This window comes from Pseudomonas sp. GW821-FHT09C08 (assembly GCF_059418125.1).
Genome location: NZ_JBWKPG010000003.1, coordinates 559072 through 616484 on the forward strand (window position 1 = coordinate 559072; position 57413 = coordinate 616484).

Annotated in this window: 49 protein-coding genes and 1 riboswitch (2 of these 50 only partly in view); of the genes, 20 read left to right on the forward strand and 29 right to left on the reverse strand. The window is 61.6% G+C overall.

What is annotated here, in order from left to right:
- Both AC07OJ_RS13645 and AC07OJ_RS13650 read left to right on the forward strand, forming a co-directional pair.
- A protein-coding gene (locus AC07OJ_RS13645) for a cytochrome b (RefSeq protein ID WP_003216842.1) crosses the window boundary here: on the forward strand, window positions 1-76 show its final stretch. 476 nt of this gene lie to the left of the window's left edge; the window shows 76 of its 552 coding nt (coding positions 477-552); the start codon falls outside the window, past its left edge; it ends in the stop codon at window positions 74-76.
- 32 nt (window positions 77-108) lie between these two features.
- A complete protein-coding gene (locus AC07OJ_RS13650; protein WP_065904872.1) occupies window positions 109-687 on the forward strand; it encodes a YceI family protein in 579 nt (192 codons plus the stop codon).
- Between the two features lie 226 nt (window positions 688-913).
- Here AC07OJ_RS13650 and rhlE2 read toward each other — a convergent pair whose 3' ends face one another.
- The 5 genes from rhlE2 to ahcY all read right to left on the reverse strand — a co-directional run bounded on the left by rhlE2 (window position 914) and on the right by ahcY (window position 7463).
- A complete protein-coding gene (rhlE2, locus tag AC07OJ_RS13655) occupies window positions 914-2800 on the reverse strand; it encodes an RNA helicase RhlE2 (protein WP_120450290.1) in 1887 nt (628 codons plus the stop codon).
- A 221-nt stretch (window positions 2801-3021) separates the two neighbouring features.
- Complete coding sequence (locus AC07OJ_RS13660; RefSeq protein WP_495094654.1) at window positions 3022-3813, reverse strand: substrate-binding periplasmic protein; 792 nt, start codon at window positions 3811-3813, stop codon at window positions 3022-3024.
- A 63-nt stretch (window positions 3814-3876) separates the two neighbouring features.
- Complete coding sequence (locus AC07OJ_RS13665; protein WP_495094655.1) at window positions 3877-4959, reverse strand: hypothetical protein; 1083 nt, start codon at window positions 4957-4959, stop codon at window positions 3877-3879.
- 83 nt (window positions 4960-5042) lie between these two features.
- Complete coding sequence (gene metF / locus AC07OJ_RS13670; RefSeq protein ID WP_065904866.1) at window positions 5043-5888, reverse strand: methylenetetrahydrofolate reductase [NAD(P)H]; 846 nt, start codon at window positions 5886-5888, stop codon at window positions 5043-5045.
- 165 nt (window positions 5889-6053) lie between these two features.
- Window positions 6054-7463: an adenosylhomocysteinase gene (gene ahcY / locus AC07OJ_RS13675; RefSeq protein ID WP_010207176.1), complete on the reverse strand. Its 1410-nt coding sequence runs from the start codon at window positions 7461-7463 to the stop codon at window positions 6054-6056.
- A gap of 21 nt (window positions 7464-7484) precedes the next feature.
- A riboswitch (S-adenosyl-L-homocysteine riboswitch) is annotated at window positions 7485-7590 on the reverse strand.
- 189 nt (window positions 7591-7779) lie between these two features.
- Between ahcY and AC07OJ_RS13680 the strand changes: the two genes are divergently transcribed.
- The 3 genes from AC07OJ_RS13680 (at window position 7780) to AC07OJ_RS13690 (ending at window position 11179) form a co-directional block, all read left to right on the forward strand.
- Window positions 7780-8184 carry an acyl-CoA thioesterase gene (locus AC07OJ_RS13680; RefSeq protein ID WP_065904864.1) on the forward strand — a complete coding sequence of 135 codons (405 nt, stop codon included), beginning with the start codon at window positions 7780-7782 and terminating at the stop codon, window positions 8182-8184.
- Between the two features lie 104 nt (window positions 8185-8288).
- Window positions 8289-10220, forward strand: coding sequence for a patatin-like phospholipase family protein (locus AC07OJ_RS13685; RefSeq protein ID WP_495094656.1), 1932 nt, complete (start codon window positions 8289-8291; stop codon window positions 10218-10220).
- 71 nt (window positions 10221-10291) lie between these two features.
- On the forward strand, window positions 10292-11179 hold the full coding sequence (locus AC07OJ_RS13690; RefSeq protein WP_065904861.1) for a formate/nitrite transporter family protein: 888 nt from the start codon (window positions 10292-10294) through the stop codon (window positions 11177-11179).
- Here the strand turns inward: AC07OJ_RS13690 and AC07OJ_RS13695 are convergent.
- On the reverse strand, window positions 11173-12432 hold the full coding sequence (locus AC07OJ_RS13695) for a cation:proton antiporter (RefSeq protein ID WP_065904859.1): 1260 nt from the start codon (window positions 12430-12432) through the stop codon (window positions 11173-11175). The genes AC07OJ_RS13690 and AC07OJ_RS13695 overlap by 7 nt on opposite strands.
- Before the next feature lie 182 nt (window positions 12433-12614).
- Here AC07OJ_RS13695 and AC07OJ_RS13700 point away from each other — a divergent pair, with 182 nt between their 5' ends.
- Window positions 12615-13001 carry an MAPEG family protein gene (locus AC07OJ_RS13700; protein ID WP_065904857.1) on the forward strand — a complete coding sequence of 129 codons (387 nt, stop codon included), beginning with the start codon at window positions 12615-12617 and terminating at the stop codon, window positions 12999-13001.
- A 275-nt stretch (window positions 13002-13276) separates the two neighbouring features.
- On the opposite strand, the gene mltA is transcribed toward AC07OJ_RS13700, so the two are convergent.
- Window positions 13277-14464, reverse strand: a complete 1188-nt coding sequence (gene mltA / locus AC07OJ_RS13705; protein WP_495094657.1) for a murein transglycosylase A — start codon at window positions 14462-14464, stop codon at window positions 13277-13279.
- Between the two features lie 128 nt (window positions 14465-14592).
- Here mltA and AC07OJ_RS13710 point away from each other — a divergent pair, with 128 nt between their 5' ends.
- Window positions 14593-15042 carry a c-type cytochrome gene (locus AC07OJ_RS13710; RefSeq protein WP_065904855.1) on the forward strand — a complete coding sequence of 150 codons (450 nt, stop codon included), beginning with the start codon at window positions 14593-14595 and terminating at the stop codon, window positions 15040-15042.
- 6 nt (window positions 15043-15048) lie between these two features.
- Here AC07OJ_RS13710 and AC07OJ_RS13715 read toward each other — a convergent pair whose 3' ends face one another.
- From AC07OJ_RS13715 to AC07OJ_RS13735, 5 genes are all read right to left on the reverse strand, one after another.
- Window positions 15049-15444, reverse strand: coding sequence for a DUF1090 domain-containing protein (locus AC07OJ_RS13715; RefSeq protein WP_065904854.1), 396 nt, complete (start codon window positions 15442-15444; stop codon window positions 15049-15051).
- A 70-nt stretch (window positions 15445-15514) separates the two neighbouring features.
- Window positions 15515-17179: an NAD-dependent DNA ligase LigB gene (gene ligB, locus AC07OJ_RS13720; protein ID WP_495094658.1), complete on the reverse strand. Its 1665-nt coding sequence runs from the start codon at window positions 17177-17179 to the stop codon at window positions 15515-15517.
- 96 nt (window positions 17180-17275) lie between these two features.
- On the reverse strand, window positions 17276-17626 hold the full coding sequence (locus AC07OJ_RS13725; RefSeq protein ID WP_065904850.1) for a hypothetical protein: 351 nt from the start codon (window positions 17624-17626) through the stop codon (window positions 17276-17278).
- A gap of 216 nt (window positions 17627-17842) precedes the next feature.
- On the reverse strand, window positions 17843-19033 hold the full coding sequence (metK, locus tag AC07OJ_RS13730; RefSeq protein WP_495006445.1) for a methionine adenosyltransferase: 1191 nt from the start codon (window positions 19031-19033) through the stop codon (window positions 17843-17845).
- A gap of 19 nt (window positions 19034-19052) precedes the next feature.
- The gene (locus AC07OJ_RS13735) at window positions 19053-20048 is read right to left on the reverse strand and encodes an ArsR/SmtB family transcription factor (RefSeq protein WP_120450271.1); all 996 of its coding nucleotides are present in this window, start codon (window positions 20046-20048) and stop codon (window positions 19053-19055) included.
- A 259-nt stretch (window positions 20049-20307) separates the two neighbouring features.
- On the opposite strand from AC07OJ_RS13735, the gene tkt reads away from it, so the two are divergent.
- The 6 genes from tkt to fba all read left to right on the forward strand — a co-directional run bounded on the left by tkt (window position 20308) and on the right by fba (window position 26624).
- Window positions 20308-22305, forward strand: coding sequence for a transketolase (gene tkt / locus AC07OJ_RS13740; protein ID WP_106802419.1), 1998 nt, complete (start codon window positions 20308-20310; stop codon window positions 22303-22305).
- A gap of 167 nt (window positions 22306-22472) precedes the next feature.
- Window positions 22473-23528, forward strand: coding sequence for an erythrose-4-phosphate dehydrogenase (gene epd / locus AC07OJ_RS13745; RefSeq protein ID WP_495094659.1), 1056 nt, complete (start codon window positions 22473-22475; stop codon window positions 23526-23528).
- 17 nt (window positions 23529-23545) lie between these two features.
- Window positions 23546-24709, forward strand: a complete 1164-nt coding sequence (locus AC07OJ_RS13750; RefSeq protein ID WP_025857657.1) for a phosphoglycerate kinase — start codon at window positions 23546-23548, stop codon at window positions 24707-24709.
- A 29-nt stretch (window positions 24710-24738) separates the two neighbouring features.
- A complete protein-coding gene (locus AC07OJ_RS13755; RefSeq protein ID WP_495094660.1) occupies window positions 24739-24966 on the forward strand; it encodes a hypothetical protein in 228 nt (75 codons plus the stop codon).
- 62 nt (window positions 24967-25028) lie between these two features.
- Window positions 25029-25361 carry an MliC family protein gene (locus AC07OJ_RS13760; RefSeq protein ID WP_106802423.1) on the forward strand — a complete coding sequence of 111 codons (333 nt, stop codon included), beginning with the start codon at window positions 25029-25031 and terminating at the stop codon, window positions 25359-25361.
- A 198-nt stretch (window positions 25362-25559) separates the two neighbouring features.
- Window positions 25560-26624 carry a class II fructose-bisphosphate aldolase gene (gene fba, locus AC07OJ_RS13765; RefSeq protein ID WP_003177554.1) on the forward strand — a complete coding sequence of 355 codons (1065 nt, stop codon included), beginning with the start codon at window positions 25560-25562 and terminating at the stop codon, window positions 26622-26624.
- 182 nt (window positions 26625-26806) lie between these two features.
- On the opposite strand, the gene AC07OJ_RS13770 is transcribed toward fba, so the two are convergent.
- A complete protein-coding gene (locus AC07OJ_RS13770) occupies window positions 26807-27472 on the reverse strand; it encodes a polysaccharide lyase family 7 protein (RefSeq protein ID WP_106802425.1) in 666 nt (221 codons plus the stop codon).
- Between the two features lie 312 nt (window positions 27473-27784).
- On the opposite strand from AC07OJ_RS13770, the gene AC07OJ_RS13775 reads away from it, so the two are divergent.
- The 3 genes from AC07OJ_RS13775 to AC07OJ_RS13785 are packed head-to-tail and all read left to right on the forward strand — an operon-like array spanning window position 27785 to window position 30750.
- Window positions 27785-29890, forward strand: coding sequence for an EAL domain-containing protein (locus tag AC07OJ_RS13775; protein WP_213554453.1), 2106 nt, complete (start codon window positions 27785-27787; stop codon window positions 29888-29890).
- Between the two features lie 43 nt (window positions 29891-29933).
- Window positions 29934-30434 carry a M48 metallopeptidase family protein gene (locus tag AC07OJ_RS13780; protein ID WP_010207148.1) on the forward strand — a complete coding sequence of 167 codons (501 nt, stop codon included), beginning with the start codon at window positions 29934-29936 and terminating at the stop codon, window positions 30432-30434.
- Between the two features lie 19 nt (window positions 30435-30453).
- Window positions 30454-30750, forward strand: a complete 297-nt coding sequence (locus AC07OJ_RS13785; protein ID WP_065904835.1) for a winged helix-turn-helix domain-containing protein — start codon at window positions 30454-30456, stop codon at window positions 30748-30750.
- A gap of 168 nt (window positions 30751-30918) precedes the next feature.
- Here AC07OJ_RS13785 and AC07OJ_RS13790 read toward each other — a convergent pair whose 3' ends face one another.
- On the reverse strand, window positions 30919-31371 hold the full coding sequence (locus tag AC07OJ_RS13790; protein WP_065904833.1) for a GNAT family N-acetyltransferase: 453 nt from the start codon (window positions 31369-31371) through the stop codon (window positions 30919-30921).
- Window positions 31372-31563: 192 nt separating this feature from the next.
- On the opposite strand from AC07OJ_RS13790, the gene AC07OJ_RS13795 reads away from it, so the two are divergent.
- On the forward strand, window positions 31564-32301 hold the full coding sequence (locus tag AC07OJ_RS13795; RefSeq protein ID WP_495094661.1) for a substrate-binding periplasmic protein: 738 nt from the start codon (window positions 31564-31566) through the stop codon (window positions 32299-32301).
- 51 nt (window positions 32302-32352) lie between these two features.
- Here the strand turns inward: AC07OJ_RS13795 and yccS are convergent, their stop codons facing one another.
- The 10 genes from yccS to betI form a co-directional block, all read right to left on the reverse strand.
- Window positions 32353-34536 (reverse strand): YccS family putative transporter, encoded by a 2184-nt coding sequence (gene yccS, locus AC07OJ_RS13800; RefSeq protein ID WP_065904826.1) that lies wholly within the window; start codon window positions 34534-34536, stop codon window positions 32353-32355.
- A gap of 202 nt (window positions 34537-34738) precedes the next feature.
- Window positions 34739-35917: a BaiN/RdsA family NAD(P)/FAD-dependent oxidoreductase gene (locus AC07OJ_RS13805; protein WP_106802427.1), complete on the reverse strand. Its 1179-nt coding sequence runs from the start codon at window positions 35915-35917 to the stop codon at window positions 34739-34741.
- 160 nt (window positions 35918-36077) lie between these two features.
- On the reverse strand, window positions 36078-37415 hold the full coding sequence (gene dbpA, locus AC07OJ_RS13810; RefSeq protein WP_232005461.1) for an ATP-dependent RNA helicase DbpA: 1338 nt from the start codon (window positions 37413-37415) through the stop codon (window positions 36078-36080).
- A 177-nt stretch (window positions 37416-37592) separates the two neighbouring features.
- The gene (gene mdtD / locus AC07OJ_RS13815; protein ID WP_065904823.1) at window positions 37593-39020 is read right to left on the reverse strand and encodes a multidrug transporter subunit MdtD; all 1428 of its coding nucleotides are present in this window, start codon (window positions 39018-39020) and stop codon (window positions 37593-37595) included.
- 36 nt (window positions 39021-39056) lie between these two features.
- Entirely contained in the window at window positions 39057-39947 is an 891-nt protein-coding gene (locus AC07OJ_RS13820) for an alpha/beta fold hydrolase (RefSeq protein WP_495094662.1), read from the reverse strand.
- 295 nt (window positions 39948-40242) lie between these two features.
- A complete protein-coding gene (locus AC07OJ_RS13825) occupies window positions 40243-41559 on the reverse strand; it encodes a TldD/PmbA family protein (protein WP_495094663.1) in 1317 nt (438 codons plus the stop codon).
- Complete coding sequence (locus AC07OJ_RS13830) at window positions 41559-43001, reverse strand: TldD/PmbA family protein (protein ID WP_201146035.1); 1443 nt, start codon at window positions 42999-43001, stop codon at window positions 41559-41561. The genes AC07OJ_RS13825 and AC07OJ_RS13830 overlap by 1 nt, the downstream gene beginning before the upstream one ends.
- A gap of 208 nt (window positions 43002-43209) precedes the next feature.
- Entirely contained in the window at window positions 43210-44913 is a 1704-nt protein-coding gene (gene betA / locus AC07OJ_RS13835) for a choline dehydrogenase (RefSeq protein WP_065904815.1), read from the reverse strand.
- A 129-nt stretch (window positions 44914-45042) separates the two neighbouring features.
- A complete protein-coding gene (gene betB / locus AC07OJ_RS13840; protein WP_065904813.1) occupies window positions 45043-46515 on the reverse strand; it encodes a betaine-aldehyde dehydrogenase in 1473 nt (490 codons plus the stop codon).
- A 109-nt stretch (window positions 46516-46624) separates the two neighbouring features.
- Window positions 46625-47218, reverse strand: coding sequence for a transcriptional regulator BetI (gene betI, locus AC07OJ_RS13845; RefSeq protein WP_028618243.1), 594 nt, complete (start codon window positions 47216-47218; stop codon window positions 46625-46627).
- A gap of 391 nt (window positions 47219-47609) precedes the next feature.
- Between betI and AC07OJ_RS13850 the strand changes: the two genes are divergently transcribed.
- A complete protein-coding gene (locus tag AC07OJ_RS13850) occupies window positions 47610-49544 on the forward strand; it encodes a BCCT family transporter (RefSeq protein WP_226939981.1) in 1935 nt (644 codons plus the stop codon).
- Between the two features lie 167 nt (window positions 49545-49711).
- Here the strand turns inward: AC07OJ_RS13850 and choV are convergent, their stop codons facing one another.
- From choV to AC07OJ_RS13865, 3 genes are all read right to left on the reverse strand, one after another.
- Window positions 49712-50890 carry a choline ABC transporter ATP-binding protein gene (gene choV / locus AC07OJ_RS13855; RefSeq protein WP_065904810.1) on the reverse strand — a complete coding sequence of 393 codons (1179 nt, stop codon included), beginning with the start codon at window positions 50888-50890 and terminating at the stop codon, window positions 49712-49714.
- The gene (choW, locus tag AC07OJ_RS13860) at window positions 50887-51732 is read right to left on the reverse strand and encodes a choline ABC transporter permease subunit (RefSeq protein WP_015886271.1); all 846 of its coding nucleotides are present in this window, start codon (window positions 51730-51732) and stop codon (window positions 50887-50889) included. The genes choV and choW overlap by 4 nt, the downstream gene beginning before the upstream one ends.
- Window positions 51733-51801: 69 nt before the next feature.
- Window positions 51802-52749, reverse strand: a complete 948-nt coding sequence (locus AC07OJ_RS13865; protein WP_065904809.1) for a choline ABC transporter substrate-binding protein — start codon at window positions 52747-52749, stop codon at window positions 51802-51804.
- 414 nt (window positions 52750-53163) lie between these two features.
- Between AC07OJ_RS13865 and AC07OJ_RS13870 the strand changes: the two genes are divergently transcribed.
- Both AC07OJ_RS13870 and gbdR read left to right on the forward strand, forming a co-directional pair.
- Complete coding sequence (locus AC07OJ_RS13870; protein ID WP_065904808.1) at window positions 53164-54540, forward strand: L-serine ammonia-lyase; 1377 nt, start codon at window positions 53164-53166, stop codon at window positions 54538-54540.
- A gap of 571 nt (window positions 54541-55111) precedes the next feature.
- A complete protein-coding gene (gene gbdR, locus AC07OJ_RS13875) occupies window positions 55112-56215 on the forward strand; it encodes a choline metabolism transcriptional regulator GbdR (RefSeq protein WP_005792167.1) in 1104 nt (367 codons plus the stop codon).
- 95 nt (window positions 56216-56310) lie between these two features.
- Here the strand turns inward: gbdR and AC07OJ_RS13880 are convergent, their stop codons facing one another.
- Complete coding sequence (locus AC07OJ_RS13880) at window positions 56311-56574, reverse strand: hypothetical protein (protein ID WP_065904803.1); 264 nt, start codon at window positions 56572-56574, stop codon at window positions 56311-56313.
- Between the two features lie 376 nt (window positions 56575-56950).
- On the reverse strand, window positions 56951-57413 hold the final stretch of the coding sequence (locus tag AC07OJ_RS13885) for a gamma-butyrobetaine dioxygenase (protein ID WP_495094664.1). The gene runs 698 nt beyond the window's last position; 463 of the gene's 1161 nt are visible here — the last part of the coding sequence; its start codon lies off the right edge, out of view; its stop codon occupies window positions 56951-56953.

Consider the following 57413-nt stretch of genomic DNA (forward strand, 5'->3'; position numbering starts at 1 on the left):
TGGCGTGGCCGCGCTGAAACACCATTTCATTGATCGTGATGTGACCCTGGTTCGTATGCTGGGGCGCAAAGCCTGATGTTCAACCTCGACTCACAAGGAATAGAAAGCATGTTGAAAAAGACGCTCGCCGCTCTGGCAATCGGTACCGCCCTGCTGTCTGCTGGTCAGGTGATGGCCGCCGACTACAAGATCGACAAGGAAGGCCAGCACGCCTTCATCGACTGGAAAATCAGCCACCTGGGCTACAGCTACATCCACGGTACCTTCAAGGACTGGGATGGTTCGTTCAGCTGGGATGCCGCCAAGCCTGAAGCCAGCAAAATCGCGGTCGACGTGAAAACCGCCAGCCTGTGGTCGAACCACGCAGAACGTGACAAGCACATCGCCAGCAAGGACTTCCTCGATGTTGGCAAGTTTGCCGATGCCAAGTTCGTGTCCACCGCTGTTAAATCCACCGGCGAAAAAACCGCTGACGTGACGGGCGACCTGACTTTCCACGGCGTGACCAAGCCTGTGACCTTCAAGGCGACCTTCAACGGTGAAGGCAAGGATCCATGGGGCGGCGAACGTGCTGGCTTCAACGCCACCACTACCGTCAACCTGAACGACTTCGGCATCAAAGGCCCAGGCCCGTCCTCGCAGACTGTAGACCTGGACATCTCGCTGGAAGGCGTCAAGCAGAAGTAATTTCTGTTATTACCCGAAAAAACCGGATCCTGAGATCCGGTTTTTTTATGCCTGGAATGCACGCAATGTGGGCGCTGGCTTGCCTGCGATGCGGGCACATCGAAGCATCAGGCACACCGAGTCGATACCATCGCAGGCAAGCCAGCTCCCACAGTTGATCAGTGTCGAGTCAAAAAAAATGCCCCGTCTCGAAAGAGGCGGGGCATTTTTTGTGGTGCTGTGAAACTCAGCGGTTGCGGGTCAGCAGCGCCGGTTTTTCACCACGAGGACGGCCTGGCAGTTGATCCAACTGCTCCGGTGTCGGGAAGCGGTCGGCTTTCGACTCCTTGTGGATGATCTTCGGCGCCGGGCCACCGCGCGGGTTCTGCACGGCGGGTTCGGACAAGCGTGGCTGGTCGTCACGGGCCGGGCGACGGTTGTTGCTGCGCGAATCATCGCGACGGGCCTGGCCATCACGTGGCGCGCCGTTACGCGGGCCGTTGCGCTTGGCCGGTGGCGTACCGGTGGTGCCGCCGCTGCTGTTGCGCGGACCGTTCTGACGACCGCCCTGTGGCTGGCCGCCACGTGGGGCACCAGCGCCGGCACCTTGCGCCGGGGCGCCTGGGCGACGGCCACGACCCTGGGCCGGTTTGGCCTGGGGCACGTAGTCGACGCGGTTACCGAAGTTATCCACGTCGTCGTCGAGGAACTCGTCCGGGGCGCGGTCGGCTGCAGCGCGTGGTGGCTGGGTCGGCTGGCGCTGTTCGCGGGCCGGGGTGCCTTCACGTGGTTTTTGCTCACGGGCCGGGCGCTCGCCACGGCCGTTGGTAGGCGCTTTTTCCTTGCCGCCCTTGTCCTTGCCCTTGTCGCGACGACCACCGCCACCACCGCCGCCGTTCGGGCCATCGCCCTTCGGACCGCGTGGGTTGCGTGGGTTGCGCACGTCCGGACGCTCGCGCGCTTCTGGCTTTTCAGCCTCGACGGCGCTGGCATCGAAGCCCATCAGGTCGCCGTCGGCGATTTTCTGCTTGGTCATGCGCTCGATGCTTTTCAGCAGTTTTTCTTCGTCCGGTGCAACCAGGGAGATGGCTTCACCCGAACGACCGGCACGGCCGGTACGGCCGATACGGTGCACGTAGTCTTCGTCGACGTTCGGCAGTTCGAAGTTGACCACGTGTGGCAGTTGGTCGATATCCAGGCCGCGGGCGGCGATATCGGTGGCCACCAGGATGCGCACTTCACCGGCCTTGAAATCGGCCAGGGCTTTGGTGCGGGCGTTCTGGCTCTTGTTGCCGTGGATGGCGACGGCGGTGAGGCCGTGCTTGTCCAGGTACTCGGCCAGGCGGTTCGCGCCGTGCTTGGTGCGGGTGAACACCAGTACCTGTTCCCACGCGCCGGCGGTGATCAGGTGGGCCAGCAGCGCACGCTTGTGGCTGGCGGCCAGGCGGAACACGCGTTGTTCGATACGCTCGACCGTGGTGTTCGGCGGCGTGACTTCAATGCGTTCCGGGTTGTGCAGCAGCTTGCCGGCCAGGGCGGTGATGTCGTTCGAGAACGTTGCCGAGAACAGCAGGTTCTGACGTTTGGCCGGCAGGCGTGCGAGGACCTTTTTCACGTCATGGACAAAGCCCATGTCGAGCATGCGGTCTGCTTCGTCCAGCACGAGGATTTCCACGTGGGACAAGTCGACGCTGCCTTGGCCGCACAGGTCGAGCAAGCGACCGGGGCAGGCGACCAGCACGTCGACACCACGGGACATGGCCTGAACCTGTGGGTTCATGCCGACGCCGCCGAAGATGCAGGCGCTGACGAACTTCAGGTCGCGGGCATACAGCTTGAAGCTGTCGTGCACTTGCGCGGCGAGTTCGCGGGTGGGGGTCAGGACCAGTACGCGCGGTTGGCGCGGGCCGTGACGCTGGGATTTGTCCGGGTGACCATTGGGGAACAACCGCTCCAGAATCGGGAGGGCGAAGCCGCCGGTTTTACCAGTACCTGTCTGAGCCGCAACCATCAGGTCGCGACCTTGCAACACGGCGGGAATGGCCCGCTGTTGCACCGGAGTAGGCTCGGTATAGCCCGCTGCCTCGATGGCGCGGACTAAAGCCTCGGAGAGACCGAGGGAAGCAAAGGACATGAGTAATCCTGTTTTAGTTAGGGCTTGGCCCAGAGGGATAATCTTGCCGGGCGCGAATGGCGCTTAGGGGAGCGCAATCCCGTCCGGTCCTGCTGCGTCTGGCGAGCACTCCACCGGCTCGCGCGGGCTGAAAGCTGCGCTGTAGCGGGGTTGGGTGCCTTTTTCAAGACCTCAGCGGCCGGGCGTAAGCCTGGCGGAAAGGCCGGAGTATAACAGAGCAATCACTGCGCGCTGCTTTCCTGCTGCTCAACGGTGTCTCCTGCTGCCGATATGGCCTGGATTCCACCATATTTGGCACTCAAGGCGGCGTAGGCCGGTTCCTGTTTGAAGCGCCTGAGCTCGGCGGCAAAGCGCTGCACCAGCAGGTCCATGCCCGCACCCCGGCGCACGGCCAGGAACTGCGGCTGGCGGCTGACCACGACCTGGGCCTGGCTGACCTTGCCTTCCAGGCCCAAGGCCTTGATCACGTGCTGGCCGACCCGGCGGTCGGTGATCACCAGGTCGATGCGCCCGAGCATCAATTTGCCGAAGTTGGCCTCATGGCTGGGCGCCGCTTCGCGGTTGAACAGCGCGGAATCGCTGAACGGCTCGCCGTACAGGTAGCCTGGCGAGGTGCCGATGGTCAGGCCGCGCAGGTCCTCAAGGCTTTGGGCCGGGTGCGGCCGTTCGTTGGCGTAGAACAGGGTGAACTCGACTTGTGACAGCGGTTCGCTGGGGTAGAGCAGCAGCGCGTCGCGCTCATGGCTGTGGAAAATATCCAGCGCGCCGTCGGCCTGGCCCTGGTCAAGCATGGCCAGGCAGCGCTTCCAGGGCAGGAATTGCCACTCTACATCGACCCCCAGGCGCTGGAACACGATCACCGTGGTGTCGTAGTCCAGTCCCTGCATGGCGCCGCGTTCTTCGTACACATAGGGTGCCCAGGGCTCGGTGACAATGCGCAGTTTCTCGCCATAAGCGGCCAGGCTCAGGCAAGTGAAAAGGGCAGCGGTCGCAAGCTTCAGGATCACGGGCATACCCTGAGGTTACGACGCTCCTGCGCTAAAGAGAAGCTCTGGCACACGCATCTGCAGGCGGTATCAATGCGTCTGCGAACTCATCAGGTGCTCGTAGATGGCGGTACGCCGCTCACCGAGAATCAGGCGCACCAACGGGTTGGCGAACCAGTGCTCCAGCTGGTGTGCATCGACCGGGCGCTGCTGGCGCTCTTCCTGATTCTGGCGCGCCTTGTCCCACCAAACCGGGCCACATGCCTGGTCGAACTCGTTTTGGTGCTCGTAGCACCCGTAGAGAATCTCGCGGATGAACTGCTGCTTGCGCTTGGGCAGGGCCAGGGTGATCAGCTTGTACATCAGGCGCTGCAGGCGTGGCGGGCGCGGCAAGTGGGCGGAGACCTTGCGTGTGTCGGCCAGGGCCAGGGTGCTGATGGGGCTGGCGCTGTGCTTGGTGATCCACGCCTTGACCTTGGCCCGGAACAGCTGTTTGCGGCTCCAGTAATGGTGGATCAGGTCCGGGCATTGGCGCACGTTGACCTGGCGGTAGGCGGCAACCGACAGGCAGAACTCTTCCAGGGTGTAGGCGCCGAGAGCCATCGGGAACAGTTCGTCCATCAGCGCAATCGACTGGTCCAGCAGGTGCGCGTCCTGGCGTGCCAGGCCCATTACCCCGGAGTTGAGCAGCCACATGTTGTCGTCGGCCAGGCCTTTTTCGCTCAGGTACGGCGCGAGCGCTTCGTACAGCACGCTTTCGCGGTTATCGCCGTACTTGGCGTGGAAGGCGTTGCACAGCAGGGTGCCGGGCGCGACGCGCTCGAACAGGGCCATGGGCGAGTCGTGGAAAAACGTATCGGTGTCGATCAGCAGTGCCCGCTCCGCCGTTTCCAGGACTTCGCGCAACAGCACGTGCTTGGTGCGGAAATGGTAGCCGTGAGGTTCGCTCCAGCGTTTACGCGTGGCCTCATCCAGCGTGTGGACCTGCACCGGCAGGCCGTCGTAGGGCGCCGGGTTGTCGCTGAACACCTGGATGTCCAGGGGCAGGTCCTCGGTTGCGCCCAGCTGCGCCAGGGCACTGGCGATGCTGAATACCGCTTCCTGATGATAGGTCTCGGCGCCGAATACCAGGTAAACCAGCTGCGGGCGGGGAGTCGGGGACGCTGTATTCATTTACTGCAGGCTTCCATTCCGGGGAGATGTGAACAAAAAAAGCCCTCGTATAAACGAGGGCCTGGGTGCAGCTCGGTCAGACCTCAGCGCGGCAGCTTGAGGTTGTTCCAGATTGCAAGGCTCGGCTCAGCCTGGTTAAGCGTATAGAAGTGCAGCCCGGGTGCGCCACCTTGCAGCAATTCTTCGCACATGCTGCTGATGACCTGTTCGCCGAACGCCTGGATGCTCTTGACGTCGTCGCCGTAGGCTTCCAGTTGCTTGCGGATCCAGCGTGGGATCTCGGCACCGCACGCGTCGGAGAAGCGTGCCAGCTTGCTGTAGTTGGTGATCGGCATGATGCCTGGCACGATCGGGATGTTCACACCCATGGCCCGCACGCGCTCGACGAAGTAGAAGTAGCTGTCGGCGTTGAAGAAGTACTGGGTGATCGCGCTGTCGGCGCCGGCGTTGGCCTTGCGCACGAAATTCTGCAGATCGTCTTCGAAGTTGCGCGCCTGGGGGTGCATCTCCGGGTAAGCCGCCACTTCGATATGGAAGTGATCGCCGCTTTCTTCACGGATGAAACTCACCAGGTCGTTGGCGTAGCGCAGCTCACCGCTGGCCATGCCCATGCCGGATGGCAGGTCGCCACGCAAGGCGACGATGCGCTTGATGCCGGCTTGCTGGTATTGGGTCAGCAGGCCGCGCAGGTCGGCCTTGCTGTCGCCCACGCACGACAAGTGCGGAGCGGCGGGAATGTTGGCTTCGCTTTCCAGCTGCAGCACGGTGTTGATCGTGCGGTCACGGGTCGAGCCGCCGGCGCCGTAGGTGCAGGAGAAGAAGTCAGGGTTGTAGCTGGCCAGTTGCTTGGCAACGGCCATCAGTTTTTCATGTCCAGCATCGGTCTTGGTCGGGAAGAACTCGAAGCTGTAGCGACGGTCTTGGGACATGTGAGGTCTCCAGCTGCAAGTTGCAAGCCTCAAGCTGCAAGAGGGCGGTGTGCCTGTTCTTGCAGCTTGGAGCTCGCAGCTGGTAGCTGCTTAAAGAGCAATGAAGTAGCAAGCCCTCGGCACAAGCGCATTTCTTGACGCTTGCCGCTGAAAGCTTGCCGCTGCTTAGTAGCGGTAAGCGTGCGGCTTGAACGGACCTTCGACGGTCACGCCGATGTAGTCGGCCTGGGTCTTGGTCAGTTGAGTCACGACGCCACCGAAGCCGCGGACCATTTCCAGGGCCACTTCTTCGTCGAGTTTCTTCGGCAGTACTTCCACGGTCAGGCGCTCGGCTTTCTGGGCAGGCGACAGGTCGGCGTATTTCTGGCCGAACAGGAAGATCTGGGCCAGAACCTGGTTGGCGAACGAGCCATCCATGATGCGGCTTGGGTGGCCGGTGGCGTTGCCCAGGTTAACCAGGCGGCCTTCAGCCAGCAGGATCAGGTAGTCATCGTTCTGCGGGTCGAAATCGCCAGCGCCGGTACGGTGAACCTTGTGTACCTGTGGCTTCACTTCTTCCCACGCCCAGTTCTTGCGCATGAAAGCAGTGTCGATTTCGTTGTCGAAGTGACCGATGTTGCACACTACGGCGCGCTTTTTCAGGGCCTTGAGCATGTTCGCATCGCAAACATTGACGTTACCGGTGGTGGTCACGATCAGGTCGATCTTGCCCAACAGGGCTTTGTCGATGCTCGCTTCGGTGCCGTCGTTCTGGCCGTTGATGAACGGCGAAACCACTTCGAAACCGTCCATGCAGGCTTGCATGGCGCAGATCGGATCGACTTCGGACACCTTGACGATCATGCCTTCCTGACGCAGGGACTGGGACGAACCCTTGCCCACGTCACCGTAGCCGATCACCAGGGCTTGCTTGCCCGACAGCAGGTGGTCGGTGCCGCGCTTGATGGCATCGTTCAGGCTGTGACGGCAGCCGTACTTGTTGTCGTTCTTGCTCTTGGTCACCGAGTCGTTGACGTTGATGGCCGGGATTTTCAGCTCGCCCTTGGCCAGCATGTCCAGCAGGCGGTGTACGCCGGTGGTGGTTTCTTCGGTCACGCCGTGGACGCGGTCGAGGATCTGCGGGTACTTCTTGTGCAGGAGCTCGGTCAGGTCGCCGCCGTCGTCGAGGATCATGTTGGCGTCCCATGGCTTGCCATCCTTGAGGATGGTTTGCTCCAGGCACCACTCGTACTCTTCTTCGGTCTCGCCTTTCCAGGCGAACACGGCGATACCGGCAGCAGCGATAGCGGCAGCGGCCTGGTCTTGAGTCGAGAAGATGTTGCAGGACGACCAGCGTACTTCGGCACCCAGGGCAACCAGGGTCTCGATCAGCACGGCAGTCTGGATGGTCATGTGGATGCAGCCGAGGATCTTCGCGCCCTTGAGCGGTTGCTCAGCGGCGTACTTGCGACGCAGGCCCATCAGCGCAGGCATTTCGGATTCGGCGATAAAGGTTTCGCGACGGCCCCAGGCAGCGAGGGACATGTCGGCGACTTTGTAGTCGTTGAAATCTGCAGGCGTGTTTACAGCGCTCATGAAGAGCCTCCATTCGTAGTGTGCGAATGGGCGCCGTTGTGCGTTTAGTATCCAGCTGGCTAACCAGGCCGGACAACGCCCCATCCGAGCCTGACAGGTTGAACCTGCTGCAGCGCCCCTCGGACAGGTGGCGGGAGAACGGTAGTAGCCGTTCTGAAATCGGGGGCGATTATAGCTGTCTTTGTCCGGCTAGTGGCAAGCAACAAGCTACAAGCGGCAAGTAAGAGCGAATCGGCTACTACTTGCAGCTTGTCGCTTAAAACTTGAAGCTGGGGGCCACAACCCAATCGCCAAACATCTCAAACCTGGAGTCCCCATGAACTTCCACACCCGCAAATGGGTAAAACCCGAAGACCTCAACCCCAACGGCACCCTGTTCGGTGGCAGCCTGTTGCGCTGGATCGACGAAGAAGCGGCAATCTATGCGATTGTCCAGTTGGGCAACCAGCGCGTGGTGACCAAGTACATCTCCGAAATCAACTTCGTCAGTGCCTCGCGCCAGGGCGACATCATCGAGCTGGGCATCACCGCCACCGAATTCGGCCGCACCTCGATCACCCTGACCTGTGAAGTGCGCAACAAGATCACCCGTAAAAGCATCCTCACCGTCGAGAAAATGGTCTTCGTCAACCTCGGTGAAGATGGCCTGCCAGCGCCTCACGGCCGTACGGAAATCAAGTACGTCAAGGACCAGTTCCAGGAGGATGGCATCCAGGAATAACTGCATGCCCACCGGTTTGGTTTCTGTTACCTGATTGTTCCGGTTGGATCTTTCCCAGGCGCTGTCATCACTCAGCACTACACCCCCGCAGAGTGAGTCAGCGCATGAAAGTGCTCAATCCGGTCAATCCCGTTCAGTTTCTCTCGCCTGGAGATGTCAGTACCCGCGTCGATCACACCGCGAAGATGTTACGGGTGGAGGGCGGCGGCGCGCGCAATCTGATCCTCCAGCGCGATCCCCATGGGCGTGTGGAGGTGACATTGTCGCGGCCGCCCATCACGCATTTGGTGCTCAGCGGTGGTGGCGCCAAGGGGGTTGCCTTTTCGGGGGTGGTGCAGGCACTCGAGGACGCCCGGAAGCTGGAAGGCATCCAGGTGATTTCCGGCTCATCCGCCGGTGCGATTTCTGCGGCATTGATTGCCAGTGGAATGAGTGCCGCAGCCTTCGATGGACTGTCGGACAACATCAGTCTGCCAACCTTGCTGAACAGCAAAGACCCTGTGACGGCCTGGTTGCAGGACGCCAGTTCGACACTGGGCAAATACCTCGGGTACTTGCCGGGCCCGGTCGGCAATATTTCCCAGTTGCTGATGACCCTGCTGCCGCGCCTGAAAACCGATGCCGCCCCGCTGGAGGACATGATCCGCGACGAGTCGCGCAAGGCGCTTCTTGGTCATATTGCCGACACTCCCAGAGAAACCCGGCCTGCCGACGTCATGCGCATTGCTGACAAGCTCAGTGCTGGTGGCGCGCCGACGTTTGCCGACCTTGAGGTGTTAAGCCGCAGTATTGCAGCGGTCAAGCAACTCAATATCACCGGCACGGGCATGTTTGGAGGGCGTCCACAGTTGGTAGTGTTCAACAGCAGTTTGACGCCGGACATGGATATTGCCCGCGCTGCGCGTATTTCGGGTTCGTTGCCGGCACTGTTCAAAAGCCCTGTGGAACAGGGGCATGGCTTCCAGATGGCGATAGAATCCACGACCTTTCAGGACGGTGGCCTGATGCTCAATACGCCAGCGCCAGGCGTGGTGGACCGATTGTTTGCCGAGAGCCTCCTGAGCAAGCCCGAGTCGCTGATCATCAAATTCGAACCTGACTCCGCCGAGGAGCCTGCCCAAAGTGGCAGTTTTTTCAGCAGCTTGGTCGACTGCATTACGGGAACGCCACATTCGGCTGCCGAGGCTTACCAGGATAATAGGCTCAAGGCATTTGCCGACCAGACGCTGGTGTCGCCACTGAAGACCGAACAGGGAGATTTTCGCGGCCTGTTCAACGGGACGGTCAACTTCACCATGAAGGATGAGCACAAGCAGCACCTGCAGGAAAGGACCCGTGAAACGGTGGCTGGGCACCTGCAGAATCTGGCCTCGACGAGGGAGTCTCACTCGTTCGGTTCGCTGGATGCGGCGGTGCTGGCGATGGATGATGAAACACTGGCCAGTGTGCAGACGGCATTGCAGGCAGACAGCGCCGCAGCCAGTGTGCTGATGTTTCGAGAAGAAGCGAAACAGGCGTTGCGCGCGCTGGACCATGCGATTACAGAGGTCGATAAGTCGCATGCTGGCTTGCTGTTCACACCGAAGCTGTCGTCGGCAGTGCGCAATCTGGAAGCACTTGCCCGAAGTCCCGAGCAATTGGAGTGGTTGGGACGGCGCTTGAATGACCCAGGCCAGCGAAATTTTCAGCGATTGCTGCAAGTGGCTGCTAATCAGGGCTCCGGCGATGTACCGTCCGCTTCCAGGGTCATGGCTTGCGCTGTTGCCGAAATGAAACGTCGCGATATCGCGGTGAGTGCCGAGAGCTTTACACGAGAGGTTATCTACCCGTCACTGTTCCGACCTGGCCAGCCGGCATCCAATGTCGAACTGTTGCAGCGCGCGGCACGAGACTTGGCCAAGGCCACCGCGCCGCAGGCGTTCAATCGTGTGCTTGATGATCTCAGCGAACATTACCAGGCGCGCAACACGCCATGGAGTATGTCTTCCAGTGACACTACTGTGGAGATGGCCAAGGCCTGGCGCAAACGGGTTTAGTTGCCTGGCCACTGAACAGCTACTGTGCCGGCATGTCGTAGCTACAGGCACCCCTCGGACTCTGGTACATCATGGCCACTCAAGCAGACGGCAAGACCCCCAACCTGTCGCAGGAAGAGCAACAGGACGTAGACAAGAACCAACCCCCCCGCGCGGCGGTGTTGCATGAAATCATCCGCACCCAGGGCGACCAGGAACTGGAGCGCAGCGTCGCCGCCTTGTGGTGGTCGGCGCTCGCTGCCGGCCTGACCATGGGACTGTCGCTGATGGCGATGGGCTTGCTCAACTCGCGTCTGCCAGATGGCGAAGCCTTCAAGGTCATCGCCAGCTTCGGCTACTGCGCGGGCTTCCTTGCGGTGATCCTGGCGCGCCAGCAATTGTTCACCGAAAACACCCTGACTGCCGTGCTGCCGGTGATGAGCAAACCTACGCTGGGCAACGCGGGACGCCTGCTGCGCTTATGGACAGTCGTGCTGGTCGGCAACCTGTGCGGCACCCTGCTGGTGGCGTATGTGATGCTGCACCTGCCGATCTTCGATACCAAGACCGACCTGGCCTTCCTCGAAATCGGCCGCAAGATCATGGAAAACGACGCCGGCCAGATGTTTGCAAAAGGCATCGTTTCCGGTTGGATGATCGCGACCATGGTGTGGATGATCCCCTCCATGGAAAGCGCCAAGATGTGGATCATTATCCTGATCACTTACCTGATGGCGCTGGGGGACTTCACCCATATCGTCGTCGGTTCGGCCGAGGTTTCGTACCTGGTGTTTGCCGGCGAATTGCCGTGGAAAGACTTCTGGCTGGTGTTTGCCGGCCCGACCCTGGCCGGCAATATCATCGGCGGCAGCTTTATCTTTGCGTTGATCAGTCACGCGCAGATCCGCAGTGAAAGCAGCTTGCCGGGAAAAACCGCTGCGGACCCGAGGCATCCGCAGCAGATCAACAAGGATCAGTGAGGCTCGGGCGTGGCTTGGGGCTCGTCCCGAGTCACGCGCTTGACCAGCCTGCCGATGCTCAACCCCTGCAACAGGATCGACGACAGCACCACGATGTAGGTGATGCTCAGCAGCAGGTCGCGCTCCGGGCCGAGCGGCAAGGCCAGTGCCAGCGCTACCGAAACCCCGCCGCGCAAGCCGCCCCAGGTCAGGATGCGGATGGTCCCGCGTGGCACCGTGCGCCAGCGGCGCAGCAGCAGGATCGCCGGAGCAACGGTCAGCAGGCGTGACAGCAGGATTGCTACGGCCAGGAGGCTGGCAGCGAAGACGTGCAGCCAGTTGAACGGCAACAGCAGCAGCTCCATGCCGATCAGCGCGAACAGCAGCGCGTTGAGCATGTCATCGAGCAGTTCCCAGAAGCCATCCAGATAGCGACGGGTCATGTCGTTCATCGCCAGCTTGCGCCCCAGGTTGCCGATGATCAGACCGGCCACCACCATCGCAATCGGCGCCGAGACGTGCAGTTCGGTGGCCATCGCCGAACCGCCGATGACCAGGGCGAGGGTAAGCATCACTTCGATCTGGTGCTGCTCGATGCTCTTGATCATCAGGTACACGAGGTAGCCGATCAGGCCACCAAACACCACGCCGCCAATCGCCTCATGGGCAAACAGCATCGCGGTAGCGCCTACGGTCGGCGTTTCGCCCAGCTGTGCAATACCCAGTAAAACCGTAAACACCACCACCGCCGTGCCGTCGTTGAACAGTGACTCGCCGACGATCGTGGTTTTCAGCGGTTTGGAGGCGTTCGCGGTACGCAGCACGCCCAAGACTGCAATCGGGTCGGTGGGTGAGATCAGCGCGCCGAACAGCAGGCAGTAGAGGAAGCTCACGTGCCAGCCAAACAGCGCGAAGATGTAGTACGCCAGGCTGCCGATCACCACGGTGGCAATCAACACGCCGAACGTTGCCAGCAGGCCGATGGGCCAGCGGTAGCTGCGCAGGTCGTTGAGGTTGACGTGCAGGGCGCCGGCGAACAGCAGGAACGACAGCATCCAGTTCATCAGCAAATCGCCGAAGTCGATCTGGCCGATCAGTTGCTGGATACGTTCCTCCAGGCCCGGGTAGCCGAGCACGCTCAGGCCTTGCAGGATCAGCGAAAACAGCAGGGCCGTGACCATCACGCCGATGGTGGGTGGCAGGCCGATAAAACGGAAGTTCACATAGGTGAGCAGGGTGGTGAGGCAGATGAAGGCGGCGACAAGTTCAAGCATCCGGGGTCCTTGGAGGTTGGGTGGCAGTTCTTTGGTGCATGGGTGGACCGCAGGGCGGGCATGAGGTTGCACAGCGCGATAGAACCTTTCGGTGCGCGGCGTGCTCATAGCCGGTAAGTGCGGTTTGCTAGGTTTAGTGCTAAAACTCTAATTTCTGTTTAAAACTACAAAAGGAATCAGTGATGACGGTGGCTTTCTGGTGTGTGTTGATAGCGATTTTCCTGCCTTACCTGTGCACAGGGGTGGCCAAGTTCAGCGGCGGCAAATTCGGCCCGCGGCAGAATCATGATCCGCGCGCTTTTCTGGATACCCTCGACGGCTTCGCCAAGCGCGCCCACAACGCACAGCTAAACAGCTTTGAGGTGACACCCGCCTTCGCGGCGGCGGTGATTATCGCCCACCTTGCCGGGACTGCGTCGTTGGTGACCATCAATGTGCTGGCGGTGCTGTTTATCACGAGTCGCCTGTTGTACATCATCTGCTACGTCGCCGACTGGGCAATGCTGCGTTCGCTGGTGTGGTTTGTAGGAATGGTATTGATCGCGAGCTTCTTCTTCGTCTCGATCTAAGGCGTAGCCCGGCCCTCTGTTGTGGCCGGGCTTACTGTGGCAAGCGGGCTGCTGTGGCAAGCCCGCCTACTGTGGCGAGCGGGCTTGCCCCGCGTTGGGGCGCGAAGCGGCCCTAGTCGGCACGCCGAGTTCTTTCAGAAGGAACTCGGCGCCTGTTGTCAGGGCTGCTTCGCACCCCAACGCGGGGCAAGCCCGCTCGCCACAGTAAGTCCGCTCCCCACGACAGGCCTTATCCCCACGACAAGCCCGTTTCCACATTTGACCTTCAGTGTTCCTCAGGTACCCGCGGGTGCATCCGGCACGTGCGGCAACGCCGCGCCTTTGGGCCACAGCATCCAGATCTGGCCTTGCTGCTTCATATTTCCCGCCAACTCGCCTGCCGCATCACCCGTGCCCCAGAACAGATCCGCGCGCACTTCGCCGGTGATTGCACCGCCGGTGTCCTGTGCGGCGACGGGACGTGCCAATGCCGAGCCGTCGGGCGTGGTGGTCGACAGCCACAACAGGCTGCCCAGCGGGATCACCTTGCGATCCACCGCCACGCTGTAGCCTGCCGTCAGCGGCACGTTCAGCGAACCGCGCGGACCTTCATTGCTGTCGGGACGGGCGCTGAAGAACACGTAGCTGGGGTTGCTCGCGAGCAGTTCCGGGATTCGCTCCGGGTGCGCCTTGGCCCAAGCGCTGATGGCGCCCATGGTCACTGCTTCTTTCTTCAACTCGCCTTGCTCCACCAGCCAGCGGCCGATAGGACGATAGGGGTAGCCGTTCTGGTCGCCATAACCAACGCGCAGTTGGCGCCCGTCCTTGAGTTGAATGCGGCCCGAGCCCTGGATCTGCAGAAATTGCAGGTCCATCGGGTTGGTCAGCCAGGCAATCGGCTTGGCGCTGGAGCCTTGGCCGTTGATGGCGCTGGCATCGTCATAGGGCTTGAGCACGCGGCCTTCGAGGCGACCGCGCAGGCGCTTGCCCTTGAGTTCCGGATAGATGCTTTCCAGATTGACGATGATCAGGTCATCCGGCACGCCATACACGGGCACATGGGCGGTGGCAGTCTTGGTCAGGCTGCCGGGGTAGACCGGTTCGTAGTAGCCGGTGATCAGGCCATTGGGGGTGTCGTCGGCCGAGCGCAGGCCGAATACATCCAGGCGTTCTTTGAGAAAACCACGCACCGCCACGGCATTGCCCGGCACGGTGACCGCTGCGGCACAGGTCGCGCCCCAGATCGGGTCGGCCTTGAGGCTTTGGCAGGCGCTGCGCCAGGCTTCAAAGCCGGCCAGCAGGTCGCTGTCGGACACCGCCGGCAGGGCTTCCCATGGCGCGCTCACGTAGGTGGCTACGGCATGGGGTTTGGCCACTTCCTCTGTTTTGTTGGCGTCTTTACCGCCATCACAGCCGGCCAGCAGTGCAGCAATCGGCAGAGCCCACGCCAGGCGGCGGCTCCAGGTTTTCAGCACGACATTCATAAACGCAATTCCTGAAGCGATTGCCCGCGCTGTAGCGCAGCCGGGCAACCCTTATTATTAATAGGGCTATTGGTCTTTACGGGCGGGGCGAGGATACTGGCCGCCGTTTCCCGTGACCCTGAGCCATCATGACTTTTAAAAAACTGACGGTTGTATTGCTGGCCTGCGTGGCCTTGTCCGCCTGTGGCGGCGTCGATCCAAATTCCCCGCTGGGCCAGCGCAAGGCGATTTTCAAGCAGATGCTCAAGACCGGCGAGGACCTGGGCGGCATGTTGCGTGGACGCATCCCGTTCGACGGCGCGAAGTTTGCCGAAGGCGCGGTCAAGCTCGATGCGTTGTCGCATGAACCGTGGAAGCACTTCCCGAGCGTGCGCGAAGAAGATCACACCAGCGCCAAGGACGACGTATGGCAACAACAGGCACGCTTCCAGGAACTGGCCCGCAACCTGGAAGCGGCCACCGGTGAACTGGTGGTCGCCAGCCAGGTCCAGCCGTACAAGGCCAGCAACCTTGGGCCTGCGGTGCAGAAAGTCGAAGATGCCTGCAGCGCCTGCCATAAGCAGTTTCGCGATCACTGACCGGCGTTATTCGTCGAGTTGTTCCACGGCGTCCTGCAGTTCTTTGCGCGACTGGGCGAGCTTGTCCTTACGCTTGTTGATTTTCTCGGCATCGCCCTTTTTCATCGCCTTGTCGAGGTCAGCCTGACGGCGGCTGACTTCGTGCTTGGCGTCGAGCACCTTGTTTTCGCGCTCCTTCCTCAAGGAGGCGTCGGTGCAGTTGGCAGTGACTTCGCTCAGGGCTTTTTCCAGGCCGGCCTGTTGCGCGCTGTTGCCATGCGCCTTGGCTTGTTCGATCTGGGCGCTGATGGCCTGGCGCTTGGCGGCGCAGCCGGTGAGGGGGGCAACTTCTTCGGCCGCCAGCAGTGGCGTGGCCATGCAGCTTGCGACAGTCAACAAGACAAAAGGGGCGAGAAATTTCATGTGGGACTCCAAAGTCGCAATCTGGCAGCAGGATGAATTCTGCCGCCGTTCAAAGGTGGCCAGGCCGGGTTCAAAACCCGTCTATCCCGGCCACGCGTAGTGTTTCAGCCAAAGCCTGTACGTGCGGATCGCGGAAAAAAGCGCTCAGTTGCGCTGCGCGACCCGGGCCGATGCCATCGGTGGCCTGCCAGGCCTGGGTGTCTTTGGCGGCCAGTGTCTGCCAGCCGCCTTCCAGGTTGTTACGTGCCGCAGGCGGTATGCCCAGGGCCTTGAGCCATTGGGCGAAGGGCCGTTGCCGCGCGCTGTGCAGGCTGTCGAGCACCCGCGCACGGCTGCGATCGCCGAAGCCATCAATGTTAGCAAGCTCTGCTGCGTCCAGGGTTAACCAATCGAGAAAGCCTGCGATTAGACCGGCCTGGATCAATATGTTCCAGGTCTCGCGGCCGATATGGGGCAAGGCCAGGCCTTGATCACCGCTGAGCCAGGTGAGCCGCGCCAGCAGTTGTTCCTCGCAGCCGGGGTCCAGCTGCCAGCAGCTCAAGGCGTGGAAGTCCAGAGGGTCCGGGACCGGCAGGTCGACCCGGGTGGTGTTGCGCATGATCACTTGGTCCAACCGTGGGATGATCTGGCCCGCCAGGCTGATGGCGACCTGATCGCCAGGGCGGATGTCCAGTGCTTGCCAGCGTTTCAGCGAGCCGACGTTGACACGGTTGATCTGCCGGTCATCCAGCCGCACGGGCTCGAGTTCGAGCATGGGGGTGATGCGCCCGGTACGGCCGATCTTGAACCGCACGTTGCGCACCAGTGCCAGGGCCTTGGCCGCCGGGTACTTCCAGGCGACCGCCCAGTACGGCGTGCTGGCCTGCCAGCGCTCGGCGGGTGCGCGCTGCGCCTGGTGCAGCACCACGCCATCACTGGCGAAGGGCAGGGGATGGTTGTACCAATAGGCGCGCCAGTGTGCGGCGTGGGTAATGTCCTGGATGGGCTGGCTGTAGCGCTGGCTGTCGGTGAAACCCCAGCGTGCCAGGCTGGCGAGGCGCTCGTTGAACGCGGCCGGGCCGTCGGGCCAGGCCCAGATGAACACCCCGATGCCGGCGGCTTCGATGTCGCTCAAGTGTTTGCGGTTCATCAGCCCAGCCACTTTGCTGCGGGCATTGAGCCCGCCATGTGCCGACTGCACGTGGTCGTCGAGGCGCCAGTAGAGTTCGCCTTGCAGCACCAGGTCGAGGGGCTCCGGCAGCTGCTGGACAATGGCGGGGATCTTGAGCGCCGAGGCTGACCAGTCCTGGCCGAGCAGGCCATCGCCACGGCTGATGACCCGGCTCAGCCGACCCTGGCGGTACACCAATGTCACCGCCACGCCATCGACCTTGGGTTGTATCCACACCTCCTGGCGCGTGCCGAGCCAGGTGCCGACTGCCTGTTCATCCAGCAGTTTTGCCAGGCCGGTATGGGCGACCGGGTGAGCCAGGGTGCCGCGTGCGCTGGCCAGTGGGTTGTCGGGCTTTGCCGTGGGTTGGGGGAAACATTCGCGCCATTGCGCGAGGCGTTGGCGAGCCTGGTCGTAGAGTTCATCACTGACGGGGGAATGGCCGAGCCGGTGATAGCTGTCATCCCACTGGCGGATCTGTTCGGCCAGGGTGCCGAGTTGGGTCCGGGCTTCAGCCGGGCAGCCGTCAGCCCAGGCTGAAAAGGTCAGCGTGCTGAGCAGCAGCGCAATCAGTAAGCGCGTCATGAGCATTCCTTGCTCGTAAAGGGCGCCCAGCCTAAGTGATCCAGGCAGGCACAAAAAAGCCCCGGCAGTGCGGGGCTTTTTACCGGGTGTTTCCAGTTACTTGAACAGACCGCCCAAGGCTTTCACGGCGTCATTCTTATCAGCCTTGGCCTCCTGGGTTTGCTGCTTGGCGTCGGCCTTGGCCTGGGTTTCAGCAAGTTTGTTACAGCCTTTGTTGATCTGCTCCTGCGCCGCTTTGAAGGCCTTCACTTTCAGGTTGTCTTTCTGGGCTTCGGCTGCATCGATCTTGGCTTGCAGGTCCGCGGATTGCTTCTGGCAGTCGCCGGAGTTGCCGCCACCCAGTTGGGACGTCAGCGCGCCACTCAGTGCGCTCAGGTCGGCGGATTGGGCCGGCAGGGCGAACAGGCTGAGCAGAAGGGCGGCAGGGGCGAGCGTGGAGATGCGCATGAAAAACCTCAATGTTCGATTGCCTGCGCGCTGATCGATCCCGGGCTGGCGCAGGGCAATATCCAAATAAGGTAGAGGGCCCGAGAGGGCGCGGATTCTAGAGGGCCATTATTTGGCCTGCAAGCTTTGGATCCAAAAAATGTGAGGGTGATCCCGCAGGCAATAAAAAAGCCCCGCCGGGGGTAAACCCGGCGAGGCTTTATATGCCGTGAGCGATTACAGGCCGGCGGCGGTGCGCAGGTCGTCGGCGCGATCGGTCTTTTCCCAGGTGAAGGTGGTGAAGGTGTCGTCGCCGACAGTCTTCTGCGCAGGGGTACGACCGAAGTGGCCGTAGGCTGCGGTTTCCTGGTACATCGGGTGCAGCAGGTCGAGCATGGTGGTGATCGCGTAAGGGCGCAGGTCGAAGATCTCGCGCACCAGCTTGACGATCTTGTCGTCGCTGATCTTGCCGGTACCGAAGGTATTCAGCGAGATCGACGTCGGCTGGGCCACGCCGATGGCGTAGGACACTTGTATCTCGCAGCGCTCGGCCAGGCCCGCGGCGACAATGTTCTTGGCCACGTAGCGACCGGCGTAAGCCGCCGAACGGTCAACCTTGGACGGGTCTTTGCCGGAGAACGCGCCACCGCCGTGACGGGCCATGCCGCCGTAGCTGTCGACGATGATCTTGCGACCGGTCAGGCCGCAGTCGCCCACCGGGCCACCAATGATGAACTGGCCAGTCGGGTTGATGTGGAACTGGGTGTCCTTGGACAGCAGTTCGGCCGGCAGCACGTGCTTGACGATCAGCTCCATCACGCCTTCACGCAGATCAGCGTAGGAAACGTCCGGGTTGTGCTGGGTCGACAGTACAACGGCGTCGATGCCGACGACTTTGCCGCCTTCGTAGCGGCAGGTCACCTGGGACTTGGCGTCCGGGCGCAGCCAAGGCAGCAGGCCGTTCTTGCGGGCTTCAGCCTGGCGTTGCACCAGCTGGTGCGAGAAGGTGATCGGCGCTGGCATCAGCACGTCGGTTTCGTTGCTGGCGTAGCCGAACATCAGGCCCTGGTCGCCGGCGCCCTGATCTTCAGGCTTGGCACGGTCGACACCCTGGTTGATGTCAGGCGATTGCTTGCCAATGATGTTCATCACGCCGCAGGTCGCGCCGTCGAAGCCGACGTCGGAGCTGGTGTAGCCGATGTCGGTGATCACATCACGAACGATCTGCTCCAGGTCAACCCAGGCGGTAGTCGTTACTTCGCCAGCGATGATCGCTACACCGGTTTTCACCAGAGTCTCGCACGCCACACGGGCGAACTTGTCTTCAGCAATGATGGCGTCCAGCACCGCATCAGAAATCTGGTCGGCGATTTTGTCCGGATGCCCTTCAGACACGGACTCGGAGGTGAAAAGGGAGTATTCGCTCATCTCGATGTTTTCCTGATATTTACCGATGGTGAGTGTCGCCAGCCGGCCGCTGGAAATGGCGGACCTGGATCTGGAAACCATTACGTAAACCTACATAGAGGCTTTCCCCGGGAACGAGTCCCGCAGCGGTGGCCCAACGGGCCAGATCGTCCTGTTCAAAACCCAACCAGAGATCACCGCAGGCCTCCCTGGCCCAATTCTGGTTGTGGCTGCATAAATCTGTGACCAGCAGGCTACCGCCGGGTTGCAGCAACTTCGCCATCTGCTTGAGGGCGTCTGCGGGGGCAGCGAAATGGTGCAGCACCATATTCAGCACCACGCAGTCGGCCTGCAGATTGTTGTGATTGAGCGCATCCGCCAACTGCAGGCGCACGTTGCCCAATGCTTCACGCTCGCAGAGCTGGCGTGCCAGTTCGAGCATGGCCGGGCTGTTGTCCAGCGCCGTGACCTGCTGGAAACGCCGCGCCAGTTCTGGCAGGAAACCGCCATCGCCAGGGCCCACTTCGAGTGCCGTGGCCTCATCACTGAAGCTCAGCTTGTCCAGCAGCGCCAGTACGCTGTCGCGGTATTGCGGCAAACCTGCGATCAGGTCCTGCTGGGCGCGAAACTTCTCGGCAACCCGGGTGAAAAAATCCTGGCTGGCGGCGGCGCGCTGACCGTGGACCTGACCGATGCGCGACTGCACGTCGCTGGGCAGGGCCAGGCTGTCGAGTTCTTCGAGCAGGGCGGCGTGCAGCTTGCCGCCGAGCAACTCGGTGTGGGGCAGGGCGCGACGGTAGAAAATCGCATTGCCTTCGCGGCGGGTGGCCACCAGGTCGGCCTGGGCCAGGACCTTCAAATGGTGGCTCATGCCGGACTGGCCGATGGCGAAGATCTGCGCCAGTTCGAGTACGCCGAACGAATCGTTGGCCAGTGCGCGCAATACGTTCAGGCGCAACGGGTCGCCAGCGGCCTTGCACAAGGCTGCCAGGTCATCGCCGTCGTCAGGACGCAGGGAGGGCACGGGTAGATTCATAAGGCCAGCAGTCTAGTGACGAGGTGAAGACCTCGCAAGGCCAATATCAAAAAGTTTTGATATTGAACGATAAGTGGCAGTTATAAGCAGCCGCTATAACCTTTAGACGAACCGGTCGGTCTTTTCTGCAAGCGATTGCCGCGCAAAGCACAGGAAAAACACCCACAAGTGACTATCTGTCATTGCCCGCAGGCGGTGGCTGAGGGAAAATGCCGGTCCTTTTTTCCGTTTCTTTTATTCAAACCCCAGGAGATCAGCGATGCCCAGCCGTCGTGAGCGTGCCAACGCCATTCGTGCCCTCAGCATGGATGCCGTGCAAAAAGCCAACAGCGGCCATCCCGGTGCCCCGATGGGCATGGCGGATATCGCCGAGGTACTTTGGCGTGACTACCTGAAACACAACCCGAGCAACCCGTCGTTCGCCGACCGTGACCGCTTCGTGCTGTCCAACGGCCACGGCTCGATGCTGATCTATTCGCTGCTGCACCTGACCGGCTACGACGTCACCATCGATGACCTCAAGAGCTTCCGCCAGCTGCACAGCCGCACCCCGGGCCACCCGGAGTTCGGCTACACCCCAGGCGTCGAGACCACCACCGGTCCCCTGGGCCAAGGCCTGGCCAACGCCGTTGGTTTCGCGCTGGCCGAAAAAGTCCTGGGCGCGCAGTTCAACCGCCCTGGCCACAACATCGTCGACCACCATACCTACGTGTTCCTGGGTGATGGCTGCATGATGGAAGGCATTTCCCACGAAGTCGCGTCCCTCGCCGGCACCCTGGGCCTGGGCAAGCTGATCGCCTTCTACGATGACAACGGCATCTCCATCGACGGCGAAGTCGAAGGCTGGTTCACCGATGACACGCCCAAGCGTTTCGAAGCCTACAACTGGCAGGTGATCCGCAACGTGGATGGCCACGATCCGGAAGAGATCAAGACCGCCATCGACACCGCGCGCAAGAGCGAGCAACCCACCCTGATCTGCTGCAAGACCACCATCGGTTTCGGCTCGCCGAACAAGCAGGGTAAAGAAGACTGCCACGGCGCCCCACTGGGTGACGCGGAAATCGCCCTGACCCGCGAAGCGCTGAAGTGGAACCACGGCCCGTTCGAAATCCCGGCCGACATCTACGCCGAGTGGAGCGCCAAGGAAAAAGGCCTGGCGACCGAAGCCGAGTGGGACCAGCGTTTCGCGGCCTACTCCGCCGAATTCCCTGAGTTGGCCAACGAACTGGTACGCCGCCTGGCCGGTGACCTGCCTGCGGACTTCTCGGAAAAAGCCTCGGCCTACATCGCCGAAGTTGCGGCCAAGGGCGAGACCATCGCCAGCCGTAAAGCCAGCCAGAACACCCTGAACGCCTTTGGCCCGCTGCTGCCTGAGATTCTCGGCGGCTCGGCTGACCTGGCCGGTTCCAACCTGACCCTGTGGAAAGGCTGCAAAGGTGTCTCGGCCGAAGACGCCAGCGGCAACTACATGTACTACGGCGTGCGCGAGTTCGGCATGAGCGCCATCATGAACGGCGTGTCCCTGCACGGCGGCCTGGTGCCTTACGGCGCGACCTTCCTGATGTTCATGGAATATGCGCGCAACGCCGTGCGCATGGCCGCACTGATGAAGAAGCGCGTGATCCACGTGTACACCCACGACTCCATCGGCCTGGGCGAAGACGGCCCGACGCACCAGCCGGTCGAGCAGTTGACCAGCCTGCGCACCACGCCGAACCTGGACACCTGGCGTCCAGCCGACGCGGTCGAATCCGCAGTGGCCTGGAAACACGCGATCGAGCGTAAGGACGGCCCTTCGGCGCTGATCTTCTCGCGTCAGAACCTGCAGCACCAGGCGCGTACCGACGCGCAGATCGCCGACATCAGCCGTGGCGGTTATGTGCTCAAGGACTGCGTCGGCGAGCCGGAGCTGATCCTGATCTCCACCGGTTCCGAAGTCGGCCTGACCGTCCAGGCCTACGACAAGCTGACCGAGCAAGGCCGCAACGTGCGCGTTGTGTCCATGCCGTGCACCAGCGTGTTCGAAGCCCAGGACGCCGGCTACAAGCAATCGGTATTGCCACTGCAGGTCAGCGCGCGTATCGCCATCGAAGCGGCTCACGCCGACTACTGGTACAAGTACGTGGGCCTGGAAGGCCGCGTGATCGGCATGACCACCTACGGTGAGTCGGCGCCGGCGCCAGCGTTGTTCGAAGAGTTCGGCTTCACCCTGGAAAATATCCTGGGCCAAGCTGAAGAGCTGCTGGAAGACTAAGGCTGTAGATTGAGGTGGCTGTACTGACGCCTTCGCGAGCAAGCCCGCTCCCACATTAGATCGGGTTCACATGGTTGCAATTGTGAACCCATTCCAAATGTGGGAGCGGGCTTGCTCGCGAAGGCAGTCTGGCAGACACCCCATTACCCAAGGTAATCGAGAACCCCATGCCCCAACCGCGTCCTTACAAAGTTGCACTCAACGGCTACGGCCGCATTGGTCGTTGCGTCTTGCGTGCTCTGTTCGAGCGAGGGGCGGCGACCGGGTTTGAGATTGTTGCTATCAACGATTTGGCCGACATGGCCAGCATCGAATACCTGACACGCTTTGACTCCACTCACGGCCGCTTCCCCGGCGAAGTGCGTGTGGAAGGCGATTGTCTGCATATCAATGGCGACTGCGTAAAAGTATTACGCAGTGCCACCCCCGAGGGCATCGACTGGGCGGCGCTGGGCGTCGACCTGGTGTTGGAATGCTCCGGTGCCTACCACACCCGTGCCGATGGCCAGCGTTTCCTCGACGCCGGCGCACCGCGTGTGCTGTTTTCCCAGCCGATGGCCAGCGAGGCGGATGTCGACGCCACCATCGTCTACGGCATCAACCAGGATTGCCTGACCGGCAACGAGTTGCTGGTCTCCAACGCGTCCTGCACCACCAATTGCAGCGTGCCGCTGTTGCGCCTGCTGGATCAGGCGATTGGCCTGGATTACGTGTCGATCACCACGATTCACTCGGCGATGAACGACCAGCCGGTGATCGATGCCTATCACCACGAAGACCTGCGTCGCACGCGCTCGGCGTTCCAGTCAGTGATTCCGGTGTCCACCGGCCTGGCTCGCGGTATCGAGCGACTGTTGCCGGAACTTGCCGGGCGAATTCAGGCCAAAGCCGTACGGGTGCCGACGGTGAACGTGTCCTGCCTGGACATCACCATGCAAACCGTCAGCGATACCGACGCGACGGAGGTCAACCGGATCCTGCGCGACGCCGCCACCAGCGGCCCGCTCAAAGGCCTGCTGGCCTACACCGAGTTGCCCCACGCCAGTTGTGATTTCAACCATGACCCGCATTCGGCCATTGTCGATGCCAGCCAGACCCGCGTTTCCGGCCCGAGGCTGGTGAACATCCTGGCCTGGTTCGACAACGAATGGGGCTTTGCCAACCGAATGCTGGATGTTGCGGAACATTATCTGCACATCGCCTCTAAACAACCTCAACAGTAATTCAGGAACTGCGACCCATGACCGTGTTGAAGATGACCGACCTCGATCTGCAAGGTAAGCGCGTACTGATTCGCGAAGACCTCAACGTCCCAGTCAAGGACGGTGTTGTCACCAGCGATGCGCGAATCCTGGCCTCGCTGCCGACCATCAAGCTGGCCCTGGAAAAAGGCGCGGCCGTGATGGTCTGCTCGCACCTGGGTCGTCCGACCGAGGGTGAGTTCTCCGCCGAGAACAGCCTCAAGCCGGTAGCCGACTACCTGAGCAAGGCCTTGGGTCGCGACGTGCCACTGGTCGCTGATTACCTGGGTGGCGTCGACGTGAAGGCCGGCGACATCGTGCTGTTCGAAAACGTGCGCTTCAACAAAGGCGAGAAAAAGAACAGCGACGAACTGGCCCAGCAGTACGCTGCGCTGTGCGACGTGTTCGTCATGGACGCCTTCGGCACCGCCCACCGCGCCGAAGGTTCGACCCACGGCGTGGCCAAGTTCGCCAAGGTCGCCGCTGCAGGCCCACTGCTGGCCGCTGAACTGGATGCATTGGGCAAGGCCCTGGGCGCGCCAGCACAGCCAATGGCCGCCATCGTGGCCGGCTCCAAGGTCTCGACCAAGCTGGACGTGCTCAACAGCCTCAGCCAGATCTGCAACCAGTTGATCGTCGGCGGCGGCATTGCCAACACCTTCCTGGCCGCCGCCGGCCATCCGGTAGGCAAGTCGCTCTACGAGCCGGACCTGCTCGACACCGCCCGCGCCATCGCCGCCAAAGTCAGCGTGCCATTGCCGGTCGACGTGGTCGTGGCCAAGGAATTCGCTGAAAGCGCCGAAGCTACCGTCAAGCTGATTGCTGATGTGGCTGCCGACGACATGATCCTGGATATCGGCCCACAAACCGCGGCCAACTTCGCTGAACTGCTGAAAGCCTCGCAGACCATCCTGTGGAACGGCCCGGTCGGCGTGTTCGAGTTCGACCAGTTCGGTAACGGCACCAAAGTGCTGGCCAAGGCCATTGCTGAAAGCTCGGCGTTCTCCATTGCCGGTGGTGGCGACACCCTGGCCGCCATCGATAAATATGGCGTTGCTGACCAGATCTCCTACATTTCTACCGGTGGCGGCGCGTTCCTCGAGTTCGTCGAAGGCAAAGTCCTGCCGGCCGTTGAAGTGCTGGAAACCCGAGCCAAAGGCTGAGGCTCGTGATCCGGAAAAGGAGTATTCCCATGACCAAGCCGTTGGCATTGATGATCGCGGCGGGCCTGTTGGCCGGCTGCGGCAGCACGCCAAACAGTGTGCCGGAGGCCGATAAGCCTGCCCCGGCGCAGAAAAAGAGCTGTTATCAGGCGGACTGGCAGGCCGAGACCATGCCGGTGATCAACAAGCGCATCGGCAACGAGCGGCTGGAGAAATACGACGCCGCGCCCAACGGTCAGGAACAGGGTTGCCCTTGACGGGTCAGATCAACTAACCGACAGCAATGACGGCGCTTTGGGCCGTCGTTCGAGGATTGGCAATGAAAGGCGTTTTCGCCCTGGCAGCCCTGGCCCTTCTGGCCGGTTGCAGCAGCATGAACATGTTCAACAAGGCAGAGCCTGCCGATAAATGGACCACTTGGATTTGCGACAGCAAGGCCGAAGTGAACTGGCGCTTTGCCAACCAGGCCCGCAACGAGGTGGATGTTCGCCTCGGTGGTTCGGACCAGGTTTATCGCCTTAAACAGGACGTTGCCGCCTCGGGCGTGCTTTATAGCAACGACCAGTTGGCGTTCCACACAAAAGGTGAGGAAGGCCTGGTTTACTGGGTCGCCACTGATGATTTGATCGGGCGCGGCTGCAAGGCCCAATAGTGAGATCACTGAAGATCAAATGTGGGAGCGGGCTTGCCCGCGAAAGCGGTGTTTCCGATTGGAATTTGAGTCCAGCTCATCAGCAATAACGATTCAGCCGGTCAGATGCACTCACCCTGACCTGCAATAACTTGAATAGCAGCCGCCGCTACGGCAGGCTTGCACGATTAACGACCCTCGACCGGGAGAGACAACACAATGGCACTTATCAGCATGCGTCAAATGCTGGACCACGCAGCCGAGTTCGGCTACGGCGTCCCAGCCTTTAACGTCAACAACCTTGAGCAGATGCGCGCCATCATGGAAGCCGCTGACAAGACAGACTCCCCGGTGATCGTCCAGGCTTCGGCCGGTGCGCGCAAATACGCCGGTGCCCCGTTCCTGCGTCACCTGATCCTCGCCGCGATCGAAGAATTCCCGCATATCCCGGTGTGCATGCACCAGGACCACGGTACCAGCCCGGACGTGTGCCAGCGTTCCATCCAGCTGGGCTTCAGCTCGGTGATGATGGACGGCTCCCTCGGTGAAGACGGCAAGACCCCGACCGACTACGAATACAACGTCCGCGTCACCCAACAAACCGTGGCCATGGCTCACGCCTGCGGCGTTTCGGTTGAAGGCGAGCTGGGCTGCCTGGGTTCCCTGGAAACCGGCATGGCCGGTGAAGAAGACGGCATCGGCGCCGAAGGCGTGCTGGATCACAGCCAGATGCTGACTGATCCGGAAGAAGCCGCCGACTTCGTCAAGAAGACCCAGGTTGATGCCCTGGCCATCGCCATCGGCACCAGCCACGGCGCCTACAAGTTCACCAAGCCGCCTACCGGCGACGTGCTGGCCATCGACCGCATCAAGGAAATCCACAAGCGCATCCCTAACACCCACCTGGTGATGCACGGCTCTTCCTCGGTTCCGCAAGAGTGGCTGGCGATCATCAACCAGTACGGCGGTGACATCAAAGAAACCTACGGCGTACCGGTTGAAGAAATCGTCGAGGGCATCAAGTACGGCGTGCGCAAGGTCAACATCGACACCGACCTGCGCCTGGCCTCCACCGGTGCGATGCGTCGCCTGATGGCCACCAACCCGAGCGAATTTGACCCACGCAAATTCTTCGGCGCTACCGTGACTGCGATGCGTGATGTGTGTATCGCTCGCTACGAAGCGTTCGGCACCGCCGGTAACGCTTCGAAGATCAAGCCGATCTCCCTGGAAGCGATGTACCAGCGTTACCTCAAGGGTGAGTTGAACGCCAAGGTGAACTAAGCCTCAAGCGTTAATAAAAAACCCGCAGAAATGCGGGTTTTTTTATGCGCGACGCTCAATGTGCAGGCGCCCCGCTTGCCGGCGATGGGGGGCTGAAGCCTGAGGACGACCCTGCGCACGCCATCGCCGGCAAGCCGGGCCACTACGGGCACGTGCTGAATGGGCTTGAGATGCGACGCCGCTCAGTCGTGATCAATATCCAACTTCGCAAACGTCACCCGCGCACCTTCCTTGCTGTTGCCACTGTTGTCCTGCACATACGCGCCGGCCTTGAAGTACAGCGGCTTGGCACCCCATGCTGCGCCGATGCGCTCGTTCCACTCACCGTCGGCGGCATACACACTCAGCAGCCCGGCCTTGTTCAGGTTGATGACGTAGGTGAAGGTTTTCTCCAGCGGCACATTCGAGGCGACGATGATCACCCGGCCTTCGTCCTCGTCCGGGCGCATGCGCACTTTGGCGACGATGTTGCCGGTCTGGGTTTTTTCCTTGAATTGATACTCCAGCTTGATCAGCGGTTTCTGGCTGTCATAGGCGTGAATCTGGCCGATGACGATCTTGCCGCTGGAGGGCACCTGGTTGACGGCCAGGGTGGCGCGCAGGAAATTGTCGGCGTCGGGGTAGGTCCAGTTGCGCAAGCGGCCGTCTGCGTAGGTTTCGCGCAGTTCGCTGCGCGGGTACACGGCGTTTTCGGTGCGGGTACCGGTGACGGGAGTCCAGAATTGCACGTTGCTGCCTTCGGCCTGGAAATATTGGTCCTTGAAGCCGCTAAGCAGTTTCGGGGTGTCGATGGTCGCGGGGGGCGAGCCAACGGGAATGCTCAGGTTCCAGGTAGAGAGGTCGATCATGGCGTAGGCCTTTTTACAGAGGGGTGTAGGCTATGGCCCTTAGGCCAGACAGGTTCTTTATAGGCCGTAGTCCTCCGCTTGTTAATTAATCGCTGGCAAATTATTGGCGCCAGAGGAATGCCAAAAAGCCATGTTTCCCATGAACCGTGGGCTGCAGGCACTGACCGTTAGTCGGCTTCCTGAGCTTTGGCGCAATGATGGCACTGAGGTTACTTCTGATTTTTCGGAACCGGGGCTAGAGTGAGGCCTCAGTGTTTGTCCGGGTTTTCTCCCAGAAGTGACCGGAGTGGGCTCCCAAGGAAGAGATGTAGCATGGAATGCGCTCCACACCACGGCGATAGCAGTTCGGTTCTTTTGGTGGTCGATGACTACCCGGAAAACCTGATCAGCATGCGCGCACTTTTGCAGCGGGAAGACTGGCAGGTAGTCACCGCCGGTTCCGGCCTGGAAGCCCTCGAGTTGCTGCTGGTACACGAAGTCGACCTGGTGCTGCTCGACGTGATGATGCCCGGCATGGACGGCTTTGAAGTCGCGCGCCTGATGCGCGGCAGCCAGCGCACCCGCATGACGCCGATCATCTTCCTGAGTGCCAATGCCCAATCCCCGGCTGCTGTGCTGGAAGGCTACGCCAGTGGCGCCATCGACTACCTGTTCAAACCCTTCGACCCGCATATCCTCAAGCCCAAGGTCCAGGCGTTGCTGGAGCACCAGCGTAACCGCCGGGCCTTGCAGCGCCTGAGTCATGACCTGGAATCGGCGCGCGCCTTCAACGCCTCGGTACTGGATAACGCCGCCGAAGGCATCCTGGTGGTGAGCGAAGGTGGGGTGATCGAATACGCCAACCCGGCGATCTCGCGCCTGCTCAATGCCACGATCCATGAGCTGCAGGGCCAGGAATTCCTCGGCTTCCTGCAAAAACCGCATGTCCCTACGTGGCTGGAGTCGCAGATGTATGCCGGGTTTCGCAAAGGCGAAACCTGGCGCCTGCACGACGCCATCCTGCGCACCGGCCGTGGCCAGCAAGTGCCGGTGGCGTTGTCGTGTGCGCCGTTGCCGACCGAACAGAAGGCCATGGTGGTGACCGTGCTGGACATGTCCGAGGTACGTCACCTGCATCAACAGTTGGAGTTCCAGGCGGTCACCGACCCGCTGACCGGCCTGCTGAACCGGCGCGGCTTCTACCAGACCGTCGAGAACACCTTGCTGCGCAGCGAGCGCGCGGAACATTGCCTGGTGCTGCTCTATCTGGACCTCGATGGCTTCAAACGGGTCAACGACTCCCTGGGTCATGACGCCGGCGACCGGGTGCTGCGCTGGGTCTCGGAGCAATTGCAGGGTTGCCTGCGCTCCGGTGACATTCTGGGCCGCATGGGTGGGGATGAATTTACCGCGTTGCTGGAGCTGGAATTCCCGGAGCAGGCGGCGAAGATTGCGGAAAAACTGATCGACCGGGTTTCGATTTGCCAGCAGGTGGATGGCCTGGATGTGATGCTGGGTGTAAGCATTGGTATCGCGATTTTTCCGGACTGTGGTTCGGACCTCAATGGCCTGCTGCGCGCTGCCGACATCGCCATGTACGAAGCCAAGCGTGCGGGGCGTCAGCAATATCGCTATTACGATCAGGAAATGAACGGCCGCGCGCGTTCGCGCCTGATGCTCGAAGACAGCGTGCGCACCGCCATACAAAACAAGGACTTCACCCTGGTGTATCAGCCTCAGGTGTCGCTGGCAGACGGACGTCTGCGCGGCGTCGAGGCGCTGTTGCGCTGGCAGCACCCGAGTGTCGGCGATGTGCCGCCGGGGTTGTTCCTGCCATTGTTGGAAGAGGCACGGCTGATCAGCCAATTGAGTGCCTGGATCTACCAGCAGGTCGCTGCCCAGCGCCAGGCGTGGCAAGCCACGTTCGACGATGAGCTGGTGTTGAGCGTGAGCCTGAGCAGCAGCCAGTTCAATATGCCCAACCTGGCCAACCAACTGCAGCAGGTACTCGAGCGACATGGGCTGCAGGCGCGGCAGCTGGAGGTGGAAATCGGCGAGGACTGCTTGATGAGCAACCTGGAAGAGTCCGCCAAACAGCTCAAGTTGCTGCGTCGGATCGGCGTGCGCATTGCCCTCGATGACTTTGGCGCCGGCCAGTGCTCCCTGGCCCACCTGCGCGACCTGGCGTTCGACACGCTCAAACTCGACCCGCAATTGGTCGCACGCCTGCCAGGCTCGGCACGCGATGCGGCGATGGCGCGCAGCATCATCGAACTGTGCGGGCATTTTGATGTGCTGGTGGTGGCCGAAGGCGTGGAGACCCCCGAGCAAGCCCACTGGCTCAAGACCAATGGTTGCGCGTTTATCCAGGGTTCCTGGGCGGCGCAGCCGTTGATGGCCGAAGAAGTGGTCGACTGGTCACGCACTCGCTTGCGCTGAATTCGTTACACTGGCGACCTTCCGAATTCTGTTGCCATACCCCATGACCGCGCTGAAATACCTCCAGGCCTACCCCGCAGCCCTTCAAGAGCAAGTGCGCCAATTGATCGCCAAGGACCAATTGGGCGCCTACCTGGAGCAGCGCTACCCCGAACGCCATGCCGTGCAGAGCGACAAGGCCCTGTACGCGTATGCCCTGGCCTTGAAACAGGAACACCTGCGCAACGCGCCGGCCATCGACAAGGTGCTGTTCGATAACCGACTGGACCTGACCCATCGCGCCCTCGGCCTGCACACCACGATTTCGCGGGTGCAGGGCGGCAACCTCAAGTCCAAGAAAGAGATTCGCATCGCCGCGCTGTTTAAAGAGGCCGCGCCGGAATTCCTGCGCATGATCGTGGTGCACGAGCTGGCACACTTCAAGGAATCGGACCACAACAAGGCGTTCTATAAACTCTGCGAATACATGATGCCCGGCTACCATCAGGTGGAATTCGACCTGCGGGTGTACCTCACGTATCGCGATCTGCAGGGCAAACCCTGACCGCACAAGGCGACCGACCATGGATGTGAGCAAGACCAAGAGCAGCTTCTACCGCCGCCTGTACGTGGCCTACCTGATCGACAGCGGCCAGGCCAGCAGCGTACCGGCCCTGACCGACGCCACCGGTATGCCCCGGCGCACCGCGCAGGACACGATTGCGGCGTTGGCGGACCTGGATATCGTGTGTGAGTTCGAGCAGGAAGACGGCGCCCGTAACCATGCCGGGCATTACCGGATTCGCGACTGGGGTGCGATTGATCGGCGGTGGATCGAGGCGAATCTGGCGTCGGTGAAGCAGGTGCTGGGGTATCCCTGAAGGTCGGTGGTGAGTGCGCTGGCGCCATCGCAGGCAAGCCAGCTCCCACAGAGATCGCGAGGGGCCAACCCCTATCGCCCATGCCGCCGCTTCGCTGAAGCTCGACTGGTTGCTCCCACCTTTTGGTGTGCACACGGTTAAAGGTGGGAGCTGCCTGCGATGAGGCCCTCAGTCGCGGCGCATGCCGATGTGTGGAATGTCATCTTCCAGATACTCCTCACCCGCCACCACAAAGCCATACTGCCCGTAATAGCCCTGCAGGTGCGCCTGGGCCGAGAGAAAAATCGGCGTCTCGGGCCAGATATCAGCGATTTGCTTGAGCGCCTCGGTCATCATCCGGTGCCCCAGCCCAGTGCCGCGCGCCACTGGTGCGACGATCACGCGGCCGATCACCACATCACCACCCTGGGACTCCGGGTCCAGCAGGCGCAGGTAGGCCACCAGTTCATTGTCCTGCCAGGCCATGAGGTGATGGGTGTCGCCCGACAAGTCCTGCCCGTCGAGGTCCTGGTAGATGCATTTCTGCTCGACGACAAACACTTCATTGCGCAGGCGCATGATGGCGTATAGCTGCTCTTTGCCCAGCTCGTCGTGATGTTTGCAGACCCAATCAACTGTCATGGTGTGTTCTCGCATAAGTGTCAGGTCTGGATAGTAAGCGCGGCGGGTGAGTCTGTCTAAATCAGCTATTTTTGTGAGTGAAATCAATTTGCCATCATTGAGTGCATTCGCTGCCCGTTTCTTTGTGTAATCTGAGCTACTGTTAGAACCTCAGGCACCGCCTGGAACAAGTGCCCGCCAAGGACTTTGAGCATGCTGCGATTCACTCGTGTCGTTGCTTTGATTGGAGTGGTGTTGCTGGCGACGCCTGCGTTCGCTCAGCGTCTGCGCCTGGTGGCGGATGCCTGGCCACCCTTTACCGATGCCACCTTGATCAACGGCGGGCTGGCCACCGACATTGTCAGCACGGCCCTGGCTCGCGCGGGCTACGCCAGCGATTTCGAACAGGTGCCCTGGGCCCGTGCGCTGATGGGCGTCGGCGATGGCCGCTATGACGTGCTGGTCAATGCCTGGTACGACGATGCCCGTACGAAACTGGGCCAGTTCTCCGGCGAATACCTGCTTAACCGTGTGCGCTTTATCAAACGCCACGACGACCCCATCGACTTCCAGACCCTTGAGCAACTGCACGACTACCCCGTCGCGGTGGTGCGCGGCTATGCCTATTCGGCGGCGTTCGATGCGGATGCACAGTTGCAGAAAGTCCCTGTGCATAACTTCGCCATGGCCGTGCGCATGCTCGCGGCGCAGCGGGTGCGGCTGACGGTGGAAGATGAATACGTGGCGCGCTATTACCTGGCGCGCGAATCGGCGCGGGTGCGCAATGCGGTGGAGTTTCTACCCAAGCCGCTGAGTGAAAACAGCCTGCATATTCTGGTCAGCCTGAAGAACCCGCAGCATGAGCAGATCGTTGCCAGCTTTGATCGGGAGATTGCCAAGATGAAGGTTGATGGCAGTTATGCGCGATTGATGCGGCAGCATGGGATGTAGCGTCCTCGGGGGCCCTATCGCCGGCAAGCCGGCGCCTACGGGGGTAGCGACCTAAGCCGCGCGGGTGTCTTTGATCAAATGCGCCGCCAAGGTGCGCAACGGCCCCAGCTGCCGGCAGATCAGCGCCAACTGCGTCTGCACCAACCGCTGGCCTTCATCGATCTCATCCGGCATCTGCTCCAGGTCCGCCGCCAGCGCTTCTTCGGCATCGCTCTGGATCGCGATCGGCTGCTTGTTCGCCAGCCCGGTGGCGATTTCATCAATGCTCGCCGCCAGGCTGTTACCGGCACCGTCGATCAAATGCTCGCGTACTTCGGCTGGCAGCTGGGTTTCGCGGTGCGCGCCCAGGCCCGACAAGTAGCTGAGCAAGGTGTGCGACAACACCAGGAAGCGGAAGCCCACATCGGCCTCCTTACGAAAGTGTCCTGGCTCCATCAGCATATTCGCCAGGGTGGTGGACAGGGCTGCGTCGGCGTTGTGCGCATTGCGCCGGGCCAGGCGGTAAGCGAGGTCGTCGCTCTTGCCGGCGGCGTACTGCTGCATGATCTGGCGCAGGTAGATGCTGTTGCAGGTCAGGGTGTTGGCCAGCACTTTGTTCAAGCGTCGGCCCTGCCAGTCCGGCAGGAACAGGAACACCGCCAGGCCGGCGATCAGGCTGCCGAGCAAGGTATCGAACAGGCGCGGCAGGAACAGCCCGTAGCCATCGCCCACCTGGTTGAAGCAGAACAGCACCATCAGGGTGATCGCCGCCGTGGCGAGGGTGTAGCGCGTGGTGCGGTTGATAAAGAACACCAGGCCGGCGGCGATGGCGAACATCGATTGCACCAGCGGGCTGGGGAACAGATCAAACAGTGCCCAGGCCACGGTCAGGCCGATGGCGGTGCCGATGATCCGCTGGCCGAGTTTGCGCCGGGTCGCGCCGTAGTTGGGCTGGCACACGAACAGGGTGGTGAGGATGATCCAGTAGCCTTGGGAGGCGTGGATCGCGTGGAGCATGCCGTAGCCGACGGTCAAGGCGAGGGCCAGGCGCAAGGCGTGGCGAAACAGCAGCGACGTCGGCGTGAGCTGGGTGCGCAGGCGCGTCCACATTTCCTTGAGGTTGCGCGGCGCACGGTCCAGCAGGTTGCTGTCGGTGGCGTCGGCCAGGGCGTCGGGGTTGCTGGCGTCGCCGAGCAGGCGGTCGAGGGTCGACAGGTTGGCCGCCAGGGCGCGCAACGAGCGCAGCAGGCCGCGCCAGGCCGGGTTGCTCTGGATGCGCAGGTGTTCCAGCGATGCATTCAGGTCGCCCAGGGCCTCGGCGAAGCTGTCGTCATAGATGAACGGCTGGCGCAGTTGGATCGACTCGGCCAGGGCCTGGCACGCCTTGCCTTGCTGGCGCAGCAGGCGCTGGCAGCGGAACAGCACATCGCTGTGGAAGAACGCCTCGGCCAGGGCGTTGTAGGGATAATGCGATGAGCTGGCGCGCTCGTGGATGTCCTGGGCCAGGAAATACAGCTTCAGGTAGCGACTGACCTTCGAGCCTGGGCGACCATTGCCCACACGGTGCAGGATGATTTCCTTCGCCGCATTCAGCGCCGCGACCACCCGGCCGTTCTGCTGGGCCAATTCCAGGCGGCGCGCTTCCACGTCCAGTTGGCGGATCGGTTCGAACAGGGATGACTTGAGCTTGAGGTAGCGCCCCAGTTCGCGGAACAGCCGCGCCAGGCTCTGCTGCACCGGCTGGTTGGAAAACAGCGCCTGCCACAGCACCGAAAGCACGCCATACCAGGCAGCCCCCGCCACCAGCAGCAGCGGTTCGTGCCAGAAATCGGAAACCGCGCCACCGCGCTGGTCCACGCCGATCATGGTGTAGACCGACAGGATCAGCGTCGCCGACGCAATCGCCCCGTAGCGCTCGCCGAGGGCGCCGAGCATGGTCAGGCAGAAACTGGCCAGCGCCAGGGCAATCGCGAAGATCCAGGGGTAGGGGAACAGCAACTCCACCGACAGCGCGGCAATGCTGAAACACACCAGCGTCACCGCCAGGGCATTCAGGCGGCCTTGCCAACTGTCGTCGGTCTCGGCCAGGGCGCTGGCGATAATCCCCAGGAACAGCGGGATCAGCAGCGTCATTTCATCCTGGTACCAGCACAGCGCCATGCTGCCGGTGAGGGCAATGAATACCCGAACGCTGTAACTGAATTTATCCAGCGCCCACAGGCGCCGCATGGACTGCTTGAACGAGGTCGATGACATGAAGGCTGGAGTCTTCCGGGACGATGCCGCTAAATTGAGCCATCAGTGACGTCACGGCAAGCGTAGCGATCACATCTCATTGCATATTTTTGCGTGCCACCCCAAAACGAATGTGGGAGCTGGCTTGCCTGCGATGGCGGCGGTGAATTCACCACCGCTATCGCAGGCACGCCAGCTCCCACAGTTTGACCGAGTACGCGCTTCAGGCGTACTGCGCGGCGGCGTAGCCGGATGCCCACGCCCACTGGAAATTGAACCCGCCCAGGTGACCGGTCACATCCAGCACTTCCCCAATGAAGTACAACCCCGGGCTTTTCAGCGACTCCATGGTTTTCGACGAGACTTCCCGCGTGTCCACCCCACCCAACGTCACCTCGGCGGTGCGATAGCCTTCGGTGCCCGCCGGCACCAGTTGCCAGCTCGCGAGTTTTTGCGCGATATCGGCCACTTCGGCGTGGGTGTATTGCTTCATGGGCTTGGACACGAACCAGGTTTCCGCCAGCAGGTTGGCCATCTTCTTGGTGAAGATCTCTCCCAGCAGGGTTTTCAACTCGCTGTTGGGACGCTCGACTTGTTGCTGTTGCAGCCAGCTGTGTGCGTCATGATCGGGCAGCAGGTTGATCTCCACCGTATCGCCAGACTCCCAGTACGAGGAAATCTGCAGGATCGCCGGGCCGCTCAGGCCACGGTGGGTAAACAGGAGGTTCTCGCGAAAGCTCTGGCCGTTGCAGCTGACCAGGCAATCCACCGAGGTGCCGGACAGCTCGCCGCACAATTCCTTGAGCTGGTCGGTGATGGTGAACGGCACCAGGCCCGCGCGGGTCGGCAGCAGCTCGTGACCGAACTGCTTGGCCACCTGATAACCAAAGCCGGTGGCGCCAAGTGTCGGAATCGACAGGCCGCCTGTGGCAATCACCAGGGACTCGCAGCGCAACTCACCCAGGGTGGTCTGCAGCTGATAGCCGTTGTCGAGCTTGGCGATTTCCTCGATGGAGGTATCCAGGTGCAGGCTCACGCCGGTCTGGATGCACTCATCCAAGAGCATGCCGAGGATGTCGCTGGACTTGTTGTCGCAGAACAGCTGGCCGAGTTTTTTCTCGTGGTATGGCACGCCGTGCTTGGCCACCAGCCCGATGAAATCCCACTGGGTATAGCGGGCCAGGGCGGATTTGCAGAAGTGTGCGTTGTGCGAGAGGAAGTTGGCCGGCTCGGTGTACATATTGGTGAAGTTGCAGCGGCCACCACCGGACATCAGGATCTTCTTGCCGGCCTTGTTCGCATGGTCGATCAACATCACCTTGCGCCCACGCCCGGCGGCGGTCAGTGCGCACATCAAGCCTGCGGCGCCGGCGCCAATGATCACAACTTCGGTCGAGCGCACAGCAATGTCCTCATACAAATTCTGGATTGGAATACAGTCAAATGTGGGAGCGGGCTTGCTCGCGAATGCGCAGTGTCAGCCACCGAATCTGTCGACTGATACACCGCATTCGCGAGCAAGCCCGCTCCCACATTTTTGATCTCGGTATTGCTTGAGATCTTTACAGGATCCGCACGCGCAGCGAACGGCCTTTGATCTTGCCGTCGTTCAAGCGCTGCAGCGCCTGCTTGGCGATTCCACGCTCCACGGCCACAAACGCCTGGAAGTCGAAGATCGCGATCTTGCCGACCTGCGCACCCGGGATGCCCGCTTCACCGGTCAAGGCGCCAAGGATGTCGCCCGGGCGAACCTTGTCCTTACGGCCGGCGGCGATGCACAGGGTGCTCATCTGCGGCAGCAGCGGGCCGCCGCTTTGTGGCTTGAGGTTGTCCAGCTGGTCCCAGTTCAGCGGCGATTTCTGCAGCTGCTCGATGGCCTGGGCGCGGTGCGCCTCGGACGGTGCTACCAGGCTGATGGCGATGCCGGTCTCACCCGCACGCCCGGTACGGCCGACGCGGTGGATGTGGATTTCCGAGTCACGGGCCAGCTCGACGTTGATCACCATGTCCAGCGAGTCAATGTCCAGGCCACGGGCGGCAACGTCGGTGGCGACCAGTACCGAGGTGCTGCGGTTGGCAAACATTGCCAGCACCTGGTCACGGTCGCGCTGCTCCAGGTCGCCATGCAGGCCGACGGCGGAAATGCCCTTGGCCGTCAGGTGATCCACGGTTTCCTGCACCTGCTGCTTGGTGAAGCAGAACGCCACGCAGGACGCCGGGCGGAAATGCGCCAGCACCTTGGTCACGGCGTCCATGCGTTCTTCCGGGGAAATCTCGTAGAAGCGCTGCTCGATCTGGTCGTCGGAGTGAAACGCCTCGGCCTTCACTTGCTGCGGCGCACGCATGAATTTCGATGCCAGTTGCTTGATGCTCACCGGGTAGGTGGCCGAGAACAGCAGGGTCTGGCGACGGGCCGGGGTCTTGCTGATGATGTCTTCGATGGCGTCGTAGAAACCCATGTCGAGCATGCGGTCAGCTTCATCGAGGATCAGCGTGTTCAAGCCGTCGAGTACCAGTGAGCCTTTGCGCAAGTGCTGCTGGATCCGGCCCGGGGTGCCGACGATGACGTGGGCGCCGTGTTCGAGTGAGGCGATCTGCGGGCCGAGGGACACGCCGCCGCACAGGGTCAGCACCTTGATGTTGTCTTCGGCGCGGGCCAGGCGGCGGATTTCCTTGGCGACCTGGTCGGCCAGCTCGCGGGTCGGGCACATCACCAGGGCCTGGCAGCCGAAGTAGCGCGGGTTGATCGGGTTCAACAGGCCGATGCCGAAGGCCGCGGTCTTGCCGCTGCCGGTCTTGGCCTGGGCGATCAGGTCCAGCCCCTTGAGGATCACCGGCAAGCTTTGCGCCTGGATCTGCGTCATCTCGACATAACCCAGCGAGTCGAGGTTAGCCAGCATGGCGGCGGAAAGCGGCAAAGTATTAAAAGCGGTGGCGATGGTAGTCACGGGACTGGCTCTGCAAAACAAAATGTTGCGCAGTGTAGCAGCCCCCCGTGGGTTTTTTCGCATGTTCCAGACAAGGGGGTGGGGGACAGCGGCAACTGATGAGCTGCAAGCGGCACGCTTGCAGCGGCTTCAATGCTCGATGTCGTGCTCGCGGCTGACCACGCGTTTGCCGTCTTTGGGCGACAGCTGCAGGAAGATCGCAGCGGCCAGCATCGCCATGATGCCCACGGTCAGGAAGGTCAGCTGGAAGGCGCCGAGCACACTGTCGACCCCGTCGTTGCCGGCTTCGGCGGTAAAGCCACCGAGCAGCGCGCCGGCACAGGCCACCCCTAGGCTCAGGGATAACTGCGCCACCACCGAGAGCAAACTGTTGCCGCTGCTGGCCTGGGCGTCGTCGAGGTCGATCAGGGTGACGGTGTTCATCGCGGTGAATTGCAGCGAGTTGATCGCGCCCAATATCGCCAGCATGCCCAGCAGCAGTGGGTAGGGCGTGTGTTCACTGACCAGGCCCATGCTCGCGAGCATGATGCCCAGGGCCAGGGTATTGCCGGTCAGCACCACGCGGTAACCCAGGCGTTCGATCAGCGGCCGGGCGATGGACTTGGCAAACATCGCCGCCGCCGCCAGCGGCAGCATGCTCATGCCGGCTTCGGACGGCGAGTAGCCCAGCGCTACCTGCAACAGCAACGGCACCAGGAACGGCAGGGCGCCGCTGCCCAGGCGCGCGAACAGGTTGCCGAGGATGCCCACGGCGAAGGTGCGGGTCTTGAACAGCACGGGCGAAAACAGCGGGTTCTCGATATGCCCGGCGCGCAGCCAGTACGCCGCCAGGCACGCCAGCCCGCCGAACAGCAGCAACATCACGCGCAGGTGCGGCAAGTGCAGTTCGCCCAGGCCCTCCATGGCGATAGTGATCAGCACCATCGCCGCGCCGAACAGCAGAAACCCGACGCCATCAAAGCGCGTGCGCTCGCTGCCGCGCAGGTCGGGAATGAATTTCCACACGGCGTAGCAACCGATCATGCCTACCGGCAGGTTGATCAGGAAGATCCAGTGCCAGGTCAGGTATTGCACCATCCAGCCGCCCATGGTCGGGCCAAGCAGCGGGCCAAGCAGGCCGGGGATGGTGATGAACCCCATGATGCGCACCAGCTCGGAGCGGGGGTAGGCGCGCAGCACCACGAGCCGGCCGACCGGCAGCATCAGCGCGCCACCCAGGCCCTGGATCACCCGCGCGCCGACCAGCATGGTCAGGCTGCTCGACAGTGCACACAACAATGAGCCGATGCTGAACAGCATGATCGCGCCGAAAAAGATGCGTTTGGTGCCGAAGCGGTCGGCGACCCAGCCCGACGCCGGGATCAGCAAGGCGACGGTGAGCATGTAGGCGATCACCACCCCTTGCATGCGCAGCGGGTTCTCTGCGAGGTCGCGGGCCATGGCCGGCAATGCCGTGTTCAGAATCGTCCCATCCAGCGATTGCATGAAGAAGGCAATCGCGACCACCCAGGGTAGCCAGCGGGCGGTCTTGGCATCGAGAGGGGCGCGATTCGGCATAGGTGACCTTTTTGTTAGCAGGCTATGTGTCGGCGATTATGCGCCATCCGTCGCTCCTTTTCCCACTGGCGGTTCGTCTAAATCCGACATCCTTGCATGCTCTCCCACCAGGAAATCCAGCAAGGCACGGTGCACCGCCTGGGCCGCCTCACGGGATTCCAGGTCAAGCAAATGGCCGGTGTGTTCCGCCACGGCAAAGCTGCTGCGCCCGACATACTGTTTGAATAACCGGGCTTCGGCGGCGGGGGTGTATTCGTCCAGCGTGCCGTTGATGAAGTGCACCGGCGTCTCGATGCGGGTGAGGGCCGGCAGGTAGTTGCCATCCCCCAGGGCGAGTACCTGATGGATATGAAAGCGCGCCTGGCGGTATTCGGTGGTGGCCATGTTCGACAGGTGACGATGGTTGTTGCGCTTGAGGCGCGGCGACAGGTACTTGCCCACCGTTTCGTTGAGCAAGTGGCCGACGGCGGATTTGTCATCGGCCTCGATCAGCACGCGCACGCGCTCCACATAATCGAGCATCGCCTGGTTGAGGTTGGGTGCCAGGGCCATCACCACCGAGCTCTCGATGGAGGGCGGGTTGTGCGCCAGGGTCAGCAATGTCGAGATGCCGCCCCAGGAAGCCGACACCAGGTGATTGACCTCGAAGCGTTCGACCAGGGCCCGCAGGATCTGCACCTCGTCGTCCTTGGTCACCAGGTCGAGGTCGGTGTTGTGTTCGCGCGAATAGCCGGAGAACGGCAGGTCGAACAGCAGCACATTGAAGTGCTCGGCCAGGCATTTGCTGGTCCGGGCAAAGGAGCGCGTGGTGGACAGCGCTCCATTGACCATCAGCACGGTGTTCTTTTCCGAATCGTTTCCCAGCTGCTCAACATGAACGTTGTAGTGCTTGAACAGCTTTTCAATGACAAAACTTCCATGGTTCATGTCAACGCTCCAGCTTGCCCAATCCAGGCAAGGTCGTGCATCACGTGCGCGCACGTGGGGTTAGTGGCGGGGTGCCACTAACCGTTATAACGAGGTTTTTTGCGGGCGACAACCGGCCGCACGGAGAGACGGGTGAGATGGGAATTGTCGGTAGGAATGGACGAAATGCAGTGGCTGAAATCAATGCAAAGCAGTGTGGGAAGTGGCTTGCCTGCGTTGCAGGCACCAGGGTGTATCAGTGACACCGCGGTGATGCTATCGCAGGCCAGCCAGCTCCCACCGGGACTGGCGGTGCTTATAAGGTCAGGGTCAGGCGTTTGACCAGGGCGCCTGGCAGCAGGTTGGAGGCGGTGTTGCGCTGGCCATAGGTGCTGGCCGACAGCAGCAGTTCCCGATCAGCGGTCAGTGCTTCCAGCTGCGCACCGAGCAACTGGAACACGCTGTCATCAAAGCGCATGGTGCTGACCGGCGCCTTGATTTCGCCGTCTTCCACCCAGAACGTGGCGAAGCGCGTCATGCCGGTCAGGCGGGCGGCCGGCAGGTCGGAGTAGTTCAGGTACCACAGGTTGCTGATGTACAAACCGGTGCCCAATTGCTTGAGGATGTCGGCCTGGGCGAGGGTGCCCGCCGCCATCTGCAAGGCGCTGGGGGATTCGTCACGGCTGGCGCCGTTGGCACTCAGGCCGTACTCGGCGGCGCTGCGCGAGTTCACCAATTGGCCGTCGGCCTTGCCGGCGTTGATCAACCTGACATCGCTGCGCGGGTAGCCTTCGCTGGAAAACGCCGGGCTCAGGGAGCCGCTGACCCGTTCGTCCACCGTCACCTGCGGGCTGAGGTGTTGCTCGCCGGCGTACAGGCGTTGCAGGGAGCTGCCCTTGCTGGCGATGGCCTGGGCTGAGAAACCGCCCCAGGTGATGATGCTGATGATTTCTTCCAGCGCCGCCGGGGCCAGGTAGGCGCGGTATTCACCGGGTGCCAGCGCGTGCAACGGGCGGCCGAGGAATTCCAGCTGTTCGCGGGCCAGTTGGAAGCGCCGGGCGAACTCGGCGCTGTTCCAGGCATGGCCGGCGTAGCTGGCTTTGACAGCCTCGCCATTGGCGTGGAACAGGCTGAAGTCGAAGTTGAAGCTATTGGCCTGGTGCCAGCCGAACGCACCGTTCGAACTGGCGAAGCCGCGGCTGATCGGGCCGGCGGCGTAGAACCCGACGAGGTCGACACCTGCACCCGCCTGGCTGATTTCGTCCAGTACCTGGGCCAGGTCCGGCAATGGCAGGTCCTGTTCGTTGTGATTCTGCCAGGCGTTGTGGTTGAGCAGCAGGTAGGGATCGTGGGGCAGCAGCGGCAGGGTTTCGCGCAGCTGTTGCAGGCCCTCGGCGAGGCGCTGGCGGTCCAGCTCCGGATCACCGGCGAGGGTGATGCCGAGGTCGGCGTGGCGGCCATCGTTGATCAGCTTCAGGTTGAGGCTGGCCTGTTGCACCTGGCCGGCCTGGCGCACCTTGGCGTGGTTGAAGCGCACGAACTCGGACGACTCGGCCGCATAGCCCAGGTGAAATTGTTCCTTGTCGGTGATGGCCTGTTTGAGCCATTGCACCAATGCCTTGAAATTGTTCATCAGGCATCTCCCCCAAATACGTCAACGTTGCTGAACACACAGGCCGGCGACGCGTGGCCGACGCGGATCACTTGGTTGGGTTCGCCTTTGCCGCAGTTCGGCGTGCCCAGGACCTTGAAGGTGCTGGCATCGCCCACGGCGCTGAGGTTGCGCCAGAACTGCGCGGAAATCGCCCGGTAGTTGGGGTTTTTCACCACGCCCTTGAGCTCGCCGTTTTCAATCAGTTGGCCCCATTCGCAGCCGAACTGGAATTTATTGCGCGCATCGTCGATGGACCAGGAACGGTTGGTCGACATCAGGATGCCGTGTTCGATGCCGCCAATCAGTTGCGCCAGGCTCTGGTCACCGGCTTCGATATTCAGGTTGGCCATGCGGTCGATCGGCGGGCGGTTCCAGCTGCTGGCGCGGCTGTTGGCGACACCGCCCAGGCCGGCACGGAACTGCGACAGCGCGCCGCCGAGTGGCCTGAGCAGCACACCTTCGCGGATCAGGAACTGTTTGCTGGCCGGGGTCCCGTCATCGTCATGGCTGTAGCTGGCCAGTTGTTCGGGGATGTCCGGGTCGAAGGTCACGTTGAGCAGTTCGGAGCCGTATTGCAGGTGGCCGAAGTCCTCGGCCTTGACGAAGCTGGTACCGGCGTAATTGCGCTCATCGCCGAGGATGCGGTCCAGCTCCAGCGGGTGGCCGATGGACTCGTGGATCTGCAGGATCATCTGATCGGGCATCAAGAGCAGGTCGCGCGGGCCCTGGGGCGCGTTCGGCGCCAGCAGCAGTTGCAGGGCTTCGTCGGCAATGCGCGGCGCAGCGCCGACCAGGCCGAAGCGGTCGATCACATCAAAGCCGCCTTGCTGGCCGAAGTTACTGCCGCCAAGGGTGCGCGACTGGCTGTCGTTACCGTCGTAGGCAGTGACATTGACGCCGGGGAACACAAAGCGCTGGGCCTGGCGCAGCTCGGCGCCGGCACTGTTGAGGTAGATCTGCTCGACATGGGTCAGGCCGAGGCTGACTTCCCAGTTCACCAGGCGCTCGTCCTGGGGCACGGCTGCGGATTCATCACCGAGCAATTGGTAGCAATCGCTGAGGGAAGGGAAGGCTTGCGCAAGGTTGGGTGACAGGTAGTCGGCGACGTCACTGGAGACGTGTTGGTCGCGCAGGTCGAGCAGGGCGTGGGGCAAAATCCGCCGGGCTTGCTGTTCGGCGCGCTCAAGGGCGGCTTGCAGGCCATGCAGGGAAATATCGTGGGTTGCGGCGTAGGCTTCCACACCGTTGACACGCACGGTGAGCATGGCACCTTCGTCGTGGTTCAGGTGGGGCGGTTCGGCGACGTTCTTGCGTACCGACAGGTACTGGCCGGATTCGCGGACATAACGCAGCGAGAAGAAGTCGGCGGTGGTGCGCAGGGCACTGAAATGCTTTTTGAGTGTGGCGTGGTGGTCGAACATGGGGCCTTCCTTGTGGGCGGCTCAGCGCAGGCAGGCAAACAGAGTAGGCCTGGGCTGGGAGCTGATCAAGGAGGGCGACTACTTGTAGCAGGTGAACCCTTGTGGTGAGCGGGCTTGCTCCGCGTTGGGCTGCGCAGCGGTCCCAAAAATCTTGGGAGCGCTACGCACTCCATCGCGGGGCAAGCCCGCTCGCCACAAAGTGTTTCAGTTACTGCGCAGTCGGGCCCACTTCACGCAACGGCTTGCCACGCACCGGCGCATCGCCTGCCACGTAGTAGTCGGCGGTGCTGCGCGGCAGCGGCTGGCGGCCACGGATCTTGTCGGCGATTTTCTCGGCGATCATGATCGTCGGCGCGTTCAGGTTGCCAGTGGTGATGATTGGCATGATCGACGCATCGACCACCCGCAGGCCCTGCATGCCGTGCACACGGCCTTCGCCGTCCACTACCGCCATCTCGTCGGTGCCCATCTTGCACGAGCAGGACGGGTGGAACGCGGTTTCGGCGTGCTCGCGGATGAACTTGTCCAGTTGCTCATCGGTTTGCACCTCGATGCCCGGGCTGATCTCGCGGCCACGGTAGGGATCCAGCGCCGGCTGCTGCATGATTTCACGGGTCAGGCGGATGCCGTCGCGGAATTCCTGCCAGTCCTGCTCGGTGGCCATGTAGTTGAAGAGGATGCTCGGGTAATCCCGTGGGTTCTTCGACTTCAGTTGCACGCGGCCACGGCTTGGCGAACGCATGGAGCCCATGTGTGCCTGGAAACCGTGCTCTTTCACACCGTTGCTGCCGTTGTAGTTAATCGCCACCGGCAGGAAGTGGTACTGGATGTTCGGCCAATCGAATTCTTCACGGGTACGGATAAAACCGCCCGCTTCGAACTGGTTGCTGGCGCCGATGCCGGTGCCGTTGAACAGCCACTCGGCACCGATGGCTGGCTGGTTGTACCAGAGCAGCGATGGGTACAGCGAGACCGGTTGGGTGCACGCGTATTGCAGGTACAGCTCAAGGTGGTCCTGCAGGTTTTCACCAACGCCCGGCAGGTCGTGGACCACCGGGATGTCCAGGCTTTCCAGCAGTTTGGCCGGGCCCACGCCGGAGCGTTGCAGCAGTTGCGGCGAAGCGATTGCACCGCTGCACACCAGCACTTCTTTACGCGCACGGGCTTCAACGCGCTCTTCGGCGGCACCGATCAGGTAACGCACGCCCACGGCACGCTTGCCTTCGAACAACACTTTGTCGGTGAGGGCGTGGGTGACGATGGTCAGGGTCGAACGCTTCTTGGCTGTGTCCAGGTAACCGCGCGCGGTGCTGGCGCGACGGCCGTTCGGCGTGACGGTACGGTCCATCGGGCCGAAGCCTTCCTGCTGGTAGCCGTTCAGGTCTTCGGTACGCGGGTAGCCGGCTTGCACGCCTGCTTCAACCATGGCGTGGAACAGCGGGTTGTTGCCGGCTTTAGGCGTGGTCACGCTGACCGGGCCGTCGCCACCGTGGTAGTCGTTGGGGCCGATGTCGCGAGTTTCAGCCTTGCGGAAATACGGCAGGCAGTCCAGGTAGGTCCAGTTTTCCAGGCCCGGCAGTTTCGACCAGTTGTCGTAGTCCATGGCGTTGCCACGGATGTAGCACATGCCGTTGATCAGCGAGGAACCGCCGAGGCCCTTGCCGCGACCGCATTCCATCCGGCGGCCGTCCATGTGAGGTTCTGGATCGGTTTCGTAGGCCCAGTTGTAGCGACGGCCTTGCAGCGGGAACGCCAGGGCGGCCGGCATTTGCGTACGGAAATCGAAACGGTAGTCCGGGCCGCCGGCTTCCAGCAGCAGGACGGTGACGCCTTCGTCTTCAGTCAGACGGGTCGCCAGGGTGTTACCGGCGGAACCGGCACCCACAATGATGTAATCGTATTCTTGAGTCATGGGGGTCTCCTTGAGAGCTGCTAGCTCTAAGCTTCAAGCTGCAAGAAAGAGCAGCGAGCGGTGTATCTGGGAAGTGCGGCAAACCAAACTGCTTTTACTTGCAGCTTGAAGCTTGCCGCTTGCCGCTTATCAGAACACCGAGGCGTAGTCGCCCAGCTCAACCTGTACCGATTTGATGCGGGTGAAGTTGTTCAGCGAGCTGATGCCGTTCTCACGGCCCACACCGGATTGCTTGTAGCCACCGACCGGCATTTTCGCGTCGGACTCGCCCCAGGCGTTGATCCAGCAGATACCCGCTTCCAGCTGATGAATCACGCGGTGGGCGCGGTTCAGGTCCTTGGTCACAAGGCCCGCAGCCAGGCCGAAGTCGGTGTCGTTGGCGCGACGGATCACTTCTTCTTCGGTTTCGTAAGTGAGGATGCTCATCACCGGGCCGAAGATTTCTTCACGCACGATGGTCATCTCGTCGGTGCAGTCGGTGAACACGGTCGGGGCCACGTAGGCGCCTTTGGCGAATGCACCGTCGGTCAGGCGGTCGCCGCCGCAGAGCACGCGAGCGCCTTCTTCCTTACCTTTGGCGATGTAGCCGAGCACGCTTTCCATGTGGGCGAAGCTGACCAGCGGGCCGAAGTTGGTGTTTTCGTCTTGTGGGTCGCCAACGCGAATGCGCGCCACACGCTCAACGATCTTGGCTTCGAAGGCGGCTTGCAGGTGCTTGGGCACGAACACGCGAGTGCCATTGGTGCAGACCTGACCGGAGCTGTAGAAGTTGGCCATCATCGCGATGTCGGCGGCGCGATCCAGGTCGGCGTCTTCGAACACGATCAGCGGGGACTTGCCACCCAGCTCCATGGTCACTTCCTTGAGCGAGGAGCTGGAAGCGCTGGCCATGACTTTCTTGCCGGTGTCGGTGCCGCCGGTGAAGGAGACTTTCTCGATGCGCGGGTGCTCGGTCAGCCAGGTGCCGACTTCACGGCCGCTGCCGGTCAGTACGTTGAACACGCCCGCCGGAACGCCGGCTTCGGTGTAGATCTCGGCCAGTTTCAGGGTGGTCAGCGAGGTGACTTCGCTCGGCTTGAAGATCATCGCGTTGCCGGCAGCCAGGGCCGGTGCGGATTTCCACAGGGCGATCTGGATCGGGTAGTTCCACGCGCCGATACCGGCAACCACGCCCAGCGGCTCGCGGCGGGTGTAGACGAAGGACGTGTCGCGCAGTGGGATCTGCTCGCCTTCGATGGCCGGCACCAGGCCTGCGTAGTACTCCAGTACGTCAGCGCCGGTGACGATGTCGACGTATTGGGTTTCGGAGAAAGCTTTACCAGTGTCCAGGGTTTCCAGGGCGGCCAACTCGTCGTTGCGCTCACGCAGGATGTCGACGGCGCGACGCAGGATGCGCGAACGCTCCATGGCGGTCATCGCGGCCCAGATCTTCTGGCCTTTTTCGGCGCTGACCACGGCACGTTCAACGTCATCGAACGTGGCGCGTTGCACTTGGGCGAGAACTTCACCGTTAGCCGGGTTGATGGCTTCGAAGGTGGCATCGCTGCCAGCGTCGCTGTAGCCGCCGTCAATGTAGAGTTTTTGCAGTTCGAAACGGGCCATAAAGTCCTCGCAAGTGCATAAGTGGTTGGCGTTAACCGCCGAAAGTGGGCCATAAGGGTCTGGCATCACTGATCGACAGCAGTTCAGGGGTTGAGCGGTTGTGTGTGCTCTAACTCACCTGCTTGGCCAATTGGAAATCCATGTATTCGTAAGCGATCCGTTGCGCTTGCGCCGTGTCGAAAGCGTCTCCCGACAGGGCGCCGCGCAACCACAAACCGTCGATCAGGGCCGCCAGGCCTCGGGCTGCTTTGCGTGCGTGCGGCAGCGGCAGCACTCGGCGGAACTGGCAGCACAGGTTGGAATACAGACGTTGATCGTTGATCCGCTGCAACCTGTGCAATGACGGGTGGTGCATGCTGGTGGCCCAGAAGGCCAGCCAGGTTTTCATTGCCGGGCCGTTGACCTGGCTGGCATCGAAGTTGCCCTCGATGATCACCTGAAGGTGCGCCCGTGGGCTGTCATCCTTCAGTGCGAGCCTGCGTTCGTGGACGTTCTCGATCAGCACATTCATCAAGTACCGCATCGTCGCGGCGATCAGGCCGTTCTTGTCCTGAAAGTAGTGACTGATGATGCCGTTCGAGACGCCGGCCAGACGGGCGATCAGCGCAATGCTGGCATCCCCCATTCCGACCTGATCGATCGCCGTCAAGGTGGCTTCGATCAACTGCTGGCGGCGTATGGGTTGCATACCGACCTTGGGCATGTAGCACCTCTCCTTAGGCCTGCCGATGGGCGATCAACGTCCGTCGGCTTGATGGCCAGTCTATTTTGTTTTGATTGAACGTTCAATCAACAAAGAATAAGATCTGCGACAAATGGTCGCTGCCTACAGATATTTCCTACCTGCGAGCTGCGACATCTGACACCTGCAAAAGTCCTTGAAACAGGCCGTATCAGGGCCTGGGCACCGCTTCGGCGGGGCTCAAGAATTTTCGGGGTGTCTTTATAACACCCGTCCGTCGACTGCCGAAAAATCGATGTCCCGGGATAACCGTTGCCTTGTGTTTCTCTCTCGCACTGCCCGGAGCATCTGCGCCATGAGTTCTGCCTCTCTTATAAAGACCCCGCCGGAAAAGGTCCGGGTCAACGGTTGGGTGTTCTACACCTCCACCGCGCTCATTCTGTTGTTGACCGCCATTCTGATCATCGCCCCGCAGGAGGCCGGGCGCATGCTCGGCGTAGCACAGGCCTGGCTGTCGAAAAGCTTTGGCTGGTACTACATGGTGGTCATCGCCGCTTACCTGGTGTTTGTGGTCGGCCTGGCATTTTCGTCCTACGGCAAATTGAAACTGGGCAGCAAGGACGACACCCCGGACTTCAGCTACGGCGCCTGGGCCGGCATGTTGTTCTCGTCCGGGATCGGCATTTCGCTGCTGTACTTCGGCGCTTCGGAGCCGTTGGACCACTACTTCAACCCGCCCGAAGGCGCGGCCGCCAGCAATGGCGCAGCACGCCAGGCGCTGCAACTGACCTTTCTGCACTGGGGCCTGCACGGCTGGGCGATCTATGCCCTGGTCGGCCTGGCCGTGGCGTACTTCGCGTACCGGCATAACCAGCCGCTGGCGCTGCGTTCGGCGCTGTACCCGCTGGTAGGCGAGCGTTGGGTGAAGGGCGCGGCCGGCCATGCGGTGGACGGCTTCGGCATGTTCGTGACCCTGCTCGGCCTGGTGACCAACCTGGGTATTGGTTCGATGCAGGTCTCGTCCGGGTTGGAAAACCTGTTCGGCATGCAGCACAGCAACACCAACCTGTTGATCGTGATCATCGTGATGAGCACCGTGGCAACCATCGCTGCGGTGTCCGGTGTGGAGAACGGCATTCGCCGCCTGTCCAACCTCAACATCGTGCTGTTCAGCGGTTTGTTGATCTTCGTATTGCTGTTCGGCCCGACCCTGCACTTGCTCAACGGCTTTGTGCAGAACATCGGCGACTACATGAACGGCCTGGTGCTGAAAACCTTCGACCTCTATGTGTATGAAGGCGACGCCGACAAGACCGAACGCTGGATGGGCCTGTGGACCCTGTTCTACTGGGCCTGGTGGATTTCCTGGGCGCCATTCGTAGGCATGTTCATCGCGCGTATTTCCCGTGGCCGCACCGTGCGTGAACTGGTGGCCGGCGTGCTGCTGATCCCGCTGGGCTTCACCCTGGCGTGGTTGTCGATCTTCGGCAACTCGGCGCTGGACCTGGTGCTCAACCACGGTGCGGTGGAGTTGGGCAAGACGGCGCTGGAACAACCGTCCATGGCCATCTATCAACTGCTGGAGCATTACCCGGCGTCGAAAATCGTCATCGGTGTGTCGATCTTCGTCGGCTTCGTGTTGTTCCTGACCCCGGCGGATTCCGGCGCGGTGATGATGGCCAACCTTTCCTGCAAAGGCGGCAATGTGGATGAAGATGCGCCGCACTGGCTGCGGATCTTCTGGTCGGCGGTGATCACCCTGGTGACTATCGGCCTGCTGTTCGCCGGTAACTTCGAAGCCATGCAAACCATGGTGGTGCTGGCGGGGCTGCCGTTCTCGGTGGTGCTGATTTTCTTCATGTTCGGTTTGCACAAGGCCATGCGCCAGGACGTCGCAATCGAACAGGAGCAGGCGCAGTTGGCCGAGCGTGGCCGTCGGGGGTTCAGCGAGCGCCTCACCGCGCTGGATCTGCAACCGAGCCAGGCCACTGTGCAGCGCTTCATGGACAAACACGTCACGCCGGCGCTGGAAGAAGCCGCGACGGCGTTGCGCGACCAGGGGCTGGAAGTGCAGACCCTGCTGGGCAAATCCAAGCGTTGCATCGGTGTGCGCATCGAGATGGAAGAGGGCAACCCGTTTGTCTACGAAGTGAGCCTGGATGCTTACTCGTCGGCGCCGAGCGACCTGCCGGAAGAAGAGCGCACCCGCTACTACCGTGCCGAGGTCTACCTGCACAACGGGCCTCAAGAGTACGACCTGATGGGCTTTGCCCAGGAACAGATCACCCGGGACGTGCTCGATCAGTTTGAAAGCCATCGGCAGCTCCTTGGCCGTGTCTATAGCTGATGCCTGAAGGGAGCGGCGCCCTCACTGGCGCCGCTTTTTTTATGCCGGAACAGAGATCAAATGTGGGAGCTGGCTTGCCTGCGATAGCTATGTTGGATTCACCATTGCTGTCGCAGGCATGCCAGCTCCCACATTGACCCAGTTCATTCAGCCGATCCGTGCACTGCTCAGCCGAGGTTCTTGCCCAGCAGGGCATGGTAGAGCTCGCTGTCCCCCAGAATCCCCACCACCTGGTTGTTGTCATGCAGCACCAGCTTGTTGCCGGTGTGATAACGAATCTGCAGCGCATCGCGCATGCCGATGTTGGAGTCCACCAGTGTCGGCACCCGGCCCAGACCTTCCACCGGTTGCCCCGGCGCCCAATTCTGCAGGTTCATCACCGCACCATTCTGGCGAGCACCGGTGATGGTGTTGCCTTCGGCCAGGTCCAGCCATGAGTCGCCACCCGGATCGAGGCACACCGAGCCGTTCACGCGCTTGCAGTTGTCCAGGGTGCGCATCAGGCTGCGTCCGCACAGCACGTTGAGCGGGTTGGTATGGGCGACGAAGGTGCGCACATAGTCGTCCGCCGGGTTCAGCACGATCTCTTCCGGTACGCTGTACTGGATGATCTTGCCGTCTTTCATGATCGCGATGCGGCTGCCCAGCTTGAGCGCTTCATCGAGGTCGTGGCTCACGAACACGATGGTCTTGCTCAGCTTGCGTTGCAGCTCCAGCAACTCGTCCTGCAGGCCCTGGCGGATCAGCGGGTCGAGGGCGGAGAAAGGTTCGTCCATCAGCAGGATGTCGGCGTCCATCGCCAACGCACGCGCCAGGCCGACGCGCTGCTGCATGCCGCCGGAGAGTTCGTCCGGCTTCTTGTTGCGCCACTGGGTCAGGCCCACCAGCTCGAGTTTCTCATCCACCAGCTTGCGGCGGTCTTTCTCCGGGCGGCCCTGCATTTCCAGGCCGAAGCTGATGTTTTCGCGCACTGTCAGCCAGGGCATCAGGGCGAACTTCTGGAACACCATGGCGATGCGCTTGGTGCGCATCATTTTCAGCTCGGCGGGCGTGCACGACGCGATGTCGATCTGGCGCCCTTCATGCTCCACGAACAGCTGGCCACGGCTGACGGTATTGAGGCCGTTGATGCAACGCAGCAGGCTCGACTTGCCGGACCCGGAGAGGCCCATGAGCACGCAGATCTCGCCTTTCTCGATATCCAGGCTGGCTTTTTCAACGCCGACAATCTGCCCGGTCTTTTTCAGGATTTCGTTGCGGTGCATCCCCTGGTCCAGCAGCTTGAGGGCTTCGCGTGGGTCCTTGGAGAAGATCACATCGACCTTGTCGAATCGGATAATGCTCATGCATCACCCCCTACTTTGGCGTCGGGTTGTTTGCAGATGCGGTCGAGCATGATGGCGAGCAATACGATCGCCAGGCCGGCTTCGAAACCGAGGGCGATATCGGCGGTGTTCAGCGCGTTGACCACCGGCTTGCCGAGGCCGTCGGCGCCTACCAGGGCCGCGATCACCACCATCGACAACGACAGCATGATGCATTGGGTAATGCCGGCGGCAATGCTCGGCATGGCGTGGGGCAGTTCAATGCGCGAGAGCAACTGACGGCGCGAGCAGCCAAAGGCCTTGCCGGCGTCCATCAACTCCTGCGGTACATCGCGGATACCCAGGTAGGTCAGGCGGATCGGCGCGGCAATCGCGAACACCACCGTGGATATCAGCCCGGGCACCACACCCAGCCCGAAGAGGGTCAGGGTAGGGATGAGGTAGACGAAGGTCGGTACGGTCTGCATCAGATCGAGCACCGGCCGCATCAGGGTGTAGAACATCGGCTTGTGCGCGGCAACAATGCCCAGCGGCACACCGATGACCACGCAGACCAGGGTGGCGAACAGCACCTGCGCGAGGGTTTCCATGGTTTCCTGCCAGTACCCCAGGTTGAGGATCAGCAGGAACGAGGCGATGACAAATACAGTCAGGCCCCACTTGCGTTGAATGAAGTGAGCCAGCAGCGCAATCAGACCGATCAATGCCAGCGGATTGAACCAGGTCAGCGCAAACGTCACGCCGTGGATCATCGTTTCCAGCGTCGATGCGATTGCGTCGAAGTAGTTGGCGCCGTGTTGGGTCAACCATTCGACGAAGGCAGCGATGTACTGGCCTAGTGGGATTTTCTGTTCAGTCAGCATGGTAGTGAATGTCCACATGCGAAGGGGAAAACATCCCAGGCCAGCGCACCGGCCTGGGGTCAGCGGGTGTTATTTGGCGAGATAAGCTTTGACGGCCTCCAGACCGGGTTTGCCATCGACGGTGGTGACGCCTGCGAGCCAGGTGTCGAGCACTTGCGGGTTGGCCTTCAGCCAGGCCTTGGCCGCAGCATCGGGTTTCTGTTTTTCGTCCAGGACTTTACCCATCAGGGTGCTTTCCATGTTCAGGGTGAACACCAGGTTTTTCAGCAATTGGCCGACGTTACTGCATTCCTGGGTGTAGCCCTTGCGGGTGTTGGTGTAGATGGTGGCCTGGCCGTAGTTGGGGCCGAACGAGTCGTCACCCCCGGTCAGGTACTTCATCTTGAAGCGAGTGTTCATCGGGTGCGGTTCCCAGCCGAGGAACACGATGGCCTGGTCGCGCTTGGTGGCGCGTTCGACCTGGGAGAGCATGCCGGCTTCGCTGGATTCGACGACTTTGAAGCCGGCGGTTTTCAGGCCGAAGGCGTCTTTGTCGATCAACGTCTGGATGGTGCGGTTGCCGTCGTTACCCGGCTCGATGCCGTAGATCTTGCCACCCAGCTCATCCTTGAATTTGGCGATATCGGCGAAGTCTTTCAGGCCTTTGTTGTACAGCGCTTCGGGTACCGCCAGGGTGTACTTGGCGTTCTCCAGGTTGGCGCGCACGGTTTCCACGGTGCCGGCATCACGGTACTGCTTGATGTCGTTTTCCATGGTCGGCATCCAGTTGCCGAGGAAGATGTCCATGTTCTTGCCGTCGGCCAGGGACTTGTAGGTCACAGGTACCGAAATCATCGTGGTGCGCGGCTTGTAGCCCAGGCCCTTGAGGACTTCGCTGGTGGTCGCGGTGGTGACGGTGATGTCGGTCCAGCCGACATCGGAGAAATTGACGGTCTGACATTGTGCCGGTTCTGCAGCGTGCGCCAGGACTGGCAGACTCAGCATGGCGGCCAACAACAACGAGGGTGAACCTTTCATATGGGTAGACTCCTGTGTTTTTTCTGGCGGCATTCGCCGCGCTTTATATGTGTTGCGGTTGGAACGTGCGACGCAGCGGCGGCGCGGTGCCTTGCAAACGAGTCGAGACTGATCATGTACCAGTGAAAATCTGACGCCTACAGGGGGCGTCGTATCCAGTACAGGGATGGTCGTATCCAGTGTCGGTGACGTCGCTTACAGATTTTTCCAAAGGCAAAACTGCAGTTTTCAACGATCTGCACCGCTAAAAACGGCCAAAACGCCTGATCGCACGAGAGCGACGCTGGTGAGCATGGGTACGTCGGTGTGAGACGCCGTGACGGCGGATAAAAGCTTGATGATGCCGCCATCTGGGCGATCTGAGCGTAGCAGCTCCTTGGTGTCCGGTTTGCTCACCTGCGGAGTCCCACGTTAATGGCTATCAGCGTTTTCGACCTGTTCAAGATCGGCATCGGGCCTTCTAGTTCTCACACCGTCGGCCCCATGCGCGCCGCGGCGTTGTTCGTCCAGGCATTGCGTGAACGTGAACTGTTGGAACAAGTCAGGCGCGTCGAAGTTCAGCTCTACGGCTCATTGTCGGCCACCGGCATTGGCCACGGCAGCGACACCGCGACCATCATGGGCCTGATGGGCGAGTGGCCCGACGCGATCGATCCGGCGCAGATCGGCCTGCGTATCCACACCCTGCGCGAGACCGACACGCTGCTGCTGGATGGGCGCTTGCCGGTGCCGTTTGTATGGGCGCGCGACATGCGCCTGCTCGACGAAAACCTGCCCTTTCATCCCAACGCCATGACCCTGGTGGTGTTCGGCGATGACGGTGAGTTGCATCGCGACACCTACTATTCGGTCGGCGGCGGTTTTGTCGTGGATGAAGCCCAGGCGCAGAGTGGCGTGGCGGATATGGACCGCACCGAGCTGCCCTATGATTTTTCCAGCGCGGTGGAGTTGTTGCAGCTGTGCAAGACCCACAACCTGCGCGTCGCCGAGTTGATGTTGGCGAATGAAAAAACCTGGCGCTCGGAAGATGAAATCCGCAGCGGCCTGATGAAACTCTGGCGCGCCATGCAGGCGTGTGTGGAGGAGGGGCTCAAGCACGAGGGCATCTTGCCGGGCGGGCTGAACGTGCGCCGCCGCGCGGCCAAGTTGCACCGCAGTTTGCTGGAGCTGAACAAACCCAATGTGATCGGCTCGACCTTGAGCGCGATGGAGTGGGTCAACCTGTTCGCCCTGGCGGTCAATGAAGAAAATGCTGCCGGTGGACGCATGGTCACCGCACCCACCAACGGCGCGGCGGGGATCATCCCGGCAGTGCTGCACTACTTCATGAAATTCAGCGAGGAAGTGACCGAGGCCAACGTGGTCGACTACCTGCTCGGCGCTGCGGCGGTGGGCATCCTGTGCAAGAAGAACGCGTCGATTTCCGGTGCTGAGGTCGGCTGCCAGGGCGAAGTCGGCTCGGCCTGTGCGATGGCCGCCGCCGGCTTGGCGGAGATCCTCGGCGCCACGCCGGAGCAACTGTGCAACGCTGCGGAGATCGGCCTGGAACACAACCTCGGCCTGACCTGCGACCCGGTGGGCGGGCTGGTGCAAGTGCCGTGCATCGAGCGCAACGCGATTGCGGCGGTGAAGGCGATCAACGCGGCGCAGATGGCCTTGCGTGGTGATGGCCAGCACTTCATCTCGCTCGACCGGGTGATCCGCACCATGCGCGATACCGGGGCGGACATGCACGACAAGTACAAGGAAACCTCGCGCGGTGGCTTGGCGGTGAGCGCGGTGGAGTGTTGACCACCTTTGCCGGTGGGCGGCTTGTTGTGGCGAGCGGGCTTGCCCCGCGTTGGGCCGCGCAGCAGCCCCAATAACTTCACTGAGTTCGTTCAGGAATATCGAGGTGTCAGGTTCTGGGGCTGCTGCGCAGCCCAACGCGGGGCAAGCCCGCTCGCCACAATTGAGGTGCAAACTGCGCATAAAGTGAACATCCCAACCAAAAGCGCCACCTTTTAGCGCGTCGCAAACAGATAAGTAGCTCCCAAACGATTTACCCCTCGACCACCCGTCACCTGTGCGTGTGGTGACAGACTTTTCCTACGCCCTGAAAGCGCCTTCCCACAAGTGCTACCGATCTGCTCACACCCCTTGAACAGGCTCACTCCTGCCACTGAATCGGGTCATATCCCGCACTCGCGGCGCGGGCTTATATAGACGCTTCATCAGGTCGTTTTCAGGAGTTATTGAATGGCCATTCAAATTTAGGCATGGCATTTGCTCTATCAATTCAAAGCCTCGCCTCTCCAGGACGAGCGCAATAACAAGAGCCTCGCCTGAGGCCATCACCCGCTTTGTGTGAGGAGATACCGCGATGACGTCGTTCAACTCAGGGGCCCAACCCCAGAACCGTGCGCCTCAATCCATCGGCTTTTTGCTGCTGGACAATTTCACGCTGATTTCCCTGGCGTCGGCAGTGGAACCGCTGCGCATGGCCAACCAGTTGTCCGGCCGCGAGCTGTATCGCTGGACCACCCTGAGTGTCGACGGCAACCAGGTCTGGGCCAGCGACGGCCTGCAAATCACCCCCGATGCCTCCATGCACAAAGCCCCGGCCCTGGACACTGTGATTGTGTGCGGCGGCGTGGGTATCCAGCGCACCGTTACCCGTGAACACGTGTCGTGGCTGCAAAGCCAGGCGCGCCAGTCGCGTCGCCTTGGCGCGGTGTGCACCGGCAGCTGGGCCCTGGCCTGCGCCGGCTTGCTCGATGGGTTTGATTGCAGCGTGCACTGGGAATGCCTGGCGTCGATGCAGGAAGCCTTCCCGCGTGTCGCCATGAGCACGCGCTTGTTCACCCTCGACCGCAACCGTTTCACCAGCTCCGGTGGCACCGCGCCGCTGGACATGATGCTGCACCTGATCAGCCGCGACCACGGTCGCGAACTGTCCGCAGCCATCTCCGAGATGTTCGTGTACGAACGCATCCGCAACGAACAGGATCACCAGCGCGTGCCGCTCAAGCACATGCTCGGCACCAACCAGCCGAAGCTGCAGGAAATCGTCGCGCTGATGGAAGCCAACCTTGAAGAGCCGATCGACCTGGATGAGCTGGCGGTGTACGTCGCCGTGTCGCGGCGCCAGCTGGAGCGGCTGTTCCAGAAATACCTGCACTGCTCGCCGTCGCGCTACTACCTCAAGCTGCGCCTGATCCGTGCGCGGCAGTTGCTCAAGCAAACGCCGATGTCGATCATCGAAGTGGCGTCGGTGTGCGGGTTTGTCTCCACGCCGCACTTCTCCAAGTGCTACCGCGAATACTTCGGCATTCCGCCACGCGATGAGCGTGTGGGTTCCAACACCACGCAGCAAGTGGCGATGATGCCGATTCCGCAGGCGCTGGTGTTGTCACCGTTGTCGGGGCCGATGTCGGCGTTGAGCCAGGCGCGCAATGAGTCGACTTTTGCCAGTGTAAGGCTCTAGGCCGAGCCGTCTTCATCGCAGGCAAGCCAGCTCCCACATTTTGATCCGTGAATAGATTCAAATGTGGGCGCTGGCTTGCCGGCGATGGCGCTTTATCAGGCGCCAGAGTTCTGCTTGAACTGCACCAAGGCCGGCAGCAACTGCTTGTCGATCGCTTGGCGTACAGCCGGCAGGATCGTCGCGCTGCCGGTGTACATCTGTTCCACCATGCCCTTGAGCGCCTTGGCCCGTGCGGCACTCAAACCGCGCACGGCGCACTCGCAGGCCTGTTCGGCGCTGGCGCCGCTGGACACCTCGAAACCCAGCGAGCGCAGTTGGCTCAGCAGGTCATCCTGGTCAATCAAATCCGCGTGCATCATGACGTTTATCCTGGTGTAGGGAGCGGGAGATTGAGGTCGATTCTGGTAGGCCAACACCGAGTCGGCAAGGCCTGAATGCGTGAATGTCCGGCACACCTATGAACAGGTCGTTTTCGGCTAACTCGCAAGGAAGAGGAGTGTGCACACTGGCATCAAGCAAGCAGCTTGAAGGTTTGGTCACCCTCGGGATGCGCAGCTCACACAAAGCACTCTGCCCCGATCCTGTCACGGCTGGATCGGGTTTTTTTTTGCTGAATTTGTAGTGGTTGTGCGGGCCCCTTCGCGAGCAAGCCCGCTCCCACATTTGACCGAGTTCCTGCTGAAAAAGCGCGGTCAAATGTGGGAGCGGGCTTGCTCGCGAAGGGCGCGCCTCGGTCTACCGCTGCAACACCAATATCCTGGACAACAACTCATCCCGGTCGATATAGCACCCCTGGAAATGCCGCGCCCCCGAAGCCGGATCAAACGCATTGCGCGCATGCAAGGTGCGGCGGTTATCGAAGCACCACAGCTCGCCCGGGTTCAGGCGCTTGACCAGCCGAAAGCGAGCCTCGCGCGTCATCGTAATAAACCGCCGATAAGCCCGATACAACAACGGCATCTGCTCCACCGGCGCCTCGAACGGCCCGCGCAAAAAGTTCGCCATGCGAATCTCCGCCACATCGCCCAGGGCATCCAGTGCAATGATCGGCGCGAGGCGGCGATAGTCGCTGTGACGGTCCTTGTTGCGAAACTCCACGGGGATTTCACACAGTGCACGAAACGCCTCGGGGTCTTCCGTGCGCAGGGCATGGGCGATGGCGAAACCGTCGACAAAAATACTCTCGCCCCCGGTGGCA

Excerpts from the sequence above, each read along its gene's own strand:
- ahcY (WP_010207176.1), bottom strand. The coding sequence starts at position 7,463 with ATGAGCGCTGTAAACACGCCTGCAGATTTCAACGACTACAAAGTCGCC.
- AC07OJ_RS13780 (WP_010207148.1), top strand. The coding sequence starts at position 29,934 with ATGACCGCGCTGAAATACCTCCAGGCCTACCCCGCAGCCCTTCAAGAG.
- AC07OJ_RS13790 (WP_065904833.1), bottom strand. The coding sequence starts at position 31,371 with ATGACAGTTGATTGGGTCTGCAAACATCACGACGAGCTGGGCAAAGAG.
- metF (WP_065904866.1), bottom strand. The coding sequence starts at position 5,888 with ATGTCCCAAGACCGTCGCTACAGCTTCGAGTTCTTCCCGACCAAGACC.
- mdtD (WP_065904823.1), bottom strand. The coding sequence starts at position 39,020 with ATGCCGAATCGCGCCCCTCTCGATGCCAAGACCGCCCGCTGGCTACCC.
- AC07OJ_RS13755 (WP_495094660.1), top strand. The coding sequence starts at position 24,739 with ATGACCAAGCCGTTGGCATTGATGATCGCGGCGGGCCTGTTGGCCGGC.
- AC07OJ_RS13735 (WP_120450271.1), bottom strand. The coding sequence starts at position 20,048 with ATGAATCTACCCGTGCCCTCCCTGCGTCCTGACGACGGCGATGACCTG.
- AC07OJ_RS13665 (WP_495094655.1), bottom strand. The coding sequence starts at position 4,959 with ATGAATACAGCGTCCCCGACTCCCCGCCCGCAGCTGGTTTACCTGGTA.
- AC07OJ_RS13870 (WP_065904808.1), top strand. The coding sequence starts at position 53,164 with ATGGCTATCAGCGTTTTCGACCTGTTCAAGATCGGCATCGGGCCTTCT.
- yccS (WP_065904826.1), bottom strand. The coding sequence starts at position 34,536 with ATGTCATCGACCTCGTTCAAGCAGTCCATGCGGCGCCTGTGGGCGCTG.
- AC07OJ_RS13650 (WP_065904872.1), top strand. The coding sequence starts at position 109 with ATGTTGAAAAAGACGCTCGCCGCTCTGGCAATCGGTACCGCCCTGCTG.
- mltA (WP_495094657.1), bottom strand. The coding sequence starts at position 14,464 with ATGAATGTCGTGCTGAAAACCTGGAGCCGCCGCCTGGCGTGGGCTCTG.
- epd (WP_495094659.1), top strand. The coding sequence starts at position 22,473 with ATGCCCCAACCGCGTCCTTACAAAGTTGCACTCAACGGCTACGGCCGC.
- AC07OJ_RS13710 (WP_065904855.1), top strand. The coding sequence starts at position 14,593 with ATGACTTTTAAAAAACTGACGGTTGTATTGCTGGCCTGCGTGGCCTTG.
- rhlE2 (WP_120450290.1), bottom strand. The coding sequence starts at position 2,800 with ATGTCCTTTGCTTCCCTCGGTCTCTCCGAGGCTTTAGTCCGCGCCATC.
- AC07OJ_RS13865 (WP_065904809.1), bottom strand. The coding sequence starts at position 52,749 with ATGAAAGGTTCACCCTCGTTGTTGTTGGCCGCCATGCTGAGTCTGCCA.
- betB (WP_065904813.1), bottom strand. The coding sequence starts at position 46,515 with ATGGCCCGTTTCGAACTGCAAAAACTCTACATTGACGGCGGCTACAGC.
- ligB (WP_495094658.1), bottom strand. The coding sequence starts at position 17,179 with ATGACGCGCTTACTGATTGCGCTGCTGCTCAGCACGCTGACCTTTTCA.
- AC07OJ_RS13700 (WP_065904857.1), top strand. The coding sequence starts at position 12,615 with ATGACGGTGGCTTTCTGGTGTGTGTTGATAGCGATTTTCCTGCCTTAC.
- AC07OJ_RS13825 (WP_495094663.1), bottom strand. The coding sequence starts at position 41,559 with ATGAACAATTTCAAGGCATTGGTGCAATGGCTCAAACAGGCCATCACC.
- AC07OJ_RS13685 (WP_495094656.1), top strand. The coding sequence starts at position 8,289 with ATGAAAGTGCTCAATCCGGTCAATCCCGTTCAGTTTCTCTCGCCTGGA.
- AC07OJ_RS13725 (WP_065904850.1), bottom strand. The coding sequence starts at position 17,626 with ATGCGCATCTCCACGCTCGCCCCTGCCGCCCTTCTGCTCAGCCTGTTC.
- AC07OJ_RS13750 (WP_025857657.1), top strand. The coding sequence starts at position 23,546 with ATGACCGTGTTGAAGATGACCGACCTCGATCTGCAAGGTAAGCGCGTA.
- betA (WP_065904815.1), bottom strand. The coding sequence starts at position 44,913 with ATGACTCAAGAATACGATTACATCATTGTGGGTGCCGGTTCCGCCGGT.
- AC07OJ_RS13770 (WP_106802425.1), bottom strand. The coding sequence starts at position 27,472 with ATGATCGACCTCTCTACCTGGAACCTGAGCATTCCCGTTGGCTCGCCC.
- AC07OJ_RS13775 (WP_213554453.1), top strand. The coding sequence starts at position 27,785 with ATGGAATGCGCTCCACACCACGGCGATAGCAGTTCGGTTCTTTTGGTG.
- choV (WP_065904810.1), bottom strand. The coding sequence starts at position 50,890 with ATGAGCATTATCCGATTCGACAAGGTCGATGTGATCTTCTCCAAGGAC.
- AC07OJ_RS13660 (WP_495094654.1), bottom strand. The coding sequence starts at position 3,813 with ATGCCCGTGATCCTGAAGCTTGCGACCGCTGCCCTTTTCACTTGCCTG.
- choW (WP_015886271.1), bottom strand. The coding sequence starts at position 51,732 with ATGCTGACTGAACAGAAAATCCCACTAGGCCAGTACATCGCTGCCTTC.
- AC07OJ_RS13715 (WP_065904854.1), bottom strand. The coding sequence starts at position 15,444 with ATGAAATTTCTCGCCCCTTTTGTCTTGTTGACTGTCGCAAGCTGCATG.
- tkt (WP_106802419.1), top strand. The coding sequence starts at position 20,308 with ATGCCCAGCCGTCGTGAGCGTGCCAACGCCATTCGTGCCCTCAGCATG.
- AC07OJ_RS13760 (WP_106802423.1), top strand. The coding sequence starts at position 25,029 with ATGAAAGGCGTTTTCGCCCTGGCAGCCCTGGCCCTTCTGGCCGGTTGC.
- fba (WP_003177554.1), top strand. The coding sequence starts at position 25,560 with ATGGCACTTATCAGCATGCGTCAAATGCTGGACCACGCAGCCGAGTTC.
- metK (WP_495006445.1), bottom strand. The coding sequence starts at position 19,033 with ATGAGCGAATACTCCCTTTTCACCTCCGAGTCCGTGTCTGAAGGGCAT.
- betI (WP_028618243.1), bottom strand. The coding sequence starts at position 47,218 with ATGCCCAAGGTCGGTATGCAACCCATACGCCGCCAGCAGTTGATCGAA.
- AC07OJ_RS13795 (WP_495094661.1), top strand. The coding sequence starts at position 31,564 with ATGCTGCGATTCACTCGTGTCGTTGCTTTGATTGGAGTGGTGTTGCTG.
- dbpA (WP_232005461.1), bottom strand. The coding sequence starts at position 37,415 with ATGCTGGCTAACCTCGACTCGCTGGGTTATGTCGAGATGACGCAGATC.
- AC07OJ_RS13680 (WP_065904864.1), top strand. The coding sequence starts at position 7,780 with ATGAACTTCCACACCCGCAAATGGGTAAAACCCGAAGACCTCAACCCC.
- AC07OJ_RS13695 (WP_065904859.1), bottom strand. The coding sequence starts at position 12,432 with ATGCTTGAACTTGTCGCCGCCTTCATCTGCCTCACCACCCTGCTCACC.
- AC07OJ_RS13880 (WP_065904803.1), bottom strand. The coding sequence starts at position 56,574 with ATGATGCACGCGGATTTGATTGACCAGGATGACCTGCTGAGCCAACTG.
- AC07OJ_RS13830 (WP_201146035.1), bottom strand. The coding sequence starts at position 43,001 with ATGTTCGACCACCACGCCACACTCAAAAAGCATTTCAGTGCCCTGCGC.
- gbdR (WP_005792167.1), top strand. The coding sequence starts at position 55,112 with ATGACGTCGTTCAACTCAGGGGCCCAACCCCAGAACCGTGCGCCTCAA.
- AC07OJ_RS13690 (WP_065904861.1), top strand. The coding sequence starts at position 10,292 with ATGGCCACTCAAGCAGACGGCAAGACCCCCAACCTGTCGCAGGAAGAG.
- AC07OJ_RS13785 (WP_065904835.1), top strand. The coding sequence starts at position 30,454 with ATGGATGTGAGCAAGACCAAGAGCAGCTTCTACCGCCGCCTGTACGTG.
- AC07OJ_RS13820 (WP_495094662.1), bottom strand. The coding sequence starts at position 39,947 with ATGAACCATGGAAGTTTTGTCATTGAAAAGCTGTTCAAGCACTACAAC.